The sequence below is a fragment of the Actinoplanes lutulentus genome, assembly GCF_003259845.1.
GTDB classification, from domain to species: Bacteria; Actinomycetota; Actinomycetes; order Mycobacteriales; family Micromonosporaceae; genus Actinoplanes; species Actinoplanes lutulentus.
This window is the reverse complement of the sequence record NZ_QLMJ01000034.1, coordinates 1-43,472: the sequence shown is the minus strand read 5'-3', so window position 1 is coordinate 43,472 and position 43,472 is coordinate 1. Positions and strand designations below refer to the sequence as shown.

Annotated in this window: 46 protein-coding genes and 4 pseudogenes; 27 read left to right on the top strand and 23 right to left on the bottom strand. The window is 69.0% G+C overall.

Going from position 1 to position 43,472, the window contains the following annotated elements:
* Nucleotides 1–407 precede the first annotated feature (407 nt).
* Nucleotides 408–1,451 (top strand): hypothetical protein, encoded by a 1,044-nt coding sequence (locus B0I29_RS46255; RefSeq protein WP_181558316.1) that lies wholly within the window; start codon nt 408–410, stop codon nt 1,449–1,451.
* Between the two features lie 109 nt (nt 1,452–1,560).
* On the opposite strand, the gene B0I29_RS46250 is transcribed toward B0I29_RS46255, so the two are convergent.
* Together B0I29_RS46250 and B0I29_RS47340 are read right to left on the bottom strand one after the other, a co-directional pair.
* Nucleotides 1,561–2,022 (bottom strand): MarR family winged helix-turn-helix transcriptional regulator, encoded by a 462-nt coding sequence (locus B0I29_RS46250; protein WP_181558314.1) that lies wholly within the window; start codon nt 2,020–2,022, stop codon nt 1,561–1,563.
* 182 nt (nt 2,023–2,204) lie between these two features.
* Nucleotides 2,205–2,978, bottom strand: a pseudogene (locus B0I29_RS47340) (SDR family oxidoreductase).
* A 35-nt stretch (nt 2,979–3,013) separates the two neighbouring features.
* Between B0I29_RS47340 and B0I29_RS44290 the strand changes: the two are divergent.
* Nucleotides 3,014–3,337: a nuclear transport factor 2 family protein gene (locus tag B0I29_RS44290; protein ID WP_111655180.1), complete on the top strand. Its 324-nt coding sequence runs from the start codon at nt 3,014–3,016 to the stop codon at nt 3,335–3,337.
* Between the two features lie 87 nt (nt 3,338–3,424).
* Nucleotides 3,425–3,748, top strand: coding sequence for an MGMT family protein (locus B0I29_RS44285; protein WP_111655179.1), 324 nt, complete (start codon nt 3,425–3,427; stop codon nt 3,746–3,748).
* A 9-nt stretch (nt 3,749–3,757) separates the two neighbouring features.
* On the opposite strand, the gene B0I29_RS44280 is transcribed toward B0I29_RS44285, so the two are convergent.
* From B0I29_RS44280 to B0I29_RS44270, 3 genes are all read right to left on the bottom strand, one after another.
* The gene (locus tag B0I29_RS44280; protein ID WP_181558313.1) at nt 3,758–4,603 is read right to left on the bottom strand and encodes an alpha/beta fold hydrolase; all 846 of its coding nucleotides are present in this window, start codon (nt 4,601–4,603) and stop codon (nt 3,758–3,760) included.
* Between the two features lie 50 nt (nt 4,604–4,653).
* Nucleotides 4,654–5,193, bottom strand: a complete 540-nt coding sequence (locus B0I29_RS44275; RefSeq protein WP_111655177.1) for a cupin domain-containing protein — start codon at nt 5,191–5,193, stop codon at nt 4,654–4,656.
* 137 nt (nt 5,194–5,330) lie between these two features.
* Nucleotides 5,331–5,921: an NADPH-dependent FMN reductase gene (locus B0I29_RS44270; protein WP_111655189.1), complete on the bottom strand. Its 591-nt coding sequence runs from the start codon at nt 5,919–5,921 to the stop codon at nt 5,331–5,333.
* Between the two features lie 86 nt (nt 5,922–6,007).
* Here B0I29_RS44270 and B0I29_RS44265 point away from each other — a divergent pair, with 86 nt between their 5' ends.
* From B0I29_RS44265 to B0I29_RS44245, 5 genes are all read left to right on the top strand, one after another.
* A complete protein-coding gene (locus B0I29_RS44265) occupies nt 6,008–6,520 on the top strand; it encodes a MarR family winged helix-turn-helix transcriptional regulator (RefSeq protein ID WP_111655176.1) in 513 nt (170 codons plus the stop codon).
* A 273-nt stretch (nt 6,521–6,793) separates the two neighbouring features.
* On the top strand, nt 6,794–7,492 hold the full coding sequence (locus B0I29_RS44260) for an alpha/beta fold hydrolase (protein ID WP_111655175.1): 699 nt from the start codon (nt 6,794–6,796) through the stop codon (nt 7,490–7,492).
* A 104-nt stretch (nt 7,493–7,596) separates the two neighbouring features.
* The gene (locus B0I29_RS44255; RefSeq protein WP_111655174.1) at nt 7,597–8,139 is read left to right on the top strand and encodes a MarR family winged helix-turn-helix transcriptional regulator; all 543 of its coding nucleotides are present in this window, start codon (nt 7,597–7,599) and stop codon (nt 8,137–8,139) included.
* 220 nt (nt 8,140–8,359) lie between these two features.
* Nucleotides 8,360–8,668 carry a hypothetical protein gene (locus tag B0I29_RS44250; protein ID WP_111655173.1) on the top strand — a complete coding sequence of 103 codons (309 nt, stop codon included), beginning with the start codon at nt 8,360–8,362 and terminating at the stop codon, nt 8,666–8,668.
* A gap of 89 nt (nt 8,669–8,757) precedes the next feature.
* Nucleotides 8,758–9,279: a class I SAM-dependent methyltransferase gene (locus B0I29_RS44245; protein ID WP_111655172.1), complete on the top strand. Its 522-nt coding sequence runs from the start codon at nt 8,758–8,760 to the stop codon at nt 9,277–9,279.
* Nucleotides 9,280–9,305: 26 nt separating this feature from the next.
* On the opposite strand, the gene B0I29_RS44240 is transcribed toward B0I29_RS44245, so the two are convergent.
* From B0I29_RS44240 to B0I29_RS47680, 5 genes are all read right to left on the bottom strand, one after another.
* Nucleotides 9,306–12,026 (bottom strand): AAA family ATPase, encoded by a 2,721-nt coding sequence (locus B0I29_RS44240; protein ID WP_111655171.1) that lies wholly within the window; start codon nt 12,024–12,026, stop codon nt 9,306–9,308.
* 73 nt (nt 12,027–12,099) lie between these two features.
* Nucleotides 12,100–12,699, bottom strand: a complete 600-nt coding sequence (locus tag B0I29_RS44235) for a DUF305 domain-containing protein (protein WP_181558311.1) — start codon at nt 12,697–12,699, stop codon at nt 12,100–12,102.
* A gap of 58 nt (nt 12,700–12,757) precedes the next feature.
* Nucleotides 12,758–14,110, bottom strand: coding sequence for a copper amine oxidase (locus B0I29_RS44230; protein WP_181558309.1), 1,353 nt, complete (start codon nt 14,108–14,110; stop codon nt 12,758–12,760).
* A gap of 8 nt (nt 14,111–14,118) precedes the next feature.
* Nucleotides 14,119–14,811, bottom strand: coding sequence for a hypothetical protein (locus tag B0I29_RS44225; RefSeq protein ID WP_111655169.1), 693 nt, complete (start codon nt 14,809–14,811; stop codon nt 14,119–14,121).
* Nucleotides 14,812–15,044: 233 nt separating this feature from the next.
* Nucleotides 15,045–15,179 (bottom strand): hypothetical protein, encoded by a 135-nt coding sequence (locus B0I29_RS47680; RefSeq protein WP_260329856.1) that lies wholly within the window; start codon nt 15,177–15,179, stop codon nt 15,045–15,047.
* Between the two features lie 134 nt (nt 15,180–15,313).
* On the opposite strand from B0I29_RS47680, the gene B0I29_RS44215 reads away from it, so the two are divergent.
* The gene (locus tag B0I29_RS44215) at nt 15,314–16,324 is read left to right on the top strand and encodes a hypothetical protein (RefSeq protein WP_111655168.1); all 1,011 of its coding nucleotides are present in this window, start codon (nt 15,314–15,316) and stop codon (nt 16,322–16,324) included.
* A 16-nt stretch (nt 16,325–16,340) separates the two neighbouring features.
* Here B0I29_RS44215 and B0I29_RS44210 read toward each other — a convergent pair whose 3' ends face one another.
* Nucleotides 16,341–16,799, bottom strand: a complete 459-nt coding sequence (locus tag B0I29_RS44210) for a nitroreductase/quinone reductase family protein (RefSeq protein WP_245973219.1) — start codon at nt 16,797–16,799, stop codon at nt 16,341–16,343.
* Nucleotides 16,800–16,907: 108 nt separating this feature from the next.
* Entirely contained in the window at nt 16,908–18,185 is a 1,278-nt protein-coding gene (locus tag B0I29_RS44205) for a serine hydrolase domain-containing protein (RefSeq protein WP_111655166.1), read from the bottom strand.
* Nucleotides 18,186–18,334: 149 nt separating this feature from the next.
* Here B0I29_RS44205 and B0I29_RS44200 point away from each other — a divergent pair, with 149 nt between their 5' ends.
* Nucleotides 18,335–20,344: a M6 family metalloprotease domain-containing protein gene (locus B0I29_RS44200; protein WP_111655165.1), complete on the top strand. Its 2,010-nt coding sequence runs from the start codon at nt 18,335–18,337 to the stop codon at nt 20,342–20,344.
* Between the two features lie 134 nt (nt 20,345–20,478).
* On the top strand, nt 20,479–22,257 hold the full coding sequence (locus tag B0I29_RS44195; protein ID WP_111655164.1) for a CocE/NonD family hydrolase: 1,779 nt from the start codon (nt 20,479–20,481) through the stop codon (nt 22,255–22,257).
* Between the two features lie 37 nt (nt 22,258–22,294).
* Here B0I29_RS44195 and B0I29_RS44190 read toward each other — a convergent pair whose 3' ends face one another.
* The 3 genes from B0I29_RS44190 to B0I29_RS44180 are packed head-to-tail and all read right to left on the bottom strand — an operon-like array spanning nt 22,295 to nt 24,339.
* On the bottom strand, nt 22,295–23,209 hold the full coding sequence (locus B0I29_RS44190; protein ID WP_111655163.1) for an NADP-dependent oxidoreductase: 915 nt from the start codon (nt 23,207–23,209) through the stop codon (nt 22,295–22,297).
* A 23-nt stretch (nt 23,210–23,232) separates the two neighbouring features.
* The gene (locus tag B0I29_RS44185) at nt 23,233–23,730 is read right to left on the bottom strand and encodes an NUDIX domain-containing protein (protein WP_111655187.1); all 498 of its coding nucleotides are present in this window, start codon (nt 23,728–23,730) and stop codon (nt 23,233–23,235) included.
* A gap of 33 nt (nt 23,731–23,763) precedes the next feature.
* On the bottom strand, nt 23,764–24,339 hold the full coding sequence (locus tag B0I29_RS44180; RefSeq protein ID WP_111655162.1) for a hypothetical protein: 576 nt from the start codon (nt 24,337–24,339) through the stop codon (nt 23,764–23,766).
* 131 nt (nt 24,340–24,470) lie between these two features.
* On the opposite strand from B0I29_RS44180, the gene B0I29_RS47760 reads away from it, so the two are divergent.
* From B0I29_RS47760 to B0I29_RS44160, 4 genes and pseudogenes are all read left to right on the top strand, one after another.
* Nucleotides 24,471–27,539 (top strand): WD40 repeat domain-containing serine/threonine protein kinase, encoded by a 3,069-nt coding sequence (locus tag B0I29_RS47760; RefSeq protein ID WP_220091607.1) that lies wholly within the window; start codon nt 24,471–24,473, stop codon nt 27,537–27,539.
* A gap of 65 nt (nt 27,540–27,604) precedes the next feature.
* Nucleotides 27,605–27,838, top strand: coding sequence for a hypothetical protein (locus B0I29_RS47330; protein ID WP_146617110.1), 234 nt, complete (start codon nt 27,605–27,607; stop codon nt 27,836–27,838).
* Nucleotides 27,839–27,854: 16 nt separating this feature from the next.
* Nucleotides 27,855–28,016: pseudogene (locus B0I29_RS47675) on the top strand (SUMF1/EgtB/PvdO family nonheme iron enzyme); the annotation flags it as partial.
* Nucleotides 28,017–28,038: 22 nt separating this feature from the next.
* Entirely contained in the window at nt 28,039–28,533 is a 495-nt protein-coding gene (locus B0I29_RS44160) for a DinB family protein (RefSeq protein ID WP_111655186.1), read from the top strand.
* A 490-nt stretch (nt 28,534–29,023) separates the two neighbouring features.
* On the opposite strand, the gene B0I29_RS44155 is transcribed toward B0I29_RS44160, so the two are convergent.
* Nucleotides 29,024–29,287: an SCO4226 family nickel-binding protein gene (locus B0I29_RS44155; RefSeq protein ID WP_245973218.1), complete on the bottom strand. Its 264-nt coding sequence runs from the start codon at nt 29,285–29,287 to the stop codon at nt 29,024–29,026.
* Between the two features lie 87 nt (nt 29,288–29,374).
* On the opposite strand from B0I29_RS44155, the gene B0I29_RS44150 reads away from it, so the two are divergent.
* Nucleotides 29,375–32,155, top strand: coding sequence for a helix-turn-helix transcriptional regulator (locus B0I29_RS44150; RefSeq protein WP_111655160.1), 2,781 nt, complete (start codon nt 29,375–29,377; stop codon nt 32,153–32,155).
* A 239-nt stretch (nt 32,156–32,394) separates the two neighbouring features.
* Nucleotides 32,395–32,916 carry a peptidoglycan-binding domain-containing protein gene (locus tag B0I29_RS44145; RefSeq protein ID WP_245973217.1) on the top strand — a complete coding sequence of 174 codons (522 nt, stop codon included), beginning with the start codon at nt 32,395–32,397 and terminating at the stop codon, nt 32,914–32,916.
* Here the strand turns inward: B0I29_RS44145 and B0I29_RS47320 are convergent.
* Together B0I29_RS47320 and B0I29_RS47935 are read right to left on the bottom strand one after the other, a co-directional pair.
* A complete protein-coding gene (locus B0I29_RS47320; protein ID WP_245973221.1) occupies nt 32,897–33,493 on the bottom strand; it encodes a hypothetical protein in 597 nt (198 codons plus the stop codon). The genes B0I29_RS44145 and B0I29_RS47320 overlap by 20 nt on opposite strands.
* A gap of 94 nt (nt 33,494–33,587) precedes the next feature.
* Nucleotides 33,588–33,653, bottom strand: a pseudogene (locus tag B0I29_RS47935) (histidine kinase); the annotation flags it as partial.
* Between the two features lie 121 nt (nt 33,654–33,774).
* Here B0I29_RS47935 and B0I29_RS47970 point away from each other — a divergent pair.
* From B0I29_RS47970 to B0I29_RS44120, 4 genes and pseudogenes are all read left to right on the top strand, one after another.
* Nucleotides 33,775–34,053: pseudogene (locus tag B0I29_RS47970) on the top strand (rhamnogalacturonan lyase family protein); the annotation flags it as partial.
* Nucleotides 34,030–34,374 carry a rhamnogalacturonan lyase family protein gene (locus B0I29_RS47965; RefSeq protein WP_446323452.1) on the top strand — a complete coding sequence of 115 codons (345 nt, stop codon included), beginning with the start codon at nt 34,030–34,032 and terminating at the stop codon, nt 34,372–34,374. The pseudogene B0I29_RS47970 and the gene B0I29_RS47965, both read left to right, overlap by 24 nt.
* Before the next feature lie 75 nt (nt 34,375–34,449).
* Entirely contained in the window at nt 34,450–34,890 is a 441-nt protein-coding gene (locus B0I29_RS44125; protein WP_111655183.1) for an OsmC family protein, read from the top strand.
* 114 nt (nt 34,891–35,004) lie between these two features.
* Entirely contained in the window at nt 35,005–35,958 is a 954-nt protein-coding gene (locus B0I29_RS44120) for a beta-ketoacyl-ACP synthase 3 (RefSeq protein ID WP_111655157.1), read from the top strand.
* On the opposite strand, the gene B0I29_RS44115 is transcribed toward B0I29_RS44120, so the two are convergent.
* Nucleotides 35,892–36,224, bottom strand: coding sequence for a hypothetical protein (locus B0I29_RS44115; RefSeq protein ID WP_245973216.1), 333 nt, complete (start codon nt 36,222–36,224; stop codon nt 35,892–35,894). The two genes, B0I29_RS44120 and B0I29_RS44115, sit on opposite strands and share 67 nt — an antisense overlap.
* A 101-nt stretch (nt 36,225–36,325) precedes the next feature.
* Between B0I29_RS44115 and B0I29_RS46245 the strand changes: the two genes are divergently transcribed.
* Nucleotides 36,326–36,484, top strand: coding sequence for a hypothetical protein (locus B0I29_RS46245; RefSeq protein WP_220091601.1), 159 nt, complete (start codon nt 36,326–36,328; stop codon nt 36,482–36,484).
* Nucleotides 36,485–37,122: 638 nt separating this feature from the next.
* Here the strand turns inward: B0I29_RS46245 and B0I29_RS44105 are convergent.
* Together B0I29_RS44105 and B0I29_RS44100 are read right to left on the bottom strand one after the other, a co-directional pair.
* On the bottom strand, nt 37,123–37,587 hold the full coding sequence (locus B0I29_RS44105) for an ester cyclase (RefSeq protein ID WP_111655156.1): 465 nt from the start codon (nt 37,585–37,587) through the stop codon (nt 37,123–37,125).
* A 123-nt stretch (nt 37,588–37,710) separates the two neighbouring features.
* On the bottom strand, nt 37,711–38,184 hold the full coding sequence (locus B0I29_RS44100) for a MerR family transcriptional regulator (protein WP_111655155.1): 474 nt from the start codon (nt 38,182–38,184) through the stop codon (nt 37,711–37,713).
* A 206-nt stretch (nt 38,185–38,390) separates the two neighbouring features.
* Here B0I29_RS44100 and B0I29_RS44095 point away from each other — a divergent pair, with 206 nt between their 5' ends.
* Nucleotides 38,391–38,999 carry a TetR/AcrR family transcriptional regulator gene (locus B0I29_RS44095; RefSeq protein WP_245973215.1) on the top strand — a complete coding sequence of 203 codons (609 nt, stop codon included), beginning with the start codon at nt 38,391–38,393 and terminating at the stop codon, nt 38,997–38,999.
* A gap of 82 nt (nt 39,000–39,081) precedes the next feature.
* On the opposite strand, the gene B0I29_RS44090 is transcribed toward B0I29_RS44095, so the two are convergent.
* Nucleotides 39,082–39,516: a nuclear transport factor 2 family protein gene (locus B0I29_RS44090; protein WP_220091600.1), complete on the bottom strand. Its 435-nt coding sequence runs from the start codon at nt 39,514–39,516 to the stop codon at nt 39,082–39,084.
* 193 nt (nt 39,517–39,709) lie between these two features.
* Complete coding sequence (locus B0I29_RS44085) at nt 39,710–40,321, bottom strand: helix-turn-helix domain-containing protein (RefSeq protein WP_111655154.1); 612 nt, start codon at nt 40,319–40,321, stop codon at nt 39,710–39,712.
* A gap of 6 nt (nt 40,322–40,327) precedes the next feature.
* Between B0I29_RS44085 and B0I29_RS46475 the strand changes: the two genes are divergently transcribed.
* Genes B0I29_RS46475 through B0I29_RS44070 form a run of 4 tightly spaced genes read left to right on the top strand, consistent with a single transcriptional unit; the run spans nt 40,328 to nt 43,172 of the window.
* A complete protein-coding gene (locus B0I29_RS46475; RefSeq protein ID WP_220091599.1) occupies nt 40,328–40,507 on the top strand; it encodes a hypothetical protein in 180 nt (59 codons plus the stop codon).
* Nucleotides 40,455–41,465, top strand: coding sequence for an alpha/beta fold hydrolase (locus B0I29_RS44080; protein ID WP_220091598.1), 1,011 nt, complete (start codon nt 40,455–40,457; stop codon nt 41,463–41,465). The genes B0I29_RS46475 and B0I29_RS44080 overlap by 53 nt, the downstream gene beginning before the upstream one ends.
* A gap of 58 nt (nt 41,466–41,523) precedes the next feature.
* A complete protein-coding gene (locus B0I29_RS44075; protein ID WP_111655152.1) occupies nt 41,524–42,546 on the top strand; it encodes an NAD(P)/FAD-dependent oxidoreductase in 1,023 nt (340 codons plus the stop codon).
* Complete coding sequence (locus B0I29_RS44070) at nt 42,543–43,172, top strand: class I SAM-dependent methyltransferase (RefSeq protein WP_111655151.1); 630 nt, start codon at nt 42,543–42,545, stop codon at nt 43,170–43,172. Before B0I29_RS44075 ends, B0I29_RS44070 begins: the two co-directional genes overlap by 4 nt.
* Nucleotides 43,173–43,472: the final 300 nt, after the last annotated feature.

Below are 43,472 nucleotides of genomic sequence, written 5' to 3'. Positions count from 1 at the left end.
CCTGCAACCGGCTGACCACGCCGTTCCAACTCGCCGACTCGGCGAACGCGCCATGGATGAGAACAATGGTGGGCTTCACGATTCGCTCCTTCGAAACTGAATGCGGTGCGGTGCTGGGAACTACGATCAGCTCCCGGGCCACCCGCCCGAATCAGTCATTCGCCTGCGGCCGGAACGAGATTCGGAACGCGGTTCGCCCGCTGTCCGGGCTTTCCCGGGTCTTCCCCGGCGGGGCGGCACGGCGCGGTGACCGACATTCGGCCTTGCCCCGTTAAGTCATTCGACAGATACGCGACTCGGGCGGAGCGGCGTCCGTACAGACGAATGGCGGCCGGCAAAGTTCACGCCGGTGATTCTGTCGTTTCCGGCTCGGATCGCATCCGTCGCAAGTCCTAAACTCCGCGGCCATGAACCTGTTCCGGAGGAAAGCGCGGCCGAAAGCGCGGCCGGAGGCCGAGACCATTCCCGAGTTCTGGCAGTGGTGGGCCACCGCGCGCGACGAGGTGGCGGAAGCGGTCAGCGCCGGCACCGTCGGCGAGCTCGGCGAGGAGATCGGGCGCAGGCTGCTGGCGATCCATCCCGACCTGGAGTGGGAGGTACGACGGAGCAGCACCTCCGCGCACGCGCTGGCCGTCACACCCCGCTGGCCGGAGGGTGCCCGTCCGGTCGCCGAGCGGTGGCTGGCCGCCGCTCCGCCGGCCGACGAGACCTGGTCCTACCGATCCGTCCGGGTCATTGCTGATCCGTTGGCGCTGGAATCCGCCCGGCATATCGACGGGCATGTGCTGGATCTGACCGATGCCCGGTTCGGCGTCACGGTGAGCCAGGAGCGTCGCAAGATCGATGTGGTCTGCCATCATCCCGCGTTCACGGGCCTCTCCGACGATCTCCGGGTGAACTTCGCCCACCACGCGGTCGAGTGGGCCGTCGGCGAGGATGACGCGGTGATCTGGATCGACGAGGTCGCGTGGAGCATTGTCGAGCCCGCCGGCCCACGTACTGCGGCCGAGCTCCGGGAAGCCGTCAACGCGCTGGCCGAAAGCCTCGACTACTGGGAGGTGCGGTCCGGTGCGTGGGACGGCTTACCCGCCCAGGTCACCAGCGCGGCTCCGGTACGCCCGGAGCGCTGGCCCCGGTTCGACATGCACGTGCGGATCCAACTGCCGTATCAGAGCTACGACGAGGGCAGGCTCCCGATCGACGAGTCACTCGACGCGCTGCGCTGGTTCTCCGACGAGCTGACCGCCGCGGCCGGTGCCGACGGCGCGCTGATCGCGTACCAGACCTACGACCGCGTACGGACGCTGCACTTCTACGTCGACTCGCAGACCGGCGCGCGGGCCGAGATCGAGTCCCGCCTGACGCGGTGGCGCGATGGCACCGCCACGACGGACGTGCACCTCGACCCGCTGTTCGCTCAGATCTCGTACGTCTGGGAGTCCGAGGCCTGAGGCGGATGACGGCCCCTGACGGGGGGCAGGGACCATCATCCAAGCTGTTCGACGCGATCCCCACCGCCGAGTTCACTGTGGATTCAGTGGCGCGCAGTGAGTGCCACCTTCAGCGTGGCGTCTCTTCCGACGCCGCTGATCGCGCGACGGCCACCACGTCGCCCAGGACGGCATGCAGGTGTTCGATCTCCTCAACCGGCATGCCGAGGCGGTCCTGGACGGCCGAGGGGATGGACTCAACGCGTGACCGCAACACGTAGCCCTCCGCGGTGACCGTCACGGTGACGCCACGCTGATCGGCCGGGTCGCGGTCGCGGCGTACGAATCCGAGAGCCTCGAGCCGCTGGAGCAGCGGCGACAAGGTGCCGGAGTCGTGCTGCAGCAGGCGACCCAGGCGTCGTACGGACATCGGGCCGTGCTGCCACAGCGCCAGCATGACCAGGTATTGCGCGTGGGTGAGACCCACCGCCGTCAGCAACGGCCGGTAGACCGCCACGACGGCGCGGCTTGCCAGGGACAGCGCGTAGCCGACCTGCTTCTCCAATGCCAGCGGGTTGGCTCCGGAGCTCATGCGTTCTCCTCATCCTCGTCCAGCTGAGATATGCAATATGTTGCGGCAGAGGGCACCGCGCCACGATGGCCCAGTGACAGGAAGTGTTGGAGAAAACCTAACCCCGAAGCGCCCAGAAGCGGATGTGAGAAAGATGTGGCGCGTTCGCGTGAACAATCGCCGACATCGCCCTGGCGGTGGGCTCAGACCGTCGGGACGGTGCCACCGTCGATGACGTACTCGGCACCCACGATGGCCGAAGCCCGGTCGGATACCAGGAAGGCTACGAGATCGGCGATCTCTTCCGTGTTCGCGAACCGGCCGAGAGGCACGCCGCCGAGGGAGTCCATCACGCTCTTCTTGGCTTCATCCCGGGTGATGTTGTTGCCCTCGGCGATCCGGTCGACGAATCGCTCGTACGCCTCGGTCTCGATCCCGCCGGGACTGATCGCGTTGACTCGCACACCACGCGGCCCGAGCTAGTTCGCGAGACCCTTGCTGTAGGTGCGAAGAGCCGCCTTCGCAGCCGCGTACGCGAGGGACGCGTCATAGAGCGGTAGCTCACGCTGGATCGACGTGAAGTGGAGCACGACGCCTGATCCGGATTTGATCATCCCCGGCAGGAGAGCGCGGTCGAGTCGAACCGCGCCGAGGAAGTTCAGGTTCATCTCGATCAGCCACTGCTCATCGGTGATCACCGCGAAGCCGCCGGCGGGCGTCGAGGCGCCTCCCACGACGTGAACGAGGATGTCCACACCGCCGGCCTCGGTCAGCCTCGCAGCGACAGCGGCCGAACCCTCGATCGTGGACGTATCGGCCGCGATGAAGCGGTCGGGGAACTCGTACCCCTCGGGCATCGAGCGTGCCGTCACATAGACGTCCGCACCCAGTTCCCGGAGTCGTTCGGCCACCGCCTTGCCCGAGCCCTTCGACCCGCCTGTGACCAGTGCTCGGCGACCGTCCAGCCGGTCGCGCACATACGCCCTGATACCGCAGAGTCGAAAGGGAAACAATGAGTGTTGTCAACCTGCCCAAGGCTGTCGAGAACTTCGTCGCGGCTAACAACGCGCACGACAGCGAAGCGCTGTTCGCGGTCTTTGCCGACGGTGCCACCATCCGTGACGACGGAAAGACCTACGTCGCCGAAGCCGATATCCGTGGCTGGTTCCAGAGCCACCTGATCGCGCCGAAGGTCGTGATCACGCCGACGTCTTTCGACGGCGACAGGCTCGTGGCCTCCTCGGACGGTGACTTCCCTGGCGGACCTCTGAACTTCGCGTTCACCTTCGCGACAAAGGACGACCTCGTCACCGACCTCACCATCGCCGCGGCCTGACCGACAGCCGGCCGGGGTAGCTCCGCTGCCCCGGCCAAAAAGGCAGGAGCAGACCCAAGACCTTCAAACTCGGGCCGAACGCGAGGAATGCGGAGCGAAGCTCATGAAACTGTACGAGAACGGGTCCTGGAGGTCGTGCGGTCCATTCCGGGCGGACGAGTGATGACCTACGGTGACATCGCACGGACGACCGGCACCGGAGCCCGCATGGTCGGGCGAATCCTGCACAACGGTGGGCACGACATCCCCTGGTGGCGGGTCGTCAACGCTGAAGGGCGACCTTATAAAGACGCAGCTCTCGCCGCCCGCGCCAAGTTCGTCGAAGAAGCCACCCCGATGCTGGACCACAGCAACGACGTCCGGGTCGACCTTGCTCAAGCATCCGTCCGCAGGCTGCAGACGCTGCCGTAAGCACACCTCCTACGGCAGATCGCCCTCGTACAGGTGGATGTACTGCTCCCGGAGCTCGTCGGCGTCCGGCCGCCCGGCGAGGGCAAGGGTGTCGTGGCCGAGACCGAGTGACGCCGGAAGCACGCGGATGTGTAACGGGATGCCCGCGGCTTCGCTGATCCGACCCGGAACGGCAGTCGCCGCGACCGTGTCGACGACGTCATCCAGCGAGCTGATCGCCACGGCGATCGAGCGCAGGCCGGACCGCCGGGGCGACGGCAGGTCACGCGCGATGGCCAGGTACCGGCTGACCGTGGCGAGCGAATACCCGCGCGAGGTGACACGGTCGGGAAGCAGGCCACGCCCGTACAGAAGAACGAGTAGGCGCACCACTGAAGCGGGAGCCTGCCGCCGGGCCGGGGCGAAGAACGGCGAGAGCAACAGCAGACGGCGTACGGCATCGCCACGCTGCTGGGCCAGCCAGGTGGCCAGGATCGCCCCGGCCGAGATGCCGACGACACCGGGCTCGTCGCCGAGCCCGGTCACCACGTCCAGCGCCTCGGCCGCGTACGCGATGAGTTCTTCCGCCGTGATCCGGCGGTGAGCGTGCGGGTCGGTCGTGCCGTGGCCCGGCCCTCGCGGGATCCACACGTTGTAGCCGCGCTCGTAGAAGTCGCGGGCCAGGTCATCCATCTGTTCGGGCCCACGGGTGTACCCATGCAACAGCAGCACCGCCCGTGAGGTCCGCGCTCCGTGGCTGAGCAGCCGGCTGCGTGACTGCGGTCGAATTCCGGCTTCGGGTGTCTCGGTTTCGATGACCGCCCGCGCCGCTCGCGTGGCCGCCGCGAAGGCCTGGGTTTCGTCGAGGATTCTCATCGAACGCGAACCGGCCGCCCAGGGTGAGCAGCCGGACGCCGTCGTCTCGATCAGGTCCAATCGTCGTTCTTCTGCAACATGATTATCCGGTGGGCCTCCAAGGCCTCCCCCATCGCCGCGAGCCGCTCCGGCGTCCATTCCGGCGGCGCGGCGCCGGCCGGGTCGGGATCGTCGCCGTAATCGAGGAAGAACTGCTCGGCCCCGGCCGGCGTGTAGAAGACCATCAACGTGCCCATCTCCGAGCCGATGTTCTTGAACCCGTGACGGGTACCTCGGGGGATGTACACGAAGTCGCCCGCACCGGCGTCGAAGGTCGTGGATCCGTTGATGAAACGGAAGTCGCCGGAGGCGATGTAGAAGGCCTCGTCCTCATTCCCGTGCGCGTGCGCGTTGTTGCCGAACCCGGGCGTCACGTCGATTCCCAGGAGGGCGAGCCGGCCATCGGTCTGCTCGCTGGTCACCTTGACCTTGACGCGCTCGTTCCCGCCGTTGACGAACTTCAGCGGCCCCTCGTCCTTGCGCACCACGAAACCTCTCGCGGCCGTCCAGATCGGGTCGTCCTTGTCCGGCACAGGCACCTGCTGGGCCATGCCACTCACCACCTTGGTTGTTGTCGACGCGCATTGCACTCGGCCGGCCCGGCAACGGTCAGTCGCCCGTCGCCCCGCGGCTCTGCTGATGCAGACGCCGCTGGGACCACAAGGTTCAGGACCGCCGCGTCGCCCGATCAGGCGGCCGGGGCAAGGGCCGATTCCCGTACGTCGCGCAGCGCGCCGGCCCAGCTCTCGAGCTGGTCGAACATCACCTGGGCCGCACCGGCGTGCATCTCAGCCGGCGCGAAATCGGAGAAGTTTTCGAAGTCGGTGTACAGGGAGAAGCTCAACTGCTGCTGCACGTGCGCCATCTGCAGCTCGCTCAGCACCCCGCGCAGGTGCTCGATGGCCCGGGCCCCGCCCACCGCGCCGTAGCTGACCAGCCCGGCAGCCTTGTTCGTCCACTCCTGGTAGAGGAAGTCGATCGCGTTCTTGAGGACCCCGGAGGTGGAGTGGTTGTACTCCGGGGTGACGAACACGAAGCCGTCGTACTCGGCGACCTTCCCGGCCCACGCCTTGGTGTGGTCCTTGGAGTAGAGGTCGGGCCCGACCTTCGCCCCGACCGGCTCGTCCAGGTGCGGTAGCGGGTAGTCGGCGAGGTCGAGCAGCTCGTACCGGGCGGCGGTGCGCCCGGCGCTCTGGGCGAGCACCCAGTCGGCGACGACGGCGCCTTTGCGGCCGGGGCGAGTGCTGCCGAGGACCACGGCAATCTTCAGGGCGGACATGACCTGCTCCTTCGTTTGCATGAATTTTCATGCATTAACGTAGCAGGCAGATACGTGAATCTTCATGTGACGCTAGACTCGACGCGATGACGACCGATGAGCCGATCTGGCTGACCCCGGACGAGATGCGCGCGTGGCGCGCGCTGCATGCGGCCGTCGTCGTGCTCCCCGCGGCGCTGGATGTCCAGTTGCAGCGCGATGCCGGGTTCAGCCACCTGGAGTACCTCGCCCTGGCCGGCCTCTACGAGCACCCCGACCACACGCTTCGGCTCAGCGACCTCGCGGCCCTCATCGGCATCGAGTTGTCGCGCGTCTCGCACATGGTCGCCCGTCTGGAGAAGCGCGGCCTGGTGCTGCGCCGCCCTGACCCCGACGACGCCCGCTGCACCAACGCCGTGCTGACCGAGCAGGGCCAGCACCAGGTCACCTCGGCCGCGCCGGGCCACGTGGCGACCGTACGCAAGCTCGTCTTCGACGGCCTCGACGCCACCGCCCTCCACGAGCTCCAGAAAGCGGCCGACCGCATCGTCGCCGCGCTCAGCATGACGGACCTGCCGCTGGCGCCGACGATCCGCAAGTCACTGCGCCCCACGGAGTGACACTCATCCGTCAAATGACCTAGGTACGGCATGACGCCGGCGGCTCTTCTCCGGATTCAGGGCCGCCGCGGCGCGAGCCGGCCCGGGCCGCGCGGGTCCCGCCGGTGGCCCGCAGCACGCCGCATCGACTGACGAATGACTGATTCCCACCGCGTCGTCAGGGAGCAGCCTGGAGTCAGCCGGGACACCGATCCGCCAGGAGAGGGTTCCGGCCCGACAACTCCATCGACCCGCTCCGGGTAACACCGGCGCGGCACCGAAAGGGCGTGCCTGATGAGCACCACCGGTTCAGAGATCAAGAACATCGTCCTGGTCCACGGCGCGTTCGCCGACGGCTCCGGCTGGCGCGGCGTGTGGGAAAGGCTGACCGCACGCGGCTTCCGGGTCTCGATCGTGCAGAACCCGCTCACCTCCCTGGAAGCCGACGTCGCCGCGACCACCCGCATCCTCGACCAGCAGGACGGCCCGGCCATCCTGGTCGGACACTCCTGGGGCGGCACCGTCATCACCGAAGCCGGCACCCACCCTCGCGTCGCCGGGCTGGTGTACGTCTCCGCCCTCGCCCCCGACGCCGGCGAGACCACCGCCCAGCAGTACGAAGGCTTCGCCGCCACCCCCGACTTCGTCATCGACGTGGCCGAGGACGGTTACGGGTTCATCAACCGCGACAAGTTCCAGGCCGGGTTCGCCGCCGACGCCAGCACCGCCGACGCCGCGTTCCTGCGCGACTCCCAGGTACCGATCAACATGTCCGTCTTCGGCACCGCGGTCAAGAACGCCGCCTGGCACGACAAGCCCACCTGGGCCGTCATCGCCACCGAGGACAAGGCCTTCGACCAGGCCATGCTGCAGCACATGGCCAAGCGCATCGGCGCCGACATCACCAACGTGCCCGGTAGCCACGCCCTGTTCATGACCCAGGCCGACACCGTCGCCGACGTCATCGCCACAGCCGCGCAGAAGGCCGCCTGACCCCGCTGATCCCACGCGGGCCGGCTCACCTCAGGTGTGCCGGCCCGCGGGCGACGCGGTCGCCGAGCGCGCTCGGTGACATCGGGTCGGCGTACCCTTGCCCGATGGGCGTGCGCGACTCGGATGCGGGCAGGAACTCCCCCACGGTGGGCATCCCCGGCTCCGACCTGGGCTGGCATCTCGGCGTCATCCTGCGCAGCTGGCACGAGCGGGTCGAGCAGGCCGTCCAGGGGATGCCGCACGGGACCCGCGGGTATCAGATCCTCTCCGTCGTCGGGCACAACGACCCGCCCACCCAGAGCGGGCTCGCCAAGCACCTTCAGATCGACAAGACCGTCATGCCCTATGTCATCGACGCGCTTGAGGGGGCGGGCCTGGTGGAGCGGAGGACCGACCCGGCCGATCGTCGCGTCCGGCGCATCGCGATCACCGCGAGCGGCGCGACGAAGCTGACGGAGCTGGAGGCCAAGGTCCGGGCGGCCGAGGACGCGGTGTTCGGCAACGTTCCTGCTCCGCTGCGCCGGGTGTTCGTCGACAACGCCGCGCAGCTCGCCACCTCCCTCCACAACGATCAACCCGCTCTCGATCCCTGCCTGGCCGTGATGGACGCGCTGGCCGACCCCGCGCTGGACTCCGCACCGCGTTAGCAGCCGCTCCGCACGCCGGACACGCGCCGCGAGCGCCTCGGCGGTGAGGACAATCCCCGAAGATTGGCCCTCCCGGCTCCAGCACCCGCCCGTCCCTCCACGAGACGAGCCCCCGGCAACGCGTCGCGCAGGTGCTCGCTGGAGGTCTCCTCCTGAACCTGCCGCGAGCACGCGGTATCCGGCGGCCCGCGACACCTTCTGGCCGCACTGGCACCAGTTCATGAAGGTCGTCGGTAAGCAGCGCGGCTTCCTGCCACCCACCCGCGACCGTTACGACCAGGACAGCGGAGCACAGGGCGGGCTACTGATCGGCTCACCCGACGAGATCATCGAGCGCATCCTGCTCATGCATGAGCACTGGGGTCAGGTGCGCTCCTACATTCACATCGACACCGGCGCCGTACCGCAACGAGAGGTCCTCAAGACGATCGAGCTGTACGGAACCGTCGTGCGCCCGGCCGTTCAGGCCGAGCTCGGCACCGCGACCGTCGATGAGCTCATGGGACGCACGACGCCGGCGGCCGCCTGAACAGGCCCGCCGACTCCGGCAGATCACTGGCCGCGTCGCCGAACTCCCGCCAGACTGGCGGGCGCGGCCAGCTTTCACGAAGGAATTCCATGGGTACGAACGCACTGCTGACTCGGACGGTCACTCTCACCGTCGGGCCCACCGACCGGCTGCTGGAGATCGGTTGCGGCAGCGGCGCCACTGCCGCCCGGGTCGCCGAACGCCTCACCACCGGTCACCTGCTTGCCATCGACCGAGCGGCCGGCGCGGTACGGCTGGCTCGACAGCGCAACGCCGCTCACATCCGGGCCGGCCGCGCCGAGGTCCGGCAACTCGACATCACAGCGGCGGACCTCGCAGACGGCTCCTTCGACACGGTGTTCGCGGTCAATGTAAGTCTGTTCTGGATGGGTACGCCGCCCGGGCTGCTCGACCGGATCGGCCGGCTGCTCGTGCCTGGTGGTGTCTTCCACATCTTCGCCGAACGTCCGACCCGGGTGGCGGTGGAAGCGATCACCACCAGAACGGCGAGCACCCTCCGCGAAGCGCGTTTCTCGCACGTCACCACGGCTCTGACCGGCGCCCGCACAACCGTGACAGGCAGGCGCCCGCGCTCGTGGACTCCCGCGTGAGAGATCCGTGCCGCGAAGCGGCGGGCTCAGGCCTCGTTGAGGGCGTCCCTCAGCCCGGCACGTGACGAGACGCCCAGTTTGGGGAAGACGCGGTAAAGATGGGCACCCACCGTGCGGTGGGACAGATGGAGGCGCTCCGCGATCTGTTTGTTGGTCAGGCCGGCGGCGGCCAGGCCGGCGATCTCGAGTTCCTGGGCGGTGAGGGCGGGCGGCGGTTGCTCGGTGACAGCAGACCGGTCACCGGTGGCGCGCAGTTCACCAATGGTGCGGGCCAGCCACGGTTCGGCCCCCATCGCGGCGAAACCGGTACGGGCGGCGAGCAGATGGGTACGGGCGCGGTCGAGTTCTTTGCCCCGGCGCAACTTCTCAGCGAACGCCAGCCGTATGCGTGAGGACTCGAACAGCCACCGTTCGGAGGCGCTGTCGGTCAGCGTCTGCTCGAGCCGGTCGCCGGCCTCGTCGCCGAGCACGAGCGCGTCGACGCCGTGCTGAACCAACCGCATCCGGGTGGACAAGGCAGCCACGTCCGCCGCGCGCATGGCCTCGGCGTGAGCCCGGGCCTCGGCCGTACGGCCGGTACGCAGGGCGGCTTCGACCAGATCCGCCATCACCCACGTGGCAATCGGCACATACGGCGCCAGCACCCCGGCCGGGCTGATGGCCGTCGCGTACCGGTAGGCGGCCTCGAAGTCGCCCTCGGCCATGGCGGCCAGCGTGCGGGGAAGGTTCGCGATGGACAGCCAACTCGCGACGCCGCGCGGTGTCGCCCAGCGGGTGATCTCGTCGGCCAGATCGTACGCCTCGCTGAACCGGCCCCGGCCGGCCGCGATGACGGCCTGGTTGAGCAGGAAGTACCACCGCAGAAAGGGAAGCCCACTGGCGGCGGCGACCCGCTCGCCTTCACCGGCTAGTTCTTCGACCTCGTCCCAGCGTCCGGTGAGGTAGTCGTCCTCGCACAGGTGCATCAGCCCGCTCAGCTGCCATTGGGGCGCGCCGCCTTCGCGTCCCTGACGCACGAGCCGCCAGGAATGCTCCCGGATCTCGCCCAGCCGGTTGAGCTGCGCCGCGGCGGTGCCCGTCCGCACGATCCGCGTCAGGTCTTTTTCGTCGGGCAGGGCGGCGATCAGCGCCTCGAGGTCGGGTTGGGCCGCGGCTCCGGTGCGTACCGGGTCGGGGAAGGTCCGGCTCATGACCGACAGGATGTCGGGCGGCGCCGGGGTGAGCCGGGCCAGGTTCCGGTGGAAGACGGCCCAGTGGTCCGCGCTGCCGGCGAACCAGGACAACAGCAGCAGGGTGTGCATGGCCTCGTCGAGGGCCGGGTTGTCGGCGTGCCAGCCGTGTGCGCCCACCTCGATGGCGCCGGCGAGCAGTCGGTGGGCGGTGGGCACGTCGCCGTCACCGTTGATCATCAGCAGCGCGGCCGCGTTGGCGGCGAGCAGCGCTCCGGCCGGGTCCTGGCTCATCCCCCGCGCATCGGCCAGCAACGTGGTGGCGTCGCCGGCCACGCCGGCTTCCACTCCGGTGTAAGCGGCCTGCGCCAGCCGCCGCGCGGTGTCCTCGGGCGTGCCGCTCATCTCGGCGGCACGTACGAGCGCGGCGACGGCGGCCAGGGCGTCGCCGCGGCGCAACACCACGTGCGCGGCCTCTTCGAGCTGCAGGGCGACGGCCTCGTCGGGGCCGGCGGTGGCCGCCACGAGGTGCCAGGCGCGGCGTTCCGGATCGCCCGGCAGCGCGGCGGCGATGGCCTGATGGGCCAGCCGCCGCTCCTCGTGGGTGGACATCGCGACGATCGCCGACTGGATCAGCGGGTGGCGGAAGACGATGCGCCCGTCGGCGTCGTCGACGCGTACGAGCTGGGCTCGTTCGGCCGGGGCCAGGTGGGCCAGATCGGTCATGCCACGCAGGGTGCGCAGGTCACCGCTTCCTTCGAACGTGGCGAGCAGCAGCATCAGGCGGGTGGGCTCGGCCAGATCGGCGAGGCGGGTGGCGAATATCGCCTGCAGCCGATCGCTGAGCGGCACCACGTCGGTCGGCTGGGCGGAGTCGGTGAGGCTGTCCGGCAGTTCCACCAACGCCAGTGGGTTGCCCTGGGCGAGCTCGAGCAGGCGCTGCCGCCTGCGCCCGATCATGGCGGGGAAGCGTGCGTCCACGAGCCGGGCGGCGGCCTCGTCGCTCAGGGGTTCGACAGTGACCTCGGCCAGACCGTGGCGGTCGAGGAAACTCTCCGTGCCGGTGCGGGAGGCGGCGATGACGCCGACGGGCGTTCCCGGTACGCGCCGAGCGACGAAGCCGAGAACGACGGCACTGGGCCGGTCGATCCACTGGACGTCGTCGACGACGAGCAGGGTGGGCTTCGTCCTGGCGGCGGTGGTGAGCAACAGCAGAGTGGCATTGCACACGAGCAGGGCGGCGGGCGCCGGGCCGGGGCCGAAACCGAGGGCGACGATGAGGGCGTCGCGCAGTGCCGGCGGCAGTCGCTGCACGTCCGTGAACAACGGCAGCAGCAGCTGGTTGAGCAGTGAGTAGCTGACATCCGCCTCGAACTCGGCGCCGTTCGCGCGCAACACCCGCACACCTTCGGCGACGGCCAGATCCGCCGCCGCGTCCAGCAGGGCTGATTTACCGACGCCGGGCTCGCCGCGGACCATGCGGACACCACCGTCGCGGCGTATCGACTCCAGGAAAAGGCGCAGATGCGCCAGTTCCTCCTCGCGTCCGAACAGCTCCTTCGCGACGCTTGTCCCCATGCGATGTATTGCACGCTGCGTGCAAACCGGTGTCAAGGCGGGGGCCGGACCACCTCAACCGCAGGTTCTGGGATCAGCTCCCGGATGGCGACGGCTCCTTCACCAGCAGGGCGGTCATCGCGTCGTTCTCCGCGGTCTGCTCATTGATCACATGTTTGGCCATGCCGCGGATGTACGTGTTACCGCCGCCGGCATCGAGCAACGACCGGGACATCGTGATGGCGCCCCGATGGTGTTCGATCATCAGCCGCAGGAAGACGTCCGGCGCTGTCTGAACACCGGCCCGGTCCAACTCGCCCAGCTGGGCGGCGGTCAGCATGCCGTGGTCCGCCTCGGCCTCCATCGGGCCCGCTTCCAATGGGCCGGTCGCCGGCCGGCCCCAGGCGATCAGCCACTCGTTCGTCACGTCGATCTCGCGTTGCTGGTCGCGCTCGATGAACTCGGCGATCAGGCGGATCCGTTCCGGAACAGCGCCCTTGTCGATCAGCGTGCGGCTCATCCCGACCGCCTGCTCGTGATGCGCCACCATCATCCGCGCGTAGTGCTCGTCGACGGCGGTGGGCGCCGCCGCCTCCGTCCGCACCACCGGTTCGGCGGTACCGGTGTCACGCAGCAGGAAGACGGTCAGGCCGGTGGCCGCGAGGCTGAGCACCGCGGCGAGACGGCGAATCATCGAAGACTCCCTCCGGAGAGAGCGGCCGGCCCGGCCCTTCGACCGGGCCGGCCGCGGTTCAGCCGCCGGCGCCCGAGGGCACGGGCTGTGCGCTCGAGGGCACGGGCTCGGACGGTTCATCCGAAGGCTCCGGCTGCGGGTTGCCGTTCTCGCCCGCCCGCTCGTCCGGGGTCAGCTGATTCATCGCGGTGAAGTCCCGCGGCACCAGGTCGAAGCCCTGCCAGTGCATCGGCATCGGGCTCTGGTCCTCATCACGCGGCACGTGGTGGAAGCCCACCCGGACCCACATGACCGGGTCGGTCATCTTCTCCTTGTCCTTGACGAAGTCGAGGACGGTCCGGTTGTCCACCGGGCACTCCGGGTCGGAGGCGTTGCCGCTCGCGTACTTGTCGCACGGGTTCTTCTGGCTGAAGGTGACGTCCGGTTTGGTCTCCGGGTGACCCTCGTAACGGTCGTCGCCACCGGTGACCAGTTCGTACGACCGCGGGTGCCCGTCGGTGTTCTTGCTGGACTGGCTGGTCACCCGCCACCACCGCTGGTTCACCTTGGAGAACGTGCCCTCCTTGGCGATCGCGGTCCGCGTGGTCTTCAGCTTGGCGGTCATCTCGCCGCGGCCGTCGAGCGTGGTGTCGTACTGGTCGACCCGCTCGCCGCCCTTGCCGTCGAGGTTGAAGTCCACCCGCCAGAACGCGTTGTGGTAATGCATCGTCGCCTTGTAGTCCGCGCCCTTGCCGATCGGCCAGCCCCGGGCGGCGTCCGCCTCCGTCTCCGGCGCCAGGTCACCGGTCGCGCCGAGACGGGCCGAGATCTGTCCGTCGTCGTGCAGCCGGAACTCGGTCACGTACTCGTACCAGGAAAGCTTGCTGATGGTGCGCAGCACCAGATCGTGCCCCTGCTTGGAGGAGAGGACGCTGGTCTCCCCGTTCTCGTCCCAGTTCTGCTCACGCCCCCGATAGGCCAGGCCGGAGGGCTCGGCGCTGACACAGAGCACCTTGCGCAGCTGCGGATCCCCCGACCCGTCCGAGCCGACCCGGGCCGAACCGCCCTGGCAGTCATCGCCGTCGAGCGTCTCCAGGAAGTAGCCGCCCATGCCCAGATCGGTCAGGTCGTCGAACTCCATGTCGCCGGTGTCGTACGGCACGTGCAACTGGGCGAGCCGGATCGAGTCGAGGACCTGCACCGGCTGCGGGTTCAGTTTGGTGGAGACGAAGACCTTCTCCAGCATCAGTCCGGCCTTGTCGTGGATCCGCCAGCAGAGTTGCCAGGTGGTGCCGTTCGGCAGCTTCTCCTTGACCGTCGAGGCGGCACTGCAGGGCAGCGCCGGCGCGGCCTGAGCGCCGGCCGGCACGGCAGCGCCCAGCAGGGCCACGGTCAGCAGCGCGGTCGCGCCCACCAATTTTCGGTACGACATGCTGGCCCTCACTTGAGGCGGGCGACCGTGCGCCCGGAGAGGTCGACGACGAATTCGCTGACGCTGAGGAACTCCCCGTCCTCGGTCTGCACGATGAGCTGCACACAACGGCTCTTGCCGCACTGGCTCGCGCCCTGGTCGGCGGGCTTCGCCGTGTAGATGTGCGCGGTCGGCACCAGCCCGTCCATCCCGGCCAGAGACTGGCCGAGCGGGTCGGCGACCAGCAGCTCCAGCGCGGTCTTCGTCTCCTGTTCGGACGCCGGCGGCTGCATCCCGGTGGCGGCGAAGGACTTGGCGAGCTTGCCCGTCTTCAGGTCGACGACCTGCTTGACGAGCTTCTCCGTCTTGTAGTCGTAGAAGTACAGCTCGGCCTGCCGGCCACCGGCCTCCGGGTCCACTTCGGCCGACAGGTACTCCGGCCCGGCCTTCCCGGTCACGTCCTCGGCCTCTGCGGCCAGCTGCGGGGTGAGCGCCACGGCCCGGGCCGTCGCAACCTCACCGCTGGTCAGCGCATCACTCCCCCGGCCGGTGGCGGCCTCGGGAAGCGGGCTGGGGTCGGTGACGCGCGGCTGCTCGGCCGCCACCGTCGGGGTCGGCGCCGTCGGCGCGGCGTTCGCCTGCCATGCGGCGACCCCGAACGCGGTCACCGCCGAGGTCGTCGCGATGCCGAGCCCCCAGGCCCATTGTCTGAATCGAGTCACTCTTCTGTTCCCTCCCGTCGCGGTCCGCAGGGAACCCTCACGGACGGGAAGTGATATTCACGTTAAGAGAACGGCGACAATCGTCGAAGCAACAATCGTAATACTCAGGAATTACCTGGTCATCGAAAGATTCGCATACGAGCAGGCCAGAGTATTTAATTTATTGGCCATCGTACTTATCTCCCCCATTCGTGCCACCGAATCCTTGGGGAACCTTCAGCGGGTGGAACGCCTCAGTCGAGGACTATCTCGGCCAGCGGACTGCCGGCCAGCCAGCTCTCCAGACTCCCCGCCCAGGCCAAACCGGGGACGATCTCGCCGAGGACGCGTGCTCGTTCGGCCTGCCGAGCCTCGGTGCTCACCGTCATGCGATCCATCCTGTGACCTGAAGCGGGCTTCAGGTCAAGCCGGCCAGGCCCACGCGCGACGCCGGGTCACTCGGAGGCACAGTGAGGGGCACAACCGTGCCTCGTTCAACGATGATCATTTAAGCTCCCCGCTCATGAGTGATCGATTCCTGGTCCGGGTGAAACCGGACGCCGCCTATCCCGAGGTCGCCGCGGTCCGGGCGGCCCTGCGTGCCGGTGACTGGCAGGCCTGCCGAGCCGTGCTGGACCAGGCCTCGCCGGGTGACCGGACCACGATCATTCGCTGCGTCGACAGCACCAGGCGAGCCGGCGCTCTCCTGACCGGCGTGGTCGCCGACGACCCGGACGACAGCACGGCGGCCGCGACGCTCGGCTATCTCATGATCGCGGGCGCCTGGCGGATCCGTACCGGTGCCCGCGCCCGACACGTCGGCCGGCGCCGGTTCGCGCGCTTCCACGCCAGGCTTTTCGAGGCCGAGAAATTGCTTCGTGCTGCCCTTGACCGGCACCCTGCCGATCCGGCGCTGTGGTCGGCTTCGCTGCTCACCGCCCGCGGCCTGGAGATGGGCCTCCCCGAGGCCCGGTCACGGTACGCCCGGATCGCCGAGATCGAACCGCACCACTACGTCGCGCAGAGTCAGATGGTGCAGCAGCTGAGCCCGAAGTGGGGCGGGTCGTGGGCTGCGGTGCACGCGTTCGCCCGGGAGGCGATGCTGGCCGCCCCCGAGGGCACGCACACCGCGACGCTGGTGGTCGAGGCCCATCTCGAGGGATGGCTGGAGAACAGCGACCACTACTTCCGGCGGCCCGAGGTACGCGCTGCCATCACCGCGGCCGCCGAACGGTCGGTCCTGCACCCGGAGTTCCGGCGTGACATCGGCTGGGTCCGAGCGGTGAACACATTCGCGCTCGCATTCGACCTGATGCGCGACCGTGAATCGGCGGCGGCGATGTTCCGGGCCGCCGGTCCGTACTGCTCGGAGTATCCGTGGATCTATCGCGACAGCGCGGTGGCCGCGTTCCGCCAGGCCCGGGCGCAGGCGCTGGGCTGGTCCGGCCCGGCAGTCGTGGACCGGCTGCTCGCGGTGACCAGCCCGGCGAACCGGCGCGGGATTTTCGGCCTGCTTGGCATGGCCTGGCGCTGACGCCCAGCCGGCTTTCCTACCGTGGCGTCAACCGGAAGATACGCAGCTTCCGGTGCGGCGCGCGGGTGCGGTACCCCTCGTATCCCGGCCACTGCCGCACGAACGCGTCCCAGAGCCGCTGCCGCTCGTCGCCCTCGGCCTCGCGGGCCAGGACCGGAACCTCACGGCCGTCGACCGTCACGGTGGCCGCAGGGTCCGCGCGCAGATTCCAGGACCACGCTGGATCGGTGTCTCCGCCCCAGTTCGAGGCGATCACGACGAAGGTCTGACCGTCACCGACGTACTGCAACGGGTTGCTGCGCGGCAGGCCGCTGCGCCGGCCGGTCGTGGTGAGGATCAGCCCAGGCGCCATACCCAGCGCGACGACCCGGCCCCGGGTGACCTTTCCCAGCCACCTGTCGAGCGTCACTGTCCGGCGTGCCAGCGGGGTGAAACCCGGCCACGCGCCGACCGCTCGCCACATTCGTCTCCACACGGGCCAGCCCACCTCCGGTCTCGGTGCGGCGCCACCAGACGCCCGCACGGCCGTCACCATAGATGAGCGAAGGCGCGGCCGGCGCGGGCGGTGGCGGCGGTCAGCTGGTCACTTCGTGACGTCGGCGGTGGATGTGCTGCCCCGGAGGTTGTCGAGCACCTCGGCGGGCACCGGCTTGCCGAGCATCTGGCAGATGTTCACGGTGTCGGCGCCGAAGACGATGGCCTGGTAGTACCTCTGCATCCCCGGGTTCTCGGTGAGGTCGGCGGGTTCGCCGGTGGCGTCGGTGATCGCCGTACGCCTGCCGTTCTCGGTCGCGGCAGCGGTGCTGTGGTGGCCCATCGTGTCGCCGCCGTGGCCCCACACCGTGCCGCAGGGCGAGTCGGTCCGGATCAGGCCCAGCCCGTAACCGCCCTGCACCGGGACGTCGGCCGGGAGCGGAACGGTGGTCTTCATCTGCTTGAGCTGCGCCGCGGAGAACAGCTTGCCTTGCAGGACCGCGGAGAAGAACCGGGCAAGGTCATCGGCGGTAGTGATCATCGCACCGGCGGCGCCGCCCCAGGCGCCGATCGGCCAGCTGGAGGTGTCGGTGTACTGCGGGGTGCCACTGGCGTACTTGATCGCGTAGCCGCGGGCGTAGCCGGGGCCGGTGTTCGTCGCCCGGGGGTCGGCGAAATAGGTGTGCTTCAGACCGAGCGGGCCGGTGATGCGCTCCTTCACCAGAGTCGGCAGGCTCTTGCCGGTCTGCTTGCTCAGGATCATCCCGAGCAGCGTGTAGTTGGTGTTCGAGTACTGCCAGCCCTTGCCCGGCGCGAAGTACGGCTCGTGCGCGAACGCGATGGCGATCAGCTCCGCGTCGGTGTGGACGTGCTGCGGGTCCCTCTCCATGTCGACGAAGAAGTCCGGGTCGCCGGTGTAACTGAACAGGCCGCTGGTGTGGTTGAGCAGCATCCGTACCGTGATGTTCCTACCATTCGGAACGAGGCCCGGCAGGTACTTCTCGACCGGCGCGTCCAGCGCGATCTTGCCGCGGTCGACCTGCTGCAGGATGAGTACGGCGGTGAAGGTCTTGGTGTTGCTACCGGCCTCGAACTGGTCCCGGACGGTGATCGGCCGGCCGGTCCTCCGGTCGGCGACACCCGCGGCGAGGGTGTGCACGCGGCGCCCGTCGTCGATGCGGGCGAGGTACCCGGGCGGCCCTGCGTCGAGGACATGCCGGGCGACCTCACGCTGCAGGCGGTCGTCCACCCCGGTCCCGCCCGAGCCGGCCTGCTGCGCCCGGCCGGCGGCGGCCGCGGCCACTCCGGTGCCGGTCAGCGCGACAGCCGTCGCGAGCACGACCGCTGTCCCTCGTACGATGGTGCGGTTTTTTGCCTCGTTGGTCATGATTCGATATTGGCGAGGATCATTGCCTGGATCACTCCCGGCACCTGGCCGGTTGACCGGCCCGTAAACCCCACCAAGGTGGTAGCGCCTGCACTACCGCCGCACATCGTGCCATTGAGAGATGTCGATTTCTTTGCCACGATGGCGCCATGACCACGGCGCGACGTCTGCTCTCGGCCCTGTCCGTGACGGTGCTGGCGGTGGTCAGCGCCTTCCCCGCGGCATCGGCGGCCGCCGCACCGCCGGGCGACGACCCGGACACGCCGTGGCGGGCGCGGCACTGGCCGCAGACCCAGCCGTGGCAGCTCGACGAGGCGACCACGCTGGCGCAACCGGGCGGTGGACCACAGCCGATCGATCCGCAGCGCTACGAGCTCCCCGACACGATGACCTGGTCGGACTACCGGCCCGTGCCGGGCACGAACTGGGCGGATCCGGCGGTACCCGGCTCGGAGCGCAACTTCCGCGGCGCGCTCGTGCTTGTCGACTACCCGAACCAGCCGTTCGCGGTGACACAACCCGCGAACTCCACCATCTACGGCAACCCCTCGGGCGTACAGAATCTGGCTCGGTCTGAGGTTCCGGCGTTCTACCGGGACTTCCTCAACTCCCCCGGTGCGCTCAACCGCGGCCACACCATCCACGAGTACTGGATGGAGGACTCGAACGGGCGGTTCGGCATCGAGCTGAGCGCGTTCGGGGTGTACCAGATGCCGGCCAAGAGCCACGAGTACGGCATCGAGAACTCCATGCAGCGCGGTTTGGGCTGCCCGGCCGGCGACCGGTGCGGCCGGGATCTGCGCGCCGACGCCCGCGCCGCGTGGATCGCCGCGGCCGGCGAGCAGGAGGCGTCCTCGTACGACTTCGTCTTCTTCCTCTCCGCCGGCCAGGACGAGTCGGCGACCTGGCAGGAGTTCGGGCAGATGAAGTTCACGACCAAGGAAGATGTCACCGACGCGTTCGGCCCGCCCGACGAGGCGCTGCCGAACTGGAACGCGACACGCTACGTCGACTGGACGTCGTGGCAGGCCTCGTCGAATATCTGGCCCAACGCCACCCAGGGCAGCTCGCTGCAGGCGGAGAGCTCGGGGATGTCGACGTACGCCCACGAGTTCAGCCACATTCTCGGCATCGGCGACAACTACAACAATCCGTACGGCGTCCCGGCTCGCCGCGATTACAGCGGGCCCTGGGAGATGCTGAGCCGGGGCACGTTCAACGGGCCCGGCGGACCGCACAGCCGATGGTTGATCCCGGCCACCGCGGGCGCCTCGATGGGCGCGCAGCACATGCTGCGCAACAAGATGAAGCTGGGCATCGTCGACGACGACGCGGTGCTGAAACTGTCCCGCGACGCGCTCGCCGAGTCCGGCGTCGTGGTGACGCGGGTGACGGCACGCGCGATCGACCCCGCGGGCCGCCGGCTCGCCGGGATCAACGTGACCCTGGACGGCGGCGACCGCGGCGCGGCCTGCGACACCGCGACCGATCCGTACTGCGACGGCGGCGGATACGACAACTACACACTGGAGGTCGTCGACCGGATCGGCTTCGACTCGTTCACCCCGGACTCCGGTGTGCTGCTGGCCAAGACGAAGGATGAGGACGCCGCGCCGTTCATCTGGACCGTCGACGCCAACCCGCAGGACATCGACAAGATCGACTTCGTTCTGCCGGACGGGACACCGCAGAAGATGACCATCGGCGACTACCGGCAGCTCTCCGACGCACTGCTGCACGCCGGGACCGGCTCGGGCAGCCTCTTCGAGTACGCGGACACCGCCAACCGGCTGCACTTCTACGTCCTGGACCGTAAGCGCGACCGGGACGACGTGCTGTCGTACGAGGTCGCGGTGCGCTCGCTCGACGGCGCCGGCCCGTCCGCCCGTGGTGTGCGGGCCACGCCGGCGGTCGCGCGGGTCGACCGTTCCGGCTGGGCGAAGTGCGAGGTCCCGATCCGCAACACCGGCCGGGCCGCCGACGTGTTCCGGATCGCGGCGCCGGGCGCGGTGCTGCCGCGCGAAGTCGTCGCGGTGGCCGGTGGTCGCAGCTCGTCGGTGGAGGTGCACGTCAAGGGCACCGGGCGTATCCCGGTCACGGTCACCTCGGAGAGCAACCCGGCCGCGACCGTGACCACCTCCTGCACGGCACGGCGGTGAAGCGGCGGCGCTCGCGCCGCCGTGATTTTTGAAGGGTGACCACGCACGCAGCCCGTTCTCCCCGGGAGGGCCCCAGGGTGACCAGGCAATCAGGCGGGCAAATGATCTTGAAGGTTTTCGATATGGAAGGTCGAATGAGCATCCTCAGACGAACCACAGTCACCGCCGCCATCATCACGGCGGTGACGCTCGCGATGAGCGGAGCGGCCACCGCCGCACCGGCCACCGCCGCATCGGTAACCACCCCCGAAGGCGTCACCCACGAGCAGAACCCCCGCGTGCCCGAAGGGGCGGTGTGGACCGAGGCCTACTTCCCGTCCGCCGACGGCAGCGGCGTCGAACTGCATGCCGACGTGCTGCGCCCGGCGCATCTGCCCGCGCACGCGAAGACGCCGGTGATCCTCGCCGTCAGCTCCTACTTCAGCCATGCCGGCCAGACCGGGCCGCAGGGCTGGACCCGGACCGGGCCGTCCGATCGGTTCGCGGACTTCACCAGCGGCACCGGCCTGTTCCAGCGCGGCTACACCTACGTCATGGTCGACCTGCGCGGATTCGGCGGGAGCACCGGCTGTCTGGACTGGGTGGGCCCGGGTGAGCAGGCGGATGTGAAGGCCGCGATCCAGTGGACGGCGAGCCGGCCGTGGTCGACCGGCAAGGTCGGCATGTACGGCAAGTCCTACGACGCGGTGACCGGCCTGGTCGGCAACAACCTGCGGCTACGCGCGCTCAAAGCCGTGGTCGCCCAGGAGCCGGTGTGGGATATGTACAACTATCTGTTCAGCAACAGCGTGCCGCGGCCCAATGTCACCGGCACACCGAACGCCTACAACAGCATCGCCACAATGGCGCCGCTGCCCGACGACAGCGCCCGTTACCAGGCCAACGCGGCCTATGAGCAGAGCCACCCGGAATGCCTCGCCGACAATCTGACGAACAACAACAACCCCGACGCCGATTCGGCCTATTGGCGGGCGCGCGATCTGGCGGCGCAGGCGCGTGGAACGGACACCCCGCTGTTCGTCACTCAGGGTTTCATCGAGAACAACACCAAGCCCGAGGACATGCAGCAGTTCCTGGACAACCACCGCGGTGTCGAACGCGGCTGGCTGGGCCAGTGGGAGCATGTGCGCGGCAACGAGACGAACGAGAACGGGCAGTTGTTGCAGGGCCGCGCCGGCTTCTTCGACGAGGTCATGCGCTTTTATGACCGCTATTTAAAGAACAAAGAGCCTGGGGTACGCGACCCCGCGTTCGCCATCGAGGACAACACTGGGAAATGGCGTGCCCAGCCGGCCTGGCCGGTGTCCACATCGTCCACCACGGCCGTGCTCGACGACGGGCAATATGTCGACGACGGCATCGCTTCCACTCTGGCCGCGGACGGGCAGTGGGATATGGAGAACTACACCGATCCCGCGCCTCCGACCGGCCAGCGTCTCGCGTCTATGCCTGGCTATTTCAGCTGGTCCAAGCCGGTGACGTCGCGGGTTCGAATCACTGCCACGCCGCGGGTCAGCTTGCGGGCCGGCGCGCCGGGCAACGTCATGGTGCGGCTGTGGGACGTCGCCGAGGACGGCACCGCGGTGATGTTCGACGAGAACGTGGCGCTCATCGAGCGGGCGGGCCGGGTCGCCTTCGACCTGAAGTCGACCGACTGGACCTTGGAGACAGGTCACCAGCTGGGCGTCCAGATCGGCACGATCGGCAGCGGCAGCTGGCGCGACACCCCCAGCGGCAACACGATCGCGGTGAGCCGGGCCCGGCTGGACCTGGCGCTGCAGGATCCCCGGTTCGATCGGCCGACCCAGGGCGACCGATCACCGTTCCTCGACACGTATCTGAGGCAGTACACCCGCACGCTCACCGGTGTCGGCGAGGGCACGTTCCGGCTGGCGGTGCGGTCCCGGCACTGAGTTCGGCCCGGAGGGCGGGTGCGCGCACCCGCCCTCGTCAGCCCACCGTCAGCACGATCTTTCCGCGCAGCCCACCCGCCGACACCCGCCGGTGGGCGCCGGCCGCTTCCGTCAACGGCATCGTGGCCGCCACGCGCGTGCGCAGCCGCCCCGCCGCCACCTGCCCCACCAGGTCGGCCAGCAGCGCGCGGTCGTGCCGGATGAGTTGCAGTTCCTGGCGCACCCCCCGGGCCGGATCGATGGCCGGCGTGGGCCGGGTCACGACCACGACTCCCCCGTCCTCGACGGCAGCGGCCGCCACCTCGCCGAGGGGAACCGCATCGAACACCGCGGCCACCGGCCCCACCGTGGCCAGGTCGGCGGACCGGGAGACCACCTCGTGAGCGCCGAGGCCACGCACCCATTGCTCATCATCGTCAGTGGCCTGTGCCAGGACCCGGAAGCCGCTCCGCACGGCGAGCTGGGTGGCGAAACCACCGACACCGCCGCTGGCACCGGTGACCAGCATGCCGCCGCCGGCCGATGACACCAGGGACAGCCCCTGGTGTGCGGTCTGGGCGTTGAGCGGCACCGTAGCTGCGGACACGAAGTCGAGCTCGTCCGGCAGCCGCACCAACCAGTCGGTGTCGGCGGCCACGAATTCGGCGTAGCCGCCGGGCGCACCCCGGGTCAGGTACCACGGAATCATCCCGACGACCCGATCACCGACCTCGAAGTCCGTCGTATCGGGGCCGGCCGAGGCCACCTCGCCGGCGATGTCCCACCCCGGCGAGAACGGAGGCGCAACCGGCCCGCCAGGAATCTTTCCGGTGGTGGCGGCGACGTCAGCCGGGTGCACACAGACCGCACGGATCCGGACGACCACCTGCCCGGGCTTCGCCGCGGGCTCGGGCAACTCCGTCACCTGCAACACCTCAGGGCCGCCGAGCGCGGCCGCTACGACTCCCAGCATCCGTCCACTCTAGAGCTCAGCTTTTACGGGCTGATCCCTTGCACAGGGCGGCCGTTCTCCAGATAGCGCACCCGTTTGCTCTTCCAGCCGGCGCGTACCCGACGCCGGACCGGTCCGCTGAGCAGGGGCAGCGCCGCGTCGATCGGCAGAATCCGGCTTTCGGAGATCTCGATCGGCTGGAGGACCACCGTGTCCAGGACGGCGTCGTCGACGACGCCGCAGTCGAACAGGAAGCGCATACCGCCTGGACGGTCCGGCCGTGGGTGCAGGAAATCCACGCACACCAGCCGCCCCGTGGTGACGTCGAGCCCGCACTCCTCCTTGGCTTCGCGGCGGCACGCGTCCCAGGGCGACTCGCCGATCTCGACAACCCCTCCCGGGATCGTCCAGCCGCCCTTGTAGGTCGGCTTCAGGATGAGCAGCCGGCCCTTGCTGCCACGGATCAGGGCTCCGGCGGATGCCGGGATGGTCGGGAGCACGAACGTCAGTTCGGGCAGCTCACTGGCGTTGGCGTCGCTCATGAAGCCCATGCTAGATCGCCCCTGGTCGCCGGGTCAGTCACCGTCGGAGCCGCCCGAGTCCGCGCCCTCGCTCTCGCTCTCCGCGAAATCGGCCCCATCGGTCTCCTCCGGCGGTCCGGCCATCCGGCGGCGCAGGTCCCGCGCCTTCATCTCGAAGGGAACCGAGGCCATCAGGCTCGCCGCGCAGGCCAGCGTGAGGGCCACCCCCGCGACGAACATGGCGGCCCACGGCGGACTGCTGGAGTCCACGTCGAAGACGGCGAACAGGATCAAGGCCGGGGGCACTGCGAAGATCCACGTACCGCAGACCACGAGCAGCGCCACGCTCTGGTGGACCTCGGCGTAACTGGAGCCGGGCCCGGGCCACACCACCGGGATGAAGGCGATCGCTTGGCAGAGCAGGCAGGCCAGCTGGACGACGAGGTAGCCGGCGAACGAGTACGGGCGCGACCAGAAGTGCACCACCGCGACGACCGCGATGATCAGCGTGCCCGCATTGCCCAAGAACACGACCATCGAACGGGACCACAGGAAGTCGCGTACGTCTTCCCAGAACCAGGAATCGGTGATCCGTCGCAGAAAGCGGTGGTTCCTGATGCCCTCGAACATGTGCCCCCCCGCATGTCGACACCGCCTGGCCTCACATTATGTCCGGAGCGGGCAACGCCGGTTCCAGCGTGTTCTATATGCTGCCGGACGATCCGCAACGGCCGATTTCGATGGGTGGCAGCGCTGTGACCATGACGCCGCTGCGCTCCGGTGATCCCGATCGGCTCGGGCAGTACGCGTTGCTGGGCCGGCTCGGCGCCGGCGGCATGGGTACCGTCTTCCTCGGCACCGGCCCGGACGGGCAGCGGGTGGCGGTCAAGGCCATCCGCCCCGAGTGGTCGGCCGACCCCGACTTCCTGGCGCGGTTCCGCAGCGAGGTGAAGCGGGCGCGGGAGGTTCCGCCGTTCTGCACGGCCGCGGTACTGGACGCCGACGTCGAACACGATCCGCCCTATCTGGTCGTCGAGTTCGTCGACGGGCCGAGCCTGGCCGCCGTCGTCCGCGAGCGGGGAGCACTTAGCCCCTCCGAGGTGTACGGAGTAGCCGTCGGCGTAGCCACCGCCCTCGTCGCCATCCACGGCTCCGGAGTCGTACACCGCGATCTGAAGCCGGCGAACGTCCTGCTCGCCGTCGGCCTGCCGAAGGTGATCGACTTCGGGATCGCCCGCGGTGCCGAACTCAGCGCCGAGCTGACCGGCCCTGATCAGGTGATGGGCACTGTCGGCTACGTCGCCCCGGAGAGCCTGGACGGCTCCCGCAAGGTCGGCCCGGCCGCCGACGTCTTCGCCTGGGGTGTGCTCATCGGCTATGCGGCGACCGGCCGCACTCCTTTCCACGGTGACTCTCCGATGGCGACGATCGGCCGGATGCTCACCCAGCCGCCCCAGCTGAGCGGGATCCCGGACTCGCTGCGCGACCTCGTCGCCACCACCTTGGAGAAGGATCCGGCGGGCCGGCCCACCGCCCGGGAGCTGCTCGACTCGCTGCTCAGCATGGGTACCGCCGACGTGTCCTCGAACGTCACCCCAGAGCTGCGGGAGGCTGCCCTCGCGGCCCGGGCCCGCTCCCGGCTGCGCCGATGGCCGAGAAGAGTGCTGACCGCGGCCGTCGTGGCCGTGCTGCTGGGCGGGGCCGGGTTCGCCGCGGTGCGGGCCCGCGCCGACGCCGACCGTGCCTCCGGCCAGGCGGAGCAGCGGGAACGGGCGCTCGTGCAGCAGGATCTGCTGGCCCGGTCGGCGGCGGCGCTGACCGCTGATCCGGGGCTGGCGTCGCGGCTGGCGGTCAGCGCGTACGGGATGGACCGGTCGGCGCCCGCCGGTGCGGCGGTGATGGCGGCCCTGGCCACCGGGTACACCGGTGAATTGACCACGGACTCGCCGGTTCTCAGCGCCGCGTTCCGGCCGGACGGCAAAGCGGTCGCGATCGGTGGCGAGAGCACTGCCGAACTGTGGGCGGCGGCGGGGGCGGGCTTCTCCCGTACCGTCGCTTTGCCTTTTGATCTGGGAAACGTGAACGAGCTGGCCTTCAGTCCGGACGGCCGCACCCTGGCCGTCGCCGCCGATCGGCTGACCCTGTGGGACGTCGCCGACGCGTCCGCGCCACGCCTGATCACCACCCGCGGCCGTGGGCCGGCCGTCACCGATGTGCGGTTCAGCGCCGACGGACGGCGGCTCTTCACCATCGCGGCCCGGGCCACCCTCTGGGACATCAAGGATCGCGGCCGGCCCCGCGCGCTCTGGAACAGCTCCGCCACCGCGATCCCGACCGTGATGAGCGGGGACGGCACCCTGTTCGCCGGCTCCGGTGACGATGGGCGGGTGACGCTCTGGCGCACCTCCGGCGCCCGGATCGCCACCGGCATCTCGACCGGCACCCCGGTCGCCCTCAGCGCGAACGGCCGGGTCCTGGCGGTCCAGGACGAGAAGGCGATCCACTTCTACGACCTCACCGAGCCGGCCGAACCGCGTCGCCGCGGCACCATCGCGCTCTCCGGAGACCGGCTTTCAACGATCAAATTCAACCCCTTGGGTACGGCGATAGCGCTCGGCCGCACCGACGGAACAGTCGAAGTGTGGAACATCGCCGACCCGGATTTTCCCGTACAGACGAAGGTGATGACCCGGACCGGTGGGTGGATCACCTCGATCGATTTCAGCCCGGACGGAGCCCGGATCCTGACGCCGGGACCGCGCCTGACCATGTCGGCGATGCTGTGGCAGATCGACGGGTTCGCGCCGCGGCGCCGGGCCACCCTCAAGGCCAGCACCGTGATCCCGTCACGGACCGTTTCGGTGTCGGCCGAGGACGTGGTCGCCGCCGGATCAGCCGAGCACCTCGACTACTGGGACGTCATCGACGCCGGAAATCCGCGGCCCGTCGGGACCGCGAAACTCGTGCCGGCCGCCGGTGCACCGCCGGTGAGCAGCACCTACGCGGTCCACGGCACGACCTTCTACTACACCAACGGCAGCCTCTACTCGCTGACCGGCGCCGGCCCACGCAACGCCTTCCCGGACCTCGACGCGGGTTCCGTGCTCGACCTCGACCCGGTCCGCGGGCTGGTCGCGGTCCTGGCCGGCAACCCGCAGCAACAGATCCGGATCCACCGGCTGGCCGGCGAGCAGACACCACCAGTGGTCGCCACCATCCCGGCGGCGAACGTGTTCACCGCCCGGTTCGGCCTCGCCGGCGGCACCCTGGCCGTCGCGGACAGTGCCGGGCAGCAGAGCGGCACCAGCAACGTCACCGCCTGGGACCTCGTCGACCTCGCGGCACCGGCGAAGACCGGAACGTTCGCGGTGAACAGCGTCGGTCCCGCGGCGCTCGTCGCGGGACCCGCGTTCACCGTCACGGTCGGCCAGGATCTGACGGTCTGGAACAACCGGGACGGCAAGGACCGGACGGTACGGACCGCCCGGCGCGCCGATTTCGGCCGGCCCGACTCGCTCGCGCTGTCCGCCGACGGGTCGCTGCTCGCCGTCACCTCAGGAGGATCCACCGAGATCTGGAGCGTCGGCTTCGCCAGCGATCCGCTGCTGCTCGCGGTGGTGGGCGGCCGGACCACCGGATCGGCGTTCAGCTCCCGCCAGCCGTACCTCGTCACCGCCGATCCGGCCGGGGCGGCGCTCTGGGATCTGGTGCCGATCCGGGCGGTGCTGCGGGACCCGCTGCCCGCGGCGTGTGAGCAAAGCGGTGGGCTCACGGCGGAGGAGTGGGCGGCGTACGCACCAGGCCTGGAGTTCGAGCGACCCTGCTCATGACCCTCTAAGCGGCCCTGCTCATGACCCTTTAAGTGGAAGCGGGCCAGCGCCGGCCGGACACTGCCATGGCAGTGGTCAGACACCACACCTCAGAACACGGCGGACCAGTCGTCTCGCATGCTGACGACGGTCCATGTGTTCTGCTGCGCCCTCTTCAGTCCCTCCTCGGCGCCTCGGGTGTACGCGAGCTCCCGCTCCTGCTGCAGACCTTCACCGAGTTCCCGCGCCGGCAGGAACCCGCGAGTTTCAACCTCGACAAGGTTCTGGCCAAGCTTCAGGAAGGCATCCCCAGCGCGTGACCGAGGACGACGTGGTGTGGATCCCGGCGGGGACCTTCCGGATGGGATCCGACCACCACCACGCCGAAGAAGTGACCTGGCCGAACGCGGCGACCATCCCGTGGTGCACGTCGCCTACGAGGACGCGGAGGCGTACGCGACCTGGGCCGGCCTGGCGCTGCCGACCGAGGCACAGTGGGCCCATTGCTAGCGTGACCGGCATGACAGACATCGATACCGAGAAGGCGGTACTGCACGAATTCCTGGCCTATCAGCGCGCCAGCGTTCGGGCAGTTCTGGAGGGTATCGACGAGGATGATCTGCACAGGTCGGTCTTTCCCTCCGGCTGGACACCGCTCAGCATGATCGAGCACCTCGGGCATGCTGAACGCCATTGGTTCCAGGAGGTCTTCGTCGGCTCGGCCGAGCCGACGGCTTGGTCGGATTCTGATCACCCTCCGGTGTCCACACCGGGCCCGCTGCCCGAGGCTTTCAGCTTCTACGCCGAGCAGTGCCGGATCTCAGATGTGATCATCGCCAGTAATCCCCTGACCGCCCTGCCCGCCATCGCACACTCGCACGAACCCGTCGCATCGCAGACCACGGACCTGCGCAGGATCATGCTGCACATGATCGAGGAGACCGCCCGTCACGCCGGACACCTCGATACCGCGCGGGAGTTGATCGACGGGCGCACCGGGCTGGGTCCGCGCTGAGCAGAACGAGACTTGAGCAGGCTGACCCTGGCCCGGCTGCACGAACGCAGCCCACGGCAGGTGCAGGCACTGGTCGGCCCCAGCACGAGCAGATCAACCTCGCCCGGGAAGAGGCCGAGGTCCTGCGCTTCATCGACTTCCACCTGAACGAGCAGGAATGGAAGGCATCGCTCGCAGCCGGCGCGGCGAAATTGTCCCGGGAGCAAGGCGCCCTGGCCGTAGGAACGCTGCTCGATCACGCTGTCACGCAGATGCAGAAATCCTCCGCGCTGGCGCACCCGCGCGGAGCCGCAAACAGTCCGGCGCTGTCGTGCCAGGGTCTAACCCGGTAGACGATGACCAGCCGGCTGACCTCGGGATGATTGTCTTCGCCACATTGTCCGCCGTACGGGGGCAAGGAGTGACGATCGGGATCAACCGCTACAGACGTAGAACAGTGACAATCGGGGTGACGGCCCTCCACGCCCCCACGGAGGGCCGCCACGCCGCATCAGGCCTCGGCGGTCAGTTCGTACACCTCGGTGGTCGGGTGGCCGGCCCGCTCGTGCACGCGCATCACCGCCTCGCGGCTCGGTGCGCTGCTCAGGCAGAACACCTTGCCGGCCTCGGGGTCGAGCCAGGCATGCTCGAAGTGCACACCCTCCTCGCCCTCGATCTTCAGGTCGGCCTCGTGGGCCGCGTTCAGCTGTTCGGCCGTCACGCCGTGGAACCCGTCGTGGACGTCCATGAACTTCGCCATCACCATCTCCTTCATCGGTTTCTCCCAGCCTGGCGACGGGCGCGCGGTCGGACATCGGTCAGAACACCGAGGAAGGCTTCCGGCTTCTCCTAAAGTTCCGCTGTGGCGCTGAGTAGTCCGGTCCTGATCGGCCGTTCCGATCTGCTCGACCTCGCCGGGCGCAGGCTGGCCGAGGCCGCACGCAGCAGCGGTGAGCTGCTCCTGCTGGCCGGCGAGGCGGGCATCGGGAAGACCCGCCTGCTCCGGGAGATCGCCGGCCGGGCGGCGGGGTCCGGGTTCGCGGTGATCAGGGCGTCCGCCGCGCCCGGTGACGCCGAGGTGGCCGCCGCGCTCGTCACCGATCTCGGCGCTCAGCTGCGCCGCGACCCGGCGACAGCGCAGATCGGCGACCAGATGCTGCGCCGGCTGACCGCCGACGGAAAAGAGATGGGCGATCCCGACCGGCAGCGGCGGCTGCTCGTCGCCGACCTCCTCGACCTGGTCGACGCGGTGGCCGTGCGGCCCACCCTGATCACCTGGGAGGACCTGCACTGGGCCGACGAGCTGACGCTCGACCTTCTCGGGCGGCTCGCGGTCCGGGCCCGGTCGCTGCCGTTGCTGCTGGTCGGGACGTATCGCAGCGACGAGCTCTACCCACGGGTGCCGCTGCGGGCGTGGCGGACCAGGCTGGTCACCCAGCGGCACGCCGAGGAGGCACGACTCCCCCGGCTGAGTCGCGCGGACACCGCGGCGATGATGGCGGCGATCAGTGGGGACACGCTTCCGGCGTACGCGGTCAGTGCGGTCTTCGAACGCAGCGACGGGATCCCGCTGCACGTCGAGGAGTTCCTCGCGGTCACCGGGCGGGTGCCCGACACTCTCGCCGACGCGGTGCTGTCGCGCGCCGAGCAGCTCGGGTCCGGCGCGCGGGAACTGGCGGCGACGGCGTCGGTGCTGGGCCGTTCGTTCGACCTGGACCTGCTGGCGGCGATCACCGGTGACGCGCCCGGAACCATCGACGCAGGGCTGCGGGAGCTCGCGGAACGGTTCTTCGTGCAGGCGCGTGGTGACGGCAGCGCCTTCGACTTCCGGCACGCGCTGATCCGGGACGCGCTCTACGCCGATCTCACCCCGCTGCGGCGGCGCGAGCTGCATGGGCGGGCCGCCGAGGCGGCCGAGGCGGCGGGCTTCGCTGCCGCGTTCATCAGCGATCAATACGAGCGGGCGCAGCGTCCGGCAGAGGCTTTCCCGTACGCGGTCAGCGCCGCCACCGAAGCAGCATCGCTGTCCGCCCATCAGGAGGCGGCCGAGCTGTACCGGCGAGCGCTGCGCACCCTGGATCAAGCTGCTTCGCGGGCGCCCGGTCCGGCCGTCTCGCGGGCCGCAGTGCTCACCGCGCTGGCCGGCGAGCTCGCGGCGATCGACGACAACGCCGCCGCGGACCGGGCGTATTCCCAGGCGCACCGGATCCGGGTCGAGGACGGCGAACGGCTCGCGGCGGCGGCTCTGCTGCCGGAGTGGGTGGCGGTGCGCCATCTGCTCGGCGACGGCCTCGACCGGCGCGTCGCGGTGTTGCGCGCCGGGCTGCCGGAGGCCGGGGACGACCCCGTGGTGCGGGCGCGGTTGCATGCGGCGCTGGCGGCGGTGTACATGTTGGACCGCCGGCTCACCGAGGCTCTGGACCACGGTGAGCATGCGCGTGCCGTACTCAATAATGATCTTGATTTGGACACCACTGTCGGGTCGGTCCTGCTCTTCCTGGGCCGGCTGGACGAAGGGTTTACCCTGCTCGAAGACGTGATCACGCGGGCTGTCGCGGCGGGCCGTGAACGGCAGGCGGCGCGCGCGCACCGGATGCTCGGGTCGTCGGCGTCGGTACTCGTGGAATATGAGCGGGCGCAGCGTGCGCTGCCGGCCGGGATTGCCTATGCGGATCGGGTGGAACGCTTCAACGATCGCCACTACATGGCCGCGCATCTGGCGCACGTGCGGTGGGCGACGGGTGACGTCGAGGGCGCTCGGTCCCTCGCCGGGTCGGCACTCGCCGACGGCCGCGGCGGGATCACCACCCGCATCACCGCCCTGCACGTGCTGGGTTACGCCGCCCTCGCTCGCGATCATGCGGCGGCCCGGGCGGCGCTGACCGAGGCGGCCGAGCTCGGCGGCGCCATGGGTGAGCTGCAACGGGTGTCGCCGGCCTGGTGGGGCCTCGCCGAGCTGTCCCTGCTCGACGGCGAACAGGCCGCGGCCATCGACTGGTGCGAGCACGGATTCGCGGCCTCGGCCGCGGTCGGTGACGCTTCCTATCTTTTCCCGTACGCGGTGACGGGCGCCCGTGCCTACCTGACCGGGAGCGGGCCGTCCGCCGCTCGCGACTGGCTGGCCCGGGTCGAACCGTTGCTGACTGCGCGGGCCATCCCCGGCACACTCGGCTGCCTCGACCACGCGTGGGGGCTGATCGAACTGGCGGAAGGCCGGACCGGGCGTGCCCGGGTGCTGCTCGAACGCGCCGCGGCGTTCTGGGGCGAGCGGCGGCGGTTCTGGGAGGGCACCGCGGTGCTGCTCGACCAGGCTCGGTGCGCGCACCGTTCCCGGCGTCCCGGCGCGGCCACCGAGTTCGTCGCCGCGGCCCGCGAAGCGTGGGGTGGCGGAGAGTTGCCACGGCTGTGGCTCGCCGGGACACCGTCCGATCTCCCGGCCGGCGCGGCGGCTTCACCGTTGACGGCCCGTGAGCTGGAGGTGGCACGGCTGGTCGCGGCCGGGCGTACCGACCGGGAGGTCGCCGGTGAGCTGGTGATCTCGCCGAGGACGGTGTCGGCGCACGTCGAGCACATCCGGACGAAGCTGGGGGTGAGCCGGCGGGCGCAGATCGCCGGGTGGCTGGCCTCGATGGACCGCTCCTGAGCCGCGGTTCGCGCTCGACGGGGGCCGGCGGTGCGCCGGCCGGGTCGCGGAGCAGGCCGAGGTCTGCCAGGCGTCCTCTGGCCGTAGGTCTCGAGGGCCCGATCCGCCCGGCTCAGGGCTAGCCCGGCCCTGCCCGGATCGCCGGCGACCAGCGAGTCGTCACACGCCACCGGCCAACCGGGATAGCCGCGCGCCGCCAGCGGTCATGTCTTCCCTCGTTGTGCCAGGCGGCTGTCGAGGTGACGACTGTGCAGACCTGCGGACCACCACATGGCAGCACGATGGCGATGGAGGCGATTCTCATGGCGCTGGCACTCGAACCGTGGCCGCTGCTCCGAATCGGCGACAACGTGCACCCCGTGCCGAGCCTTCAGTACCACCTGCGGGCTCGGGGGCACCGTGTCGCCGTCGACGGCGTCTTCGGAGCTGCGACGGACGCCGCGGTGCGGGCATTCCAGATCGAGAGCGGGCTGGTCGTGGACGGTGTCGCCGGGCCACGGACGTGGGCGGCGCTGGTGGTCACGATCAGGCCGGGCGACCAGGGCGACGCGGTGCGGTCGTTGCAGGAGGAGTTCAACTACACCGAGCTCTCCGGCAGTCCCGTCGACGCGCCAGTGGTGGACGGCGTCTTCGGGCCCAGGACCGAGACGCACGTCCGTAAATGGCAACAGCTCCTTCACGATCGCGCCGAGCCGGACGTGGTCGTGGACGGGGTTGTCGGGCTCAAGACGTGGCAGATGGTCATCTGCCGCCTCGGGTGAGCCTGAACGGCTTCGCCGGCGCGCCGGGGGCGTCGATCGAGCGGATCAGGTTCGCCTGTGCGGCCTTGAGGTACGCGAACGACTCCCTGATGTACTCGTTCATCCGTTCACCGGGGTGGGCGATCACCGAGAAGTGCCGGCTCCGGTCCCCGGCCTCCCACTGCGCGATGGTGACGTCGAAGCCCGCTTTGTGCGCACAGAACTCGAGGAAGAAGTCCGGCATCTCATCGCCGATCAGCAGATCGGCGTGCCCGACGATGAGATCGAAGATCTTGTCGTTGATGGGCTGAAGCACTTTCGACATCCACAACTGCCAGAGGGCCAGGGCCTCGGCGGAGGCGGGGAGGTCCGGATTGGTGAACGACCCGACGCGATGCTTCTTGAGGTACTCACGATAGGAGCGCCGGCCGGCCTCCGACAGCGCGAGCAGAGGCCCGTACAGTTCGCTGAGTTGCCGGTTGATCCGGTGCAGCCTCTCCTGGCGCCGCTGAAGGCGCTGATTGCTCAGGTAGGAGGCGACCGCGCTGAGGATCGCGACGACGAACGCCGCGATCCCGGCGATTATCGGAGCGCTCATCTACTAACGGTCGCGCCGCCCGACCCGGGAGTTCGCAGCGAGTCGCGCATCCGACTGCCCTACGGCAGGGTGTCGGACGGTCGCGGAGCACGCTGATCACCGAGATGTGGTGGGCGACGACGTCATGCAGTTCGCGGACGATCCGCAGCCGCTCGTCCATCACTCTGCGTTGTGCCTCCTGCTCGCGGGTCGGTTCCGCTTGGCGTGCCCTTTCGGTCATCTTCCCGCACTACGCTGGGAGCACCCTCATCCATCATTGTCTATAAGAGAGATTCCAGGTCTACTACTACGACGGCGATGGCAAGGCCGAGGTCGCCATGAAGACCGCCGACGGCACCCGGTCCGGTACCGGCGTAGTCATCGGCTCGCCGACCGCCGACTACCGCAACTCCTCCGGATACATCCTGTCCGGCCCGGAGTACCTGACGATGTTCAACGGCCAGACCGGCGCCGCCATGTCGACGGTGAACTACACACCGGCCCGCGGAACCGTCAGCTCCTGGGGTGACAGCTACGGCAACCGGGTCGACCGGTTCCTGGCCGGCACCGCCTACCTCGACCCGTCCCGGGCCGGCCTGGAGGAGTTCAAGGTCGACGAGGACGGCACCAGCGCCGATACCCGCCTGCTGACCGCCGGTGACGTGCACTCCAACAACGGCACCAAGGCCACCCCGGCACTGTCCGCCGACCTGTTCGGCGACTGGCGCGAGGAGGTCATCTGGCCGACGACGAACAACACCGCGCTGCGCGTCTACAGCACGCCGATCCTGACCGACCGCAAGGTCGTCTCACTGATGCATGACCCGCAGTACCGCGAGGCGATCGCGTGGCAGAACACCGCCTACAACCAGCCGCCGCACCCGAGCTTCGCGATCCAGTGAGCAGGTGGCCACCGCCGGATGATCTCCGGCGGTGGCCGCACCACCGGCTGGCACCGGAAGGATAGTTTCACCGTCATGGCCGACGACACCCAGCGCACTGTGACCCTGCACCGGACGAGCCTCGGGCAGTACGAGGTTCGCAACGCCCGCGGCGGCACGATGACCATCGGCGTCGGGCACGGCGCCGCGTTCACGCCGGTGGAGCTTCTGCTCGCCGCGATCGGCGGCTGCACGGGCGCGGACGTGGACTTCATCACGACCAAGCGGGCCGAGCCGGACGACTTCTCCGTCACCGTCACCGCCGACAAGGTCCGCGACGAGAGGGGCGGCAACCGGCTGACCAACCTGGTCGTGGAGCTGCGGACGACGTTCCCGGAGGGCGCCGCCGGTGACGCGGCCCGGGAGATGCTGCCCCGCGCGGCGCGGATGTCGCACGACCGGCTCTGCACGGTCTCACGAACGGTCGAGCTCGGCACCCCGGTCACCACCCGCACCGAACACACGCCGGCCACGTGAACGTCGCCGGGTCGGGTCCCGGCAACAGATTATTTCCGCCTCGAACGCCCTGGTTACCGGCGAGGAATATAACTTTCCGAGTGTCCCCAGCCGGGCATGCTTAGATCGCTGCTCATGGCCATCCCTTCGCCGCACCGCACCGGTCATCCCGGGTCGCGCATCCTGAGTGCCGCCTCCTACCGGCCCCGGACCGAGGTGGGCAACGAGACCGTCGCCGCCCTGATCGACTCGAGCGACGAGTGGATCCGCCGGCGCTGCGGCATCGAGTCGCGCCGGCACGCCGCACCCGACGAGGACATGGTCACGATGGCTGCGGCGGCCGGTTCCAAGGCCATCGCCGGCGCCGGCATCGACCCGCGCGACGTCTCGGCCGTCCTGGTCGCGACGATGTCCCACCGCGGTCGCGCGACCACCGTGGCGCCCCTGGTGGCCGAGGCGCTGGGCGCCACCGCGGCGGCCGCGATGGATCTGGGGGCAGCGTGCGCCGGCTTCCCGTACGCGCTGGCGACGGCCGACGCGATCGTGCGCGGCGGCGCGGCCGGCTACGTGCTGCTGGTCGGCGCCGAGCGGATGACCGACATCATCGACGAGCGCGACCGCGGCACAGCGTTCCTGTTCGGCGACGGCGCCGGCGCGGTCGTCGTCGGCCCGGCGCAAACGCGCGAGATCGGCCCGGTGGTGTGGGGCTCGGACGGCGCCCGCAGCGAGGTGCTGCGGTTCGACGAGGCCGGCATCCTGCGGATGGCGGGCCCAGAGGTCTTCCGCTGGGCGACCTCGGTGGTTCCCGACGTTGCCGGACGCGCATTGGACGCGGCGGGGATCTCCGCATCCGACCTTGCGGCCTTCATTCCGCACCAGGCCAATCTGCGCATCACGTCGGTTGCGGCGAAGGCGCTGGAGCTCGGCCCGCATGTCCGGGTGTCCACTGACATCGTCACCAACGGCAACACCGGCGCGGCGTCCATTCCCCAGGCGATGGCAGCCCTGGCCGATACCTCGGGTCAGGCGCTGCTCGTGGGTTTCGGAGCTGGTCTTTCGTACGCGGCGCAGGTCGTCACCTTGCCCTGAGCTGTTCTATAGGCCTTCGGACAGTTCCCGACGGCTGGGCGCAGGGCGAGGCCGAGCAGGAGCCGGTCGCGGAAGACATATGCGGCCCCGGCCCGCGCTTGGCGTAGCAGCGACTCGCGGGCCTGCGTCGCGGGCCGGGGCACGGCAGGAAGCGACCGGACGAGCAGCGCGGAGAGCGCGAACGACACCGCGTCGGCGAACAGCGGCACCGCCCGCCCGAGCGCGAGCAGGGCACTGCCCGCGGGCGGTCCCGCGAAGCCGGACATGGCGGTTTGAGGCCATCCGGATCACCCGGACCCGCATCACCGCTGGCCGGACCAGCCGCGAGACGGCCTTCCTGACCATCTCCCTGCCCGCCGGCCAAGCCGTGGCCCGCGACATGCAGACCTGGATCCGCCAGCACTGGCACATCGAAAACCGCACCCATCACGTCGGCGACGTGACGTTCCGTGAAGACCATCATCAAGCCCGAACCGGCACCGGACCCGCCGTCATCGCGACACTGCGTAACACCGCCATCGGCTGACACCGCACCAACGGCGCCACCAACATCGCCCGCGCCACCCGCCCTCGCCGGACTCACCGGCGAACCACACCCATTAGCGCTGCCGGAGACCGACGATGAGTAGGCCTTGATGGGGAGCAGGCATCAGCTTCGGCTCCCCATCACGCTCGTGGCCTTGCGCGAACGCAATGCCCGGACAGGATGCATGGCGCCCCCTCTAACCGGCAGTCAGACGGCTAGTGGTCGTGAGTACACTTCGTGACCATCGTCCCGGTCGCCGACATCCGATCACCACCGGATCACCACGTGATCAAGTCACTCTGCGTCGAAATCGGCGGCCACAGCACCGATGCAGGCCGAGCGGGGCTCGGCTGACCAGTCGTTCGACAGTACGCACCGCAATCGGGTGCGGCATTCGATCGATCAATAAGGGAATGCCATAACGCGACATGGGAGCGCCCGTCGATCGACCCGCGACCACTGGCCCGCCCTGTCCATCGTGCGTTCGCCAGGTCAGAAGATGTCCGGCACCACGGTCAGGACGTGATCAAGTATCGCGTTCCGGCCGGGTTGAGCTGGTAGCCGCCTTTTTCAGCGTTCAAGGCGTATTGGCGCACCGTGGTGGCGTCGTCGCACTCGATGAGTACGAATGGTGGGCATCACGATCGGGGGGCAAGTTCGACGCCGAGCTGGCGCATGGTCTCTAGGTTGTCGTACTGCACCCACTCCTCTGCGAGTTTGCCGTCATCGTCGTATCGGAACATGTTGATCAGCGTCAGCGTGAACTTGCCGCCGTGGGGCTGAATCGTGCCGAACGGCGACGGCTCGAACGGCCCGTCGAAGATGCCGCCCATCTCGGTGCGGCACCCAACGAGGGAACCGGACGAGAGGATCTCGTAGCGTTCGCAGTAGAAGCCGCTGAACGCCGCCCGCATCTGCGCGAAGAAGACCTCGAGTCCCTGAAAGTCGAGTTCGACGCCGGGGCCGTGGAACCGGAAGTCCTCCCTGAAGTACTCCCGCAGCACAGCAGGATTCTCCTGAGCGATGGCGTCGCGGCCGACCTGCACAAGCGCACGCGAGCGCGCGTCGTAGCGGGTGTCATCGGGCTCGATGAACTGAGACATGTTCTTTCCTTACGTTTGCCGACGATGGCACTTCACCAGAGGCTCACCAGAGTGGCTCGGGGGCCAGGTCTGCAACCGTAGAACCTGGAGTTGACTCCAGGTCAATCCCGCCGTCCAGGCGCGTCAGGAAGCCGGGTCAGGCTTGTGCGCGCCGGTCATGCCCCGGGCCGCAAAGTAGGCGTCGTCTTCGTCGTCCCTGACAAAGAGGTCACCTGCGGTCCCGAGTGCCACAGCCTCGGAATATGCCGCCACCTTCGTGGAGATCAGGTCGAGCGCGTCCTGCAAAGCTGCCATCTGTGCTCGCACTGCCGCTTCGTGGCGCTGCAACAACGTCAAGCGCTCACCCTCGTTGCCGGCGCCGGCCCGGACCAGCTCGGCGTAACGGGCGATCTCGGGCAAGGGCATCCCGGAGGCACGTAAGCGCTGACAGATGCCGATCCAGGCGAGGTCATCGGCCGAGAACCCCCGGCGGCCACCCGCACTTCGGCGGGGAGGCGGAAACAGGCCCTGGCGCTCGTAGAAGCGGAGAGTATCGATGCTCAGGCCAGTGCGCGCACTGACTTCCCCGATGGAGAAAAGCTCTTGGACCACAGGCATGAGACCAGGCTACGTTCACGCGCGCCCGGCTCTCGCGTCCCAGGAGCCGACTGCTCGCTGGACGCGAACCGCGCGCCCACCAGGAAAGGTGTTCCCAAAGGCCAGCAACGCCTGTTCGATGGCCTCGGCGGCGTCAGTGTCCCCATGGCAGACCTGTCGACCAAGCACATCCGTACCGCCTGGTGCGGAAGTGCTATTTTGAGAATGTGGATGGTCAGTCGGAAAAGCAGATGGGCCGGCCCAGGGGTTTTGACGCCGAGGAAGCTCTCGAGGCTGCGGTACATGTCTTCTGGGCGCAGGGGTACGAAGGCGCCAGCCTCAGCGATCTCACCACAGCAATGGGTATCAGCAAGACCAGCATGTACGCCGCATTCGGCAATAAGGACGACTTGTTCCGCCGGGCCCTCGAGAAGTACGTCGAGGGTCCGGCGGATTACGGTGCGCGCGCCGTCGAGGAGCCGACCGCCCGGCAGGTCGCCGCGGCATTCCTGCAGGGATCGGTGAGAGCCACTACCCGTCCAGGATCACCAGCCGGATGCCTGGGTGTCCACGGAGCCCTCGCCACCAGCGCCACCGCCCACGGCGCACGCGACGTGCTGGTCGCCTGGCGCCGCGATGGTGAATCAAGGCTCGAGCAGCGGTTCCGTCGCGCGGTTGAAGAAGGTGACCTGCCTGCTGATAGCGACCCGGCGCGGCTCGCCCGGTACGTCATGACAGTGGCTAACGGCATCGCTGTTCAGGCAGTGACAGGTGCCACTCGGCAGGACTTGCAGGACGTGGCCGACACAGCGTTGCTGAACTGGCCGTCTGCCTGACCTGATGGCGTTTCGCTCTATCCGGGCGGCGGCGGGATCGGTGAATCCGCCGCTCCGTTTCGGCCGCCGCCCAGGCTGGGCGTCAGGCCGCAGTGTCGAACGCCCGCTTCACTGACATGTTGTCCTCGATGATGTGGTGCCGGGTCACGAGGCCGTCGACGACGGTCAGGTACAGGATGAACTCGCTGGTGTAGAAGACGTTGTTGTGCCGCAAGGTCTGGCCGAACTGGCCGACCACTGCAGCATCGGCGCCATCGACGAGGATCGCATGGATTTCCGACTTGGATTTGCCCGGCACGTGATACTTCGCCAGTGTGCGGTAGAGGTCTTCCATGTCGGCGCGTGTCGAGCGGGGGCGGACCCAGGGGATACCGGAGCCGTCCTGCTCGTCGGCGGGGAAGCCGACCTTCCAGGTGACCTGCTCGGCGTAGTGAGTCGCGGTTGCGGCCGGGTCGCCGGCGCCGATGGCCTGGAGCAGGCCCATCACGGCGGCCCGGGTCTCGTCGTTCTGCGTCACGATGGCGCCTTTCGATCTTTCACATCCGTACCGCTTGGTACCGAAACGACGATAGCACATCTGCACCGATCGGTACCGAAGTAATTTCGCAGGCGGGTCGGAGACGCCGCCCCAGGTCGGGGACCCGGCGCGCAGCGTTCGCCGACCGCATCCCGGCTGCAAAACCTGGACAAAAGCAGGCACGGGACCGCGATCAGCTGTCGCAGGACTGGGCCTCGTGGTGGTGATCGGTATCCGTGAGCGGCGAAAGGTGTGCTCGTTCTCCTTGGGCGCTGAAAAGCGTCAGTAGTTCTGCGGGTTGGGTGCCGGCGCTGGAGAGATGGTGCGGTGTGCGGGTGTCGAAGTCGGCGGCTTCTCCAGGGCCCAGCTGGTATTGCTGATCGCCCAGAAGCAGCCGGACCTGCCCATTGAGCACATAGAACCATTCGTACCCATCATGGGTTTGCAGGGTCGGCGGCGATGATGTGGCGGGCGGATAGATGACTTTGTACGCCTGGATTCCTCCGGGGCGTCGCGTCAGCGGCACGACGGTGAAGCTGCCTCGCCGGATGGGACGCAGGTGGATGCGGGGGTCACCGGTAGGTGGTGCCGCGACCAGGTCGTCGAGGGGGACGCTGTACGCCCGCGCGAGCGGAAGTAGTTGCTCCAGCGTCGGGCGCAGTTTTCCGGTCTCGAGCCGCGACAACGTGCTGGCGGTCAGCCCGGTCTCTGCCGCCAGGGCTGCCAGGGAGATGTTGCGGGACTGGCGTAGCGCGCGCAGACGTGGGCCGACCTGCGCCAGAACGTCGTCTTCGGTGGTGTTCATCGGGCCATGATGCGGATCCGCAATTTTTCTAGCAAGTCGGCGATGTCGCTGGCGATGCTGGTCGCGGAGGTAGCAATCGATGCTTACAACAGCAACAACAGCTTCTGGAGTCGCGGCCCGGTGGTCGCGTGTCGTGATCGCCGCCGCAGCAACGGTGGCCCTGACGGCAGCCTGTACCACGCCTGAGGCTCAGGGCCAGGAAGCCGCCCCGGGGACAGCGCCCGCGGTAGCTTCCACTGGCTTCGACGCGGCGACCCGCGACGACGCCGAATTCAACCGTCAGTTCTCGCACAGGACCGCTGACGTCGACGGCGTGACCATACATTACGTCACCGGCGGAACCGGCGAACCGCTCGTTCTGCTGCATGGCTGGCCACAGTCGTGGTTCGAGTGGCGCGGCATCATGCCGGCTCTGGCCGAGAAGTACACGGTGTACGCGGTCGACCTGCCAGGGCTCGGTGACAGCGTGGGCACGCCATCGGGATACGACAAGGCCACCCTGGCCCGGTACGTGCACGGGCTGCTCGCCGGCAACCTCGGCCTGCACCAGATCAATCTGGCCGCGCACGACTTGGGGGCCGGTGTCGGTTTCCAGTACGCCGCCCAATTCCCTGACGAGGTTGTCAGGTATGCCCACTTGGATTATCCGCTCCCGGGTCCAGCGCACAGTGCGGACGCCTATCGCCAGTTGAGCTGGCACATGGCTTTCCACAACCAGGACGGGTTCCCCGAGATGCTCGTCGACGATGACGTGCGCGAGTACCTCTCGCTCTTCTACGGCTATGTCGCCCACGGCGGAGCCGGCTTCGGTGGGCCCGGGGCAAAGGCGCCGTTCACCGCTGCTCAGATCGACGAATTCGCTCGCACCTATCAGCGACCTCAGGTGCTGTCCGGCGGTTTCAACCTCTACCGCACGTTGGATGTCGACGAGCGGGACAACAAAGCGGCGAAACCGATCACCATGCCGACGATGCTGATGACAGCCGAGGGCACGCTCGAGTTCACCCGCTCGACGGTCCAGCCACTCATGTCCAACATCAGCCGCGCTGTCGAGGTTTCCGGCTCGGGCCACTGGCTGCCTGAAGAGAACCCCCAGCTCGTGACCACAGAGATGATCAATTTCTTCGGTCGGGGCGCCAGTTGAAAACCGAACCTTTCCCATCATCAGCAAATCGGGTTCTGGACAGCAAGGGAACGAAGAAATGAATGCGAACAGCGCAGACGTGGTGGTGATCGGCGGTGGTGCGGCCGGGCTGGCCGCGGCGACGTCGCTCGCGAGATTCCGGCACCGGCTGGTGCTGGTTGATGCGGGAGCCCCCCGCAACGCTCCTGCGAGCGGGGTGCACAACTATCTGTCGCGAGACGGCATGTCGCCGGCTGACCTTCTCGCATCCGGTCGGGCGCAACTTCGCGGCTACGGGGCGCAGATCATCGACGGCACGGTGGCCGCCGTCCGTCCGGCCCTGCCCTCGGGGCCGCAGCCACGGTTCACCGTCGAGCTGGCCGATGGACGGCGCCTGAGTGCCCGGCGGGTGCTGGCCGCCAGCGGATTGGCCGACGTACTACCGCAGATCCCGGGGCTCGCCGAACGGTGGGGCCGCGACGTGCTGCACTGCCCGTACTGCCACGGCTGGGAGGTACGTGATCAACGCATCGCAGTGCTCGCCTCCTCGACGCCGGCCGTGCACACCGCCTTCCTGTGGCGCCAACTCAGCCCGGATGTCACCCTCCTACTACAGCCCGGCGTGCAGCCGGGCGACGAGCAGTGGGAACGGTTGGCCGCCCGTGGCATCACCGTGGTCACCGGACCGGCCGACGAAGTGTCCATCGACGGCGACCGGTTGCGCGGAGTACGCCTCGCCGGCGGACATCTCGTCGAATGCGACGCGGTCGCGATCAGCACGTCCCTGCATGCCAGGGCACAATTCCTCGTCCCGCTGGGCCTGCGGGCAACCCCCTTCACCATGGGCGACATCGTCATCGGCAGCCGCGTCGAGGCCGGGCCGACTGGCGTGACATCAGTGCCAGGCGTCTACGTCGCGGGCAACGTCACCGACCTGTTCGGGCAGGTCGCCGGAGCGGTCAGCAGCGGCCTCGCCGCCGCCGCAGCGATCAACACATCCCTGATCGACGAAGACACCGATGCGGCGGTCGCCGCCACCCGGGGCGAGATTCCCGGCCCGTCAGCCGCAAAGGTTCCGGCCGATCGGGGGTACCTGCTGTGAACGGATCCGCTGAACAGTTCTGGGAGAAGCTGTACGCCGGACGAGAGCAGGCCACGGACCGGCGCGTGAACATCGTGCTGGCCGACGTCGTAACCGGCCTCGCCGATGTGGCGGCCGGTGACGCGTTGGACCTCGGCTGCGCCGAAGGCGCCGACAGCGTATGGCTGGCCACCCGCGGCTGGAATGTCGTGTCGGTCGACATCTCCCCCACCGCGCTGCGCCGCGCCGCTGACCGGGCCGCCGCCGCCGGTGTCGCCGGGCGGATCCGCACCGAGCAGCACGACCTGGCGGTCAGTTTCCCGGCCGGCGACTTCGACCTGGTCACCGCGCAGTACCTGCAAACCCCGCTGCGATTCCCGCGGGAACAGGTGCTGGCCAAGGCCGCGAACGCCGTCCGTCCCGGTGGGCTACTGCTCGTCGTCGACCACGCCTCGGTGGCCCCATGGTCCTGGAACCGCGACGAGAACCCGGTCTTTCCGACACCGCAGGAAACGATGCGGTCCTGGCAGCTCGAGCCCGAGCAGTGGATCCCGTACCGGGTCGAGGCCGCCCAGCGTGAGGCCCGCGGCCCCGCCGGCGAGACGGCCATCGTCACCGACAACATCATCGCCCTGCGCCGCAGCTGACCCCTGCCGCCGCCCTCGAACGGACGCCACAAGCCTCGTGAACGACACCGACAACGCCCAACCCGCACGCCGGCGACAACCAGCACAGCATCGCCATTCCCACCCCGTCGGCTCGGAACGGGCGGTAGGGGCGGCTGTCCCTCAAGCCGCTGGAGCAGAGCGACCACAACCCGATGCGCCAAGGGTGCGGGGCCGTGAGAAGGCACACCGGGCTCGCGCTTCCCAGCTGGGACACCACCCGGTACGTTAGTGATAGGTCAACCACTAACAAAGGAACGCGCATGACTGACACCCAGGTTT

Excerpts from the sequence above, each read along its gene's own strand:
- B0I29_RS46255 (WP_181558316.1), top strand. The coding sequence starts at position 408 with ATGAACCTGTTCCGGAGGAAAGCGCGGCCGAAAGCGCGGCCGGAGGCC.
- B0I29_RS46250 (WP_181558314.1), bottom strand. The coding sequence starts at position 2,022 with ATGAGCTCCGGAGCCAACCCGCTGGCATTGGAGAAGCAGGTCGGCTAC.
- B0I29_RS44290 (WP_111655180.1), top strand. The coding sequence starts at position 3,014 with ATGAGTGTTGTCAACCTGCCCAAGGCTGTCGAGAACTTCGTCGCGGCT.
- B0I29_RS44285 (WP_111655179.1), top strand. The coding sequence starts at position 3,425 with ATGCGGAGCGAAGCTCATGAAACTGTACGAGAACGGGTCCTGGAGGTC.
- B0I29_RS44280 (WP_181558313.1), bottom strand. The coding sequence starts at position 4,603 with ATGAGAATCCTCGACGAAACCCAGGCCTTCGCGGCGGCCACGCGAGCG.
- B0I29_RS44275 (WP_111655177.1), bottom strand. The coding sequence starts at position 5,193 with ATGGCCCAGCAGGTGCCTGTGCCGGACAAGGACGACCCGATCTGGACG.
- B0I29_RS44270 (WP_111655189.1), bottom strand. The coding sequence starts at position 5,921 with ATGTCCGCCCTGAAGATTGCCGTGGTCCTCGGCAGCACTCGCCCCGGC.
- B0I29_RS44265 (WP_111655176.1), top strand. The coding sequence starts at position 6,008 with ATGACGACCGATGAGCCGATCTGGCTGACCCCGGACGAGATGCGCGCG.
- B0I29_RS44260 (WP_111655175.1), top strand. The coding sequence starts at position 6,794 with ATGAGCACCACCGGTTCAGAGATCAAGAACATCGTCCTGGTCCACGGC.
- B0I29_RS44255 (WP_111655174.1), top strand. The coding sequence starts at position 7,597 with ATGGGCGTGCGCGACTCGGATGCGGGCAGGAACTCCCCCACGGTGGGC.
- B0I29_RS44250 (WP_111655173.1), top strand. The coding sequence starts at position 8,360 with ATGAAGGTCGTCGGTAAGCAGCGCGGCTTCCTGCCACCCACCCGCGAC.
- B0I29_RS44245 (WP_111655172.1), top strand. The coding sequence starts at position 8,758 with ATGGGTACGAACGCACTGCTGACTCGGACGGTCACTCTCACCGTCGGG.
- B0I29_RS44240 (WP_111655171.1), bottom strand. The coding sequence starts at position 12,026 with ATGGGGACAAGCGTCGCGAAGGAGCTGTTCGGACGCGAGGAGGAACTG.
- B0I29_RS44235 (WP_181558311.1), bottom strand. The coding sequence starts at position 12,699 with ATGATTCGCCGTCTCGCCGCGGTGCTCAGCCTCGCGGCCACCGGCCTG.
- B0I29_RS44230 (WP_181558309.1), bottom strand. The coding sequence starts at position 14,110 with ATGTCGTACCGAAAATTGGTGGGCGCGACCGCGCTGCTGACCGTGGCC.
- B0I29_RS47680 (WP_260329856.1), bottom strand. The coding sequence starts at position 15,179 with ATGACGGTGAGCACCGAGGCTCGGCAGGCCGAACGAGCACGCGTCCTC.
- B0I29_RS44215 (WP_111655168.1), top strand. The coding sequence starts at position 15,314 with ATGAGTGATCGATTCCTGGTCCGGGTGAAACCGGACGCCGCCTATCCC.
- B0I29_RS44205 (WP_111655166.1), bottom strand. The coding sequence starts at position 18,185 with ATGACCAACGAGGCAAAAAACCGCACCATCGTACGAGGGACAGCGGTC.
- B0I29_RS44200 (WP_111655165.1), top strand. The coding sequence starts at position 18,335 with ATGACCACGGCGCGACGTCTGCTCTCGGCCCTGTCCGTGACGGTGCTG.
- B0I29_RS44195 (WP_111655164.1), top strand. The coding sequence starts at position 20,479 with ATGAGCATCCTCAGACGAACCACAGTCACCGCCGCCATCATCACGGCG.
- B0I29_RS44190 (WP_111655163.1), bottom strand. The coding sequence starts at position 23,209 with ATGCTGGGAGTCGTAGCGGCCGCGCTCGGCGGCCCTGAGGTGTTGCAG.
- B0I29_RS44185 (WP_111655187.1), bottom strand. The coding sequence starts at position 23,730 with ATGAGCGACGCCAACGCCAGTGAGCTGCCCGAACTGACGTTCGTGCTC.
- B0I29_RS44180 (WP_111655162.1), bottom strand. The coding sequence starts at position 24,339 with ATGTTCGAGGGCATCAGGAACCACCGCTTTCTGCGACGGATCACCGAT.
- B0I29_RS47760 (WP_220091607.1), top strand. The coding sequence starts at position 24,471 with ATGACGCCGCTGCGCTCCGGTGATCCCGATCGGCTCGGGCAGTACGCG.
- B0I29_RS47330 (WP_146617110.1), top strand. The coding sequence starts at position 27,605 with ATGGCAGTGGTCAGACACCACACCTCAGAACACGGCGGACCAGTCGTC.
- B0I29_RS44160 (WP_111655186.1), top strand. The coding sequence starts at position 28,039 with ATGACAGACATCGATACCGAGAAGGCGGTACTGCACGAATTCCTGGCC.
- B0I29_RS44155 (WP_245973218.1), bottom strand. The coding sequence starts at position 29,287 with ATGAAGGAGATGGTGATGGCGAAGTTCATGGACGTCCACGACGGGTTC.
- B0I29_RS47320 (WP_245973221.1), bottom strand. The coding sequence starts at position 33,493 with ATGAGCGCTCCGATAATCGCCGGGATCGCGGCGTTCGTCGTCGCGATC.
- B0I29_RS44125 (WP_111655183.1), top strand. The coding sequence starts at position 34,450 with ATGGCCGACGACACCCAGCGCACTGTGACCCTGCACCGGACGAGCCTC.
- B0I29_RS44120 (WP_111655157.1), top strand. The coding sequence starts at position 35,005 with ATGGCCATCCCTTCGCCGCACCGCACCGGTCATCCCGGGTCGCGCATC.
- B0I29_RS44115 (WP_245973216.1), bottom strand. The coding sequence starts at position 36,224 with ATGTCCGGCTTCGCGGGACCGCCCGCGGGCAGTGCCCTGCTCGCGCTC.
- B0I29_RS44105 (WP_111655156.1), bottom strand. The coding sequence starts at position 37,587 with ATGTCTCAGTTCATCGAGCCCGATGACACCCGCTACGACGCGCGCTCG.
- B0I29_RS44100 (WP_111655155.1), bottom strand. The coding sequence starts at position 38,184 with ATGCCTGTGGTCCAAGAGCTTTTCTCCATCGGGGAAGTCAGTGCGCGC.
- B0I29_RS44085 (WP_111655154.1), bottom strand. The coding sequence starts at position 40,321 with ATGAACACCACCGAAGACGACGTTCTGGCGCAGGTCGGCCCACGTCTG.
- B0I29_RS46475 (WP_220091599.1), top strand. The coding sequence starts at position 40,328 with ATGATGCGGATCCGCAATTTTTCTAGCAAGTCGGCGATGTCGCTGGCG.
- B0I29_RS44075 (WP_111655152.1), top strand. The coding sequence starts at position 41,524 with ATGAATGCGAACAGCGCAGACGTGGTGGTGATCGGCGGTGGTGCGGCC.